This is a genomic window from Corynebacterium drakensteinense, assembly GCF_041224285.1.
Taxonomy (GTDB): Bacteria; Actinomycetota; Actinomycetes; order Mycobacteriales; family Mycobacteriaceae; genus Corynebacterium.
The window spans coordinates 1-57,671 of sequence record NZ_JAXOFP010000010.1; the positions used below are offsets into that span (position 1 = coordinate 1).

Consider the following 57,671-nt stretch of genomic DNA (forward strand, 5'->3'; position numbering starts at 1 on the left):
GATTAATTTAGCATTGACTAACGAACTGGTGAGGTGATACACAGCAAAATTTCGATGAGAGTGCGATCACTGCTATGCTCTACGCAACGCTTCCGCGAGAGTTTGTTCGGTGATGACGATTGCGTTGCTTAGCCTTGTGGCCCCTGCACCAATGACCGCCGCAGCGCGCACTCTCGTAGAGCTTTTGAATCCGTTAACCACAGGAGAACTTTATGAAGATGACGAAAGCCATCGGAGCCCTAGCAGCAGCTGGACTCTCGTTGACGTTGGTAGCCTGCAGCGATGATTCCGGAAGTTCCAGCGCTGGCGGCGGTGAAGGCAGCAACTACGTCCTCGCTAGTCATATCGAACCACAAAACCCGCTTATCCCAGGCAACACCAACGAAACCGGTGGCGGTACCGTCGTTCAGTTCCTGTACTCTGGTCTTACTTATTACGACGCCGAGGGCGAAAGCCACAATGACATGGCCGAAACCATCGACTTCGACGGCGATCGCACCTACAAGATCACCTTGCGCGACGCCAACTGGGCTGACGGCACCCCAGTGACTGCTAACGACTTCGTCGACGCCTGGAACTACACCGTCTCCGAATCGCTGCTGCAGGAATCTTTCTTCGCCCCAATCAAGGGCTATGAGCCAGGTGTGGAATCACTAGAAGGTCTGACTGTCGAAGACGACAAGACCTTCACGATCGAGCTGGCTGAGCCAACCGCAGACTTCGAGCAGCGCCTGGGATATGGACCGTTCATGCCGATGCACCCATCGGCTTTCGATGACATCGCTGCCTACGGCGAAAACCCAATCAGCAATGGTCCATACTCGCTGGAAGAATGGAACCACAACGAAAACCTGCTGTTGGTTCCTAACGAGGAATACGATGGTCCACGCAAAGCGCAAAACGACGGCGTTGACTTGCGCGTCTACACCCAGGAGGACGCTGCCTATGCGGACCTGCTGTCCGGCAACCTCGACGTCATTAACTCGGTTCCAGAATCCGCACTGACGCAGTACGAACAAGAACTTGGCGACGGTGCTATCACCCAACCATCTGCGGTTTTCCAGTCCTTCACCATTCCGACTGAGTTGGAACACTTCGAAGGTGAAGAAGGTGAGCTGCGCCGCCAAGCCATCTCGATGGCATTCGACCGCGAGGAAATCGCCGAGACCATCTTCCAAGGCACCGTCACCCCAGCCAAGGACTTCACTTCCCCAGTCATCCCAGGATATGAAGAAGACCTGGAAGGCAACGACGTCTTGGAGTTCAACCCAGAAAAAGCCAAGGAACTCTGGGAGCAAGCCAACGACATCAGCGAATTCACCGGCACCTTCGAAATCGCTTACAACGCCGATGCCAGCCACCAGGCTTGGGTTGATGCACTGACCAACCAGCTGTCGAACAACCTGGAAATCGACGCCATCGGCAACCCGTACCCAGATTTCAAGGGCCTGCGTGATGACATCACCAATCGCAACATCGATACTGCTTTCCGCTCCGGCTGGCAGGCAGACTACCCGTCACTGGGTAACTTCCTGGAGCCACTGTACGCTACCGGTGGCTCGTCCAACGATGGTGACTATTCTAACGACGAATTTGACGCCAAGCTGACAGAAGCACAGCAAGCAAGCAGCGTGGAGGAAGCGACCAAGCTGTTCTCCGAAGCCCAGAAGATCTTGCTGAAGGATCTGCCTGCTATCCCAATGTGGTACTCCAACGCAGCCGCAGGACACTCTGAGGCTGTCGACAACGTCGAATTCGCTTGGAACCGCGTTCCGCTCTTCTACGCGATCACGAAGTCTTAAGAACAACGAAGAAGTGTTGTCACGCACTTCTTTAAGTTAAACTAAGGCAACGTTAATCCGGCCCGCCCGATTTGCGGTTGGCCGGATTTCGCCCGTCATAAGTAAGGAATAACCTATGTTGCATTACATAGGGCGCCGAGTCTTGCAAATGGTTCCAGTGTTTTTCGGAGCCACCTTCTTGATTTTTGCCCTCGTGTTCTTGATGCCAGGTGATCCCGTCGAAGCACTCGGCGGTGACCGCGGCCTCAGTGATATTGCTCGCCAGCGGATCGAGGAAGAATACAACCTCGACAAGCCGTTTTTGGTGCAATACCTGCTCTATCTCAAGGGAATCTTCACCCTTGATTTCGGCATGACTTTCTCTGGTCAACCCGTCTCATCGGTTATGGCTAATGCCTTTCCGGTAACGATCAAACTGACCGTCATGGCAGTCATCTTCGAAACCGTCTTCGGTGTGCTGTTTGGATTCATCGCCGGTGTTCGTCGCGGCGGAATCTTTGACTCCACAGTGCTGGTGCTTTCACTTCTCGTGATCGCCATTCCTTCATTCGTTATCGGTTTCGTCATGCAATTCTTCATCGGTGTGAAATGGGGCCTGCTTCCGGTCACCGTTGGCCGTAATGAGACATTCGTCGAACTGCTCATGCCCGCTGTGGTTTTGGGTGCGGTGTCATTGGCTTATGTCATCCGTCTGACCCGCCAGTCGGTATCGGAAAACCTGCGCGCCGACTACGTGCGCACTGCCCGCGCGAAAGGCCTTTCCGGCGGATCGGTGATGACACGCCACGTGCTGCGTAACTCCATGATCCCGGTGGTCACTTTCATCGGCGCAGACCTCGGCATTCTGATGGGTGGCGCGATCATCACCGAGGGAATCTTCGGCATCAACGGTATTGGTGGCACCTTGTACCAAGCGATTATCCGCGGTGAACCCGCCACTGTCGTCTCCATCACCACCGTGCTTGTCATCGTCTACATCATTGCCAACCTGTTGGTTGATCTGATGTACGCCGTGCTCGATCCAAGGATTCGCTATGACAAATAAGAACTACTTCCAACGACCACGCCTGGAACGCTACGTCGCCGAAACCGACGAGCAAGGCCTCGGCGCAGTCGATGCGGTCAACGACGACCGTCCACCACGCTCCCAATGGGGCGAGGCCTGGGCTAGCTTGCGCAAACGCCCACTGTTTTGGGTCTCTGCACTGCTGATCTTGTTCACCATTGCATTGGCGCTCTTCCCGCAATTATTTACCTCGACAGACCCACGCTTTTGCCAGCTGTCGAACTCGCTTGGCGAACCTACTTCTGGCCACCCATTCGGTTTTGACCGCCAAGGCTGCGATATTTACGCCCGCACCGTTTACGGAGCTCGCGCTTCGGTAGCCGTCGGTGTGTTGGCAACCGCCATGGTCATGCTCATCGGCACCGCCATCGGTGCGACGGCAGGTTTCCTTGGCGGCTGGATCGATTCTGTGCTCTCCCGCTTCACCGACGTCTTCTTTGCCGTACCGTTGCTGCTGGCTGCCATCGTCGTCATGCAAATGTTCCGCGAATCGCGTTCGCTATGGTCTGTGGTTCTCGTGCTCTCGCTGTTCGGCTGGACGAATATCGCCCGTATTGCCCGCGGTAGCGTGATGAGCGTGAAAAATGAGGACTTCGTCACCGCTTCCCGCTCGCTGGGTGCTTCCCGGTGGACAATTCTGACCAAACACATCCTGCCGAATGCCGCGGCTCCAATCATCGTCTACGGCACCGTCGCACTTGGTGTGTTCATTGTTGCCGAAGCAACGCTGTCCTTCCTGGGTATCGGGTTGCCGCCAGAGGTCGTGAGCTGGGGTGGCGATATTTCTGCGGCACAAAGCTCGTTGCGTACCCGACCTGAAATTCTGTTCTACCCGGCTGGTGCACTGGTAATTACCGTGCTGAGCTTCATCCTCATGGGCGACGTCGTCCGCGACGCCCTAGACCCGAAAGCGAGGAAACGATGAGTTCTGCGAAGAAGAATTCCACAGAGCAAGCGGCCCAGCCGTTGCTGCGCATGGACGACGTGAAGATCTCTTTCCAGTCATCGACCGGTGTCGTCGAAGCAGTCCGCGGAGTCAGCTTCGATATTTATCCGGGTGAATCCGTCGCGATCGTCGGCGAGTCGGGATCAGGTAAATCCACCACCGCGATGTCGATTCTTGGTTTACTGCCCGAAAACGGTGCGGTCACCGGCGGATCGATTATCTTCGACGGCCAGACCATCAACGACATGAGCGAAAAGCAGATCCAGAAGCTGCGCGGCTCCGAAATTGGCTTGGTGCCGCAAGATCCCATGTCCAACCTGAACCCGGTATGGAAGATCGGGACGCAAGTCGCGGAATCTCTCAAGGCGAATAACGTCGTCGGCAAATCCGAGGTGAAAAAGCGCGTCAACGAGTTGTTGGCGGAAGCCGGTTTGCCTGATCCAGAATCGCGCGCGAACCAGTACCCTCACGAGTTTTCTGGTGGTATGCGTCAGCGGGCATTGATCGGTATCGGACTGGCAGCAAACCCACGTTTGCTCATTGCCGACGAGCCGACCTCCGCGTTAGACGTGACCGTGCAGAAGAAGATCCTGGATCACTTGAAAACGCTGACTGATCAGCACGGCACTGCCCTGCTATTTGTTACCCACGACCTGGGGTTGGCGGCAGAGCGCGCCGAACACCTGATCGTGATGCACCGCGGACGCATCGTCGAAGCGGGGCCATCGCGCGAGATCCTGGAAGATCCACACCACCCGTACACCCAGCGCCTGGTCAACGCTGCACCCTTGATGGCTTCGCAACGCACGCACACCACCGCGCAGGTAGACCCAGCGGCCTCGGCACCAGCAGAGACGAAGAGCAAGAACGCGGATTCAGAGATCATCCGCGTCGACGAGCTCACCAAGGAATTCCCGGTGCGTGGTAAGCGCGGCGAGATGTTCAAAGCCGTCGACAATGTCTCGTTCTCACTGCACAAGGGCGAAACTTTGGCAGTGGTCGGAGAATCCGGTTCTGGTAAATCCACCGTGGCAAATATGGTGCTGAACCTGCTGGAACCTACCTCGGGCACGATCTTGTATCAGGGTGAAAACGTGCAGAAGATGTCTGCCAAGGAGATCTTCCGCTTGCGCCGCAAGCTGCAGGTTGTGTTCCAAAACCCATATGGTTCGCTGGATCCGATGTATTCGGTGTACAAGTCCATCGAGGAACCGCTGGTGCTGCATAAGGTTGGCAACCGGAAGTCTCGCGAAAAGCGTGTAGCCGAGTTGCTGGATATGGTGGCCATGCCAGCCTCCGCTATGCGCCGCTACCCCAACGAGCTATCTGGTGGTCAGCGCCAGCGCATCGCGATTGCACGCACTCTGGCGCTGGAACCAGAAGTTATCGTGCTCGACGAAGCCGTGTCTGCTTTAGACGTCCTGGTGCAAAACCAGGTCATCGAGCTGCTCAATGAGCTACAGCAGAACCTGCAGTTGTCCTACCTGTTCATCACCCACGATCTCGCGGTGGTCCGCCAGACCGCCGATAACGTCGTGGTGATGAAAAGCGGGCAGATTGTGGAGCGCGGCCCAACAGAGCAGCTTTTCGACGATCCACAGCAGGATTACACCAAGGAGCTGATTAACTCGGTTCCAGGTTTGTCCATCAAGCTCGGCTCGGGCATGAAATAAGAGCTAGACTTGCGGTATGGCCCGTCACCGCAAGTCTTATTCGCTGAGCACCCGTTATCTGCAGGTACTGCGCGTCCAGGATGTCACCGACGGCATGCGCCGGGTGACCTTGGGCGGCGAGCAGCTCGCCGCACATACCGCAGATAACGGGTATCCCGTACCAGCGTTTCGTTCGGATAATTTCGACGATTCCATCAAATTAATTTTCTCCACCACCCCCGGCCGCACTCCGCAGGGCCCGGAGCAGCGCGACGGCAAGATCGCGTGGCCGTCGAAAAATTCCGGCAGCACGCGCCGCACCTATACCGTGCGCAACTACGATGCCTCCCGTGGCGAGCTCGACGTTGATTTCGTGCTACACGGTTCTGGTGTTGCCAGCGACTGGGCACGCCTGGCGCAGGTGGGCCAAACCTTGCAGATCGCAGGCCCGAAATCCACCGCTTCGCATCCGAGTGGTGCAGATTGGATTCTCGCCGCCGGTGATGCCACTGCCCTGCCTGCCATGAGCCGCTGGCTGGAGCAATGGCCGGCTGAGCAGCGCGGCAAATTTTTCATCGCCGTGGATGCGGATTCGCACCGGCAGGATTTAGTGCAGCCCGAAGGCGTAGAGATCACCTGGCTGGTGCGTGACAACCCGAATGTGCTTTACGACGCCATCACTAGCACCGATTGGTGGGATGGCGAACCATTCGCGTGGGTGGCGGGAGAATCCGCAAGCTTGAAGCCGATTCGCCGCTGGTTGCAGCATGAAAAAGGTCTGCGCAAAGACCAGATGCACCTGAGTGGCTATTGGAAGTCCGGTAAGCAGAAAGACCGCTACCGCGCTAACCGCACGCAGCCAACTGAGATCACGAGCGCCACAGAGCCAGCCGCCACGCCGACTCCCGCCGCAGTGCAGGCAGCTTCCACGCCTGCTGTGCAAGAACTCGATTTTGCAGCACTCGCGGATCTCGTCGCACCTTTCGCCATCCGTACGGCCGTGACCATCGGGCTGGGCACGGCACTAGCCACCGCACCGCGCGATACCGAAGAACTCGCCGTTGCCACGAACACCCAACCTTCTGGCCTGGCCACACTGCTGGCGTATTTGGAAACGCACAATCTGGTTGCCCGCAACAGCGCGCAGCAATGGCAGTTGAGCACTGCTGGCCGCGTGCTTGCCGACGCAAACACCATCGACCAGCTCAGCGCCGATCACCCGCGCACGAATGAGGTGGTCACTGGTCTGGCGCATCTGCACGAAGCACTTGTCGACGGCCACCACCCCGGCCTTGCGGCTAACACTGCAGCGGCTGCAGGCGCTGTACCGGCCCCGGCAAGCGAGCAGACACTCGCCATTACCGCGGCACTCGCCCAGCGTGATGATGCCGCAGCCATCGAATACCTGCGGCAATTGCACCGCGAACACCAGCAGAACACCCGCGATGCACAGCGCGCGCTGCGGCTTGCGTGCCAGTGCCGGCCAGCCGGCGACGCCGGTGCTGCGGGCAATGCAGAACAAGAACTGATCAACTTCGCGCTGTACGGCGACCACCTGCGTTCTGTCGAAGAGCTGTATTACCTCTTCGGTGCTGCGGGCTTGCCGGCACCGCGCGTCGACAAGCACGCCTCCGATCAGCTAGGCGCCAACGGGTACCGGGTCTTCGAGTTCGCTGGCTAAAACCAGCGAGCCTCCACCCACCTGGCTGCGCCGCCTAGTGCTCGGCGGCTTGCCAGTTGGTACCTGAACCGGTGGAAACTTCCAATGGCACGGTCAGCGTAATTGCCTGGTCCATCTCGCGTTCCACCAGCTCACGCACCTGTTCCAACTCGCCGTCGGCGATTTCCACGACCAGCTCGTCGTGCACCTGCAACAGCACCCGCGAGCGCAATTTGGCCTCACGCAGCGCGTCGTCGACGCGAATCATCGCCACCTTGATGATGTCCGCGGCGGTTCCCTGGATCGGCGCGTTCAGCGCGGCCCGTTCGGCGTTTTCGCGGGCGACCCGGTTATCCGAGTTCAGCTCCGGCAAATAACGCCGGCGCCCAAACACCGTGGAGGTAAAACCATCGTGGCGGGCCTTGTCGACGACCTCATCCAGGTACTGCTTCACCCCACCGAAGCGGGCGAAGTAGTTTTCCATGATCTTTTTCGCTTCACCCGGCGGGATATTCAGCTGCTGCGAAAGCCCGTAGGCGGACAGCCCGTAGACCAAGCCGTAGGACATCGCTTTGACTCGGCGGCGCAGCTCCGGGGTGACTTCTTCCACCGGCACGTCGAACACGCGCGAGCCGACGTAATTGTGCAGGTCTTCGCCTTCTTGGTAGGCCTGGATCAGCCCCGGATCGCCAGAAAGGTGTGCCATCACGCGCATTTCGATCTGCGAGTAGTCTGCGCTGAGCAGAGTTTCAAAACCTTCACTGACCTGGAAGGCCGAGCGGATCTTGCGTCCGGCCTCGGTGCGCACCGGGATGTTTTGCAGGTTCGGGTCTGACGAGCTCAACCGGCCGGTCGAGGCCACCGTTTGGTGGAAGCTGGTGTGGATGCGCCCGTCGCCTTGCACGGTTTTGGACAAGCCTTCCAGGGTGGTTTTCATCTTCTGGTATTCGCGGTGGGCCAGCAGCCGGTCCAAGAATGGGTGCGGGTGCTTCGCGGCCAAGGCTTCGATCTCACCGGCGGCGGTGGAATATCCGGTTTTGGTTTTCTTCGTCTTCGGCAGATCCAGCGTTTCGAACAAGACCTTCTGCAGCTGCTTCGGCGAATTCAGATTCAGCTCATCATCACCGGCCAGCTCGCGGGCGGCGTCTTGTTCTTCGCGCACCATCTCGGCGAAGGTCTCGGCTTGCTCATCCAACACGTCACGATCGACGGCAATGCCGGTGGCTTCCATAGTTCCGAGGATCTGCACTAGCGGCAGCTCCAGGTCACGGTAGAGCTCGAAGCTTTCGATTTTCAGCAGCTCGGCGGTGAGCAGCTCGGCCAGTTCCAGGATCGCGCCTGCTTTTTCTAACAGCTGCTGGGTCTCGCTCTCCCCGCTCGGCAGGGTTTTTTGCAGGTGACGCTGGTACACATCGGCCAGGTCATAGCCGCGCTGGCCCGGCCGCAGCAGGTAGGCGGCAATCGCAGTGTCGTGGCTGATGCCGCGCAGCTGGTAGCCACGGCCTGCCAGCATGTGGAAGGCCGCTTTGGCCTCGTGCAAATATTTGCTGGCGCCGTCGTCGGCAAGCCACTCTGCCAAGGCTTTGTCTTCGTCGGCGGAAAGATCTTCCAACACCACCGTGATGCCTTGCCGGTTCGTATCGACGAACGCGATCGCCGTGGCATCACCCTGGCCCGGCGCGCCGTTGCCGTCGACGAACATGGCGACGCCTTCGGTGTGCTCGGCGAGCCAGTCGGTGAGTCTGGCTTCGTCGTGTGTGATCGCGGGTAATTCGGGGGTGTCGTCTATCTCGGCTTCAGCGCCAAATACGCCGAGTACGCGGTCGCGCAGGTTGGGGCCAAATTCGAGGTCGTCGAAATGGGCGGCCACTTGGTTGGCGTCGACGTCGGCAAAAGAAAGATCATCCGGGCTGTGCGAAAGTTGCATATCGGTGATCATTTGCGTGAGTTCACGGTTGAGGCGCACTTGTTCGATGCGTTCGCAGAAGCTGTTGCCGGCTTTGCCTTTGATGTCGTCGGCGTGTGCGATCAGCTCGTCGAGGCTGCCGTATTGTTTGATCCATTTTTGTGCGGTTTTTTCGCCGACGCCGGGGATGTTGGGCAGGTTGTCGGATGGGTCGCCGCGTAGGGCTGCGAAGTCCGGGTATTGCTGCGGGCTTAAGCCGTATTTTTCTTCTACGGCATCCGGGGTGAAACGGTGCAGCTTGGATACCCCGCGCATGGGGTACAGCACGGTAGTGGTGTCGTTGACCAACTGGAGGTAGTCGCGGTCGCCGGTAACGATCAGGGTTTCGTATTCGCCGGACTGTGCCCCGGCCGCGGTGGCCAGGGTGGCGAGGATGTCGTCGGCCTCGTAGTTTTCGACTGAAAGCGTGGTGATGCCGAGTGCTTCGATGACTTCGCGGATGAGTTCGACTTGGCCCTTGAATTCTTCTGGCGTGGCCGCGCGCTGGGCTTTGTAATCCGGGAATTTTTCGGTGCGGAAGGTCTTGCGTCCGACGTCGAAGGCCACTGCGATGTGGTCGGGTTTTTCATCGCCGACGATGCCGGTGAGCATGGTGAGGAATCCGTAGACCGCGTTGGTGTGCTGGCCGCCGCCGGTGGAGAAATTTTCTGCCGGGAGTGCGTAAAAAGCACGGAAAGCCATGGAGTGTCCGTCGATGAGCAAGAGGCGTTTCATGCCCTACACTTTAGCCGCCTGTTACGCGTGCCGACGGTCACCCTCCTGCCATTCCACGCTCAGTTCAGGGTTCAGCGCAGCGCGTACCCGTTCGGCGAGGAAGCAGTACAGGTTATCGGTACCGTCTTCGATGCCGTCGGCAACGTCTTCTCCGGCGGAGGTGATCGCCAGGATGGCCCGGCGCGAGTTCTCGTCGACGTGTACTAGCTGTGCTCCCCAGCCGCCTTCGCCGCGGTTGCCGTCTTCGTCGGCTGAGAGGCTTTCCAGCCAGGCTTGGGCTAATACGCAGGCCTCTCCCCCGGTAACGACTGCGCGCACGGTAGCTGGGGTGCCGTCATTACCGGGTGGTATACCCCAGAGCCAGTCCAGGTTCACGCGGTAGGGATGAAGTCTGGGGCTTTGTGACATATGAGCAAGTCTAGAGCGCTGGTGCGCGTCGTTGTGGCATGTGGCGTTTCTTTAGCCCGTGGAGGCGAAGCGAAGTTGGTAAGGCATAATCGGTGCATGGCTACGTTTGAAGAAGTTCTGGACCAGCTACGTGCGAATCAACCGCAGGGCAAGTACGGTATTGCCTTCGAAAAACTCATGGTGAACTTCTTCCGCACCACACCATCGCTGGCCGAGCAGTTCGATGAGGTCTGCCGCTGGTCTGATTGGCGCTATAACGGTGGGCGCGTCGATACCGGCATTGATATGGTCGCCCACCGCGTAGCTGATGATAGTTGGGTGGCCATCCAGGCGAAGTTTTATAAGCCGACCACCAGCATTCAAAAAGGCCACATTGATTCCTTCTTTGAGGCTTCCGGTAAGTCTTTCGTGACGGAAAACGGCCGGGAACATTTCTCGCACCGCTATATCATCTCGACGACGGATAAGTGGTCGTCTAATGCCGAGGCCGCACTGGCGAACCAAATCATTGAAACCAGCCGTATTGGTATCGCAGATATTGCTTCTGCTCCGGTGAACTGGGATGTGGCATTCCCTGGCTCAGAAATCCAAGTGAAACTGGAGCGTAAGGAAGCTTTCCAGCCGCGTAAACACCAATCTGAGGCTATCGAAAAAGCCCTGGCTGGTTTTGCTACTCATGATCGCGGCAAGCTGATCATGGCCTGTGGTACGGGCAAGACGTTTACGTCGCTGCGCCTGGCTGAACAGTTCGCCCGCGAAAACGGGGGGGTAAAGCCCGGGTTTTATTCCTGGTTCCGTCTATCGCGCTACTCTCACAAACCCTGCGTGAGTGGACTGCGCAGGCCACGGTGGACATGCGCAGCTTCGCGGTGTGCTCGGATACCAAGGTGGGCAAAGGCGCCGAGGATATCGCGCCGTATGATCTAGAAGTTCCGGTATCTACAAATGGTAAGCGCCTAGCGGAAGTATTCAATACCGGCAAGCACTCTGCCGGCCTGCACGTGGTGTTTTCCACCTATCAGTCGCTACCCACCGTCCACGACGCGCAGCAGCACGGCCTCGATGATTTCGACCTGGCCATTTGCGACGAAGCCCACCGCACCACGGGTGTGACGCTGGCTGGCGAGGATGCCTCGAATTTCGTGCGCATCCACGACGCCGACTACCTCAGGGCCGACAAGCGCCTGTATATGACGGCAACCCCGAAGCTTTTCGACGACGACGTCAAAGACAAAGCCGCAGACCACTCGGCGGAGCTCGCCTCGATGGATGATGAAGGCACCTACGGCCCGGAATTCCACCGCCTGGGGTTCGGCGAGGCCGTCGAGCGCGGGTTGCTTACCGATTACAAGGTGTTGGTGATGACTGTCGACGAAGACGTCGCCGCAGAGGCACTTGCCAACAGCCCAGGGCAATTGGTGAACCTCACGACGGCTTCGGCGATCATCGGCGCGTGGAATGCGCTGGCGAAACGCTCCGGCAAGTTGCAGGGCACCAAGGACGGCTTCGAGGTTAATGCCAAGCCGATGCAGCGCACAGTGGCTTTCGCGAAAGACATCAAGCATTCCAAACAGATCGCAGATTCCTTCCCTGCCCTGGTGGCCGCACACCAGGAATCGCTGCACGAGCACGCCGCGTTGGAAGATATCAGCCTACACAACACGGATGTGGCTGTGGCCGCCCAGCATGTCGACGGCACCATGAATGCGATGCAGCGTTCTTCGCGGATCAACTGGCTGGAAGCGGATATTGCCCCAACGGAATCCCGGGTTTTGACCAACGCCCGTTGCCTGTCGGAAGGCGTGGATGTGCCGGGGTTGGATTCGGTGATCTTCTTCCAACCGCGTAACTCCATGGTGGATGTGGTGCAGTCTGTCGGCCGCGTGATGCGTAAAGCAGAGGGCAAAGACTACGGCTATATTATCTTGCCGGTCGCAGTGCCTCCTGGGGTGAGCCCGTCGCAGGCGCTCAACGATAACACGCGTTTCAAGGTGGTGTGGCAGATCCTAAACGCGCTGCGTGCCCACGATGATCGCTTCAATGCGAAGATCAACTCCATCGCGTTGAACGAAGGCAACCCAGACGAGCTGCCAGTTGTCGTGGACCCAGTTGTGAAACCTAAAAAGCCGATCGTCGATCCTGCTCCCTCCCCGACCGATAATCCCACTGACGAAGACACAGCGAAGCAGATCGCACTGTTTTCTTTGGAGCGGTGGCAGGAAGCCATCTACACCAAGTTGGTGGATAAGGTTGGTTCGCGCACGTATTGGGAAGACTGGGCCGATGACGTCGCCAAGATTGCCGAAAACCAGGTCACCCGCATTACTAAGCTTGTCGACGGCGCGGACAAGCACTTGCGCGCTGAATTCGATGACTTCGTCGATGGCCTGCGTAATAACTTGAACGACGGGATTGGTGAGGCCGACGCCATCTCTATGCTTTCGCAGCACTTGATCACTGCCCCGGTGTTCAACGCCTTGTTCGACAACCACGACTTCATTGAGAACAACCCGGTGGCCCAGGTAATGCAGCGTATGACGGATGCGCTGCAGGACGCACACCTGGACAGTGAAACGGAATCGCTGGAGAAATTCTACGAGTCCGTGCGTGTTCGTGCTTCTGAGGTGACCTCTGCTTCGGGTAAGCAGCAGGTGATCAAAGATCTTTACGAGCGCTTCTTCCGTAAGGCCTTCAAGAGACAAGCAGAAGCCCTGGGCATTGTCTACACCCCGGTGGAAATCGTGGACTTTATCCTGCGTGCTGCCGATGAGGTCTCCCAAAAACACTTTGGCAAGGGGCTCAGCGATGAGGGCGTGAGCATACTCGACCCCTTTGCTGGGACCTCGACGTTTATGGTGTGCTTGTTGCAGTCTGGGCTGATCAAACCAGAAGATATGGCACGCAAATATGCCAAAGAGCTGTTTGCCACCGAGATCATGCTGCTGGCGTACTACGTCTCCGCCGTCAATATCGAGACCACCTACAACGTCCTGCGTGAGGAAGCCGCGCAGCGCAACGGTGAACCAGCACCGGACTACGTGCCGTTTACGAATATCGCGCTTGCCGATACCTTCCAAATCCACGAAGACGGCGATATTCCAGATCTCAACATCTTCCGCGAAAACAACGCCACCATCGAGCGACAAAAGAATGCACCCATCAACGTGGTCATTGGTAACCCGCCGTACTCCGCGGGCCAAAAGTCCGCGAATGACCTCAACGCTAACCAGAAGTATCCCAGCCTGGATAAGCGAATCGCGGACACCTACGCGGCCAAGTCCACGGCCACCAATAAAAACTCGCTTTACGACTCCTACCTGCGCGCTTTCCGATGGGCTACCGACCGCATCGGCGACCAAGGCGTAGTTGCATTCGTCTCGAACGGCGGCTGGATCGACGGCAATACGGGTGACGGCGTGCGCTTGTCGATGGCTGAAGACTTCACAGATCTCTACGTTTTCAATCTTCGTGGAAATTCGCGTATGGCGGGGGAACACGCCAAACGTGAAGGCGGCAATGTCTTTGACATCCGGGTTGGGGTTTCCATTGCTATAGGAGTCAAGGATGAGTCGAAGCAATCCTTTGACTTGCACTATGCCGAATTACCAGACTATTCCTCTAAGGCGGACAAGATAAGCGCAATTACAAGCGCATCAATCGAAAACCTTATTTGGAAAACTATCGAGCCGAACAAAGAAGGCGATTGGCTAAACCAACGCTCTGAAGAATTCGAGACGTGGCCGGTTATTGGTGAAAAGAAGGGGAACTCGACAAAGTTTTTCACAACATTTTCTGCTGGATTAAAAACCGGGCGTGATTCCTGGGCATATGCGCAGACTGAAAAGCAATTGACTGAACAACTAGGTCGACTGACGGAAACGTATGCAGAGGCCGTTGCAGAGTTACAGAAGTGGTTCTCCCATGAAAATATAAGTAATCCACATCCATCAGACGTCACGGGATTCTTAAAAGGCTATTCACGGTTTGCGGATGCAAGACGAATATCATGGACAGAGATTCTCAAACGACTCGCATCCAAAAATAGTCCTGTCAAGGTCAAAAAATCTCGGATTTATAAGTCTTGTTATCGGCCATTTAGCCCTATGCGCGGATATATGGAGCCGTCACTCAATGATAGGCAGTACCAATTACCCTCAATGTTCCCGACCCCAGAGCACTCCAATATCGGTTTTGTCGTAACTGGCTCATCGTCTCATTATGATTTCAGTTTATTTGCATCGGATTTATTACCTAATTTGCATACCTTGGATACAGGTCAATTCTTCTCCCGTTTCACCTGGTCTCCAGTCGATGCTGAGGACGGTGGCCTGTTTGGTGAGGGGAACGTCGTCAAGCAGGGCGAAGCCAGTGTCTATGGTCAGGTCGGTGAGGTTGTTGACGGGTATGTACGCGTAGACAACATCACGGATGAGATTAAGCAGATTTATCGGGATGCGTTGGGCGGTGATGTCTCGGGTGATGACATCTTCCACTTTGTGTATGGAAAGTTGCATGATCCGGGTTATCGCACGCAGTATGCGGCAGATTTGAAGAAGATGCTGCCGCATATTGAAACACCAAGTTCGCGTGCGGAGTTCGATAAGTTTGCTGCCGCTGGCAAAGAACTTGTGGCGTTGCACGTGGATTATGAGTCCGTGGAACCCTGGCCGTTAGATATTCAGGTCAAGGGTGATGAGTCCAACCGCGAGACGTGGCGCGTGCAGAAGATGAAGTGGGCCAAACGCAAGGACCCGGAAACGGGCAAGAACGTCAACGATGTGACGAAGTTGATATACAACAAGCAGGTGACCATCTCCGGTATTCCGGCCGAGGCGGATCAGTACATGTTGGGTTCGCGCTCGGCAGTGGCGTGGTTGATTGACCGGTACCAGGTGAAGAAGGACAAGGCTTCAGGGATTGTAAATGACCCGAATGATTGGGCCGATGAAGTTGGCAATCCGCGCTGCATCGTGGACCTGATTGGCAAGGTCACTCGCGTGGCAATGGAAACCGTGCGGATTGTTGATGGGTTGGAAAACTAGTATCCACGGAGTCCTCTCCACCACCAATCACCAACTGCTGCCCTAAACACTTAGTCCAACAAGGAATCGAAAAAAGAATCAGGTGAACATGTTGAGTGAACAAGTTCCTGCTACGCATACTGAGTTGTGCCGCTGGTCTGATTGGCGCTATAACAACGGCCAGACTGACACGGGGCATTGATATAATTGCCCACCGCGTGGCGGATGGGCCTGCAGTACTATTCCGAATAGTTTTATGGGAGTGTTAGCAATTCCCCCAGAGTAAATACGTTTCAATGACATTATTCTCTAGTATTCGACGCGCCTGATCGCGGTTGTTTAAGGTAACAATGACCCGCGAGTTGCAAGTATTTAAAAACATAAGCCACAAATCTGAATGCCATGCTGCGGTAGCCATAACGACACCTTCAGCATCATTGTGCGTCTCCTCGATTAGTGAGCCAGCAACGTAATGCCATCCGTTTAATTCTCGTTCTTCGCAGTCGCCTATCTCATAGCCTTCCGGGAGGTACCAGCAATATTCAGGCCTTCCAAGTTCGGCGCGAAGCGGATACCATAAGAGGCTTAGGTTCGTATCGAAGGGCCATGACACCTTGTTTGCTATCTCAGACTTGAATTGAGTTTCGCTCATTTTTCCGAAAGCATTTCGGAAAGAGCGAGCAGGGAGAACTGGTCGCTTAAGTGCCATTCCCACTTCCCGCCATGTACAGGCTCTATTATCACCCAACGGTGGAAAAATGGAGGACTCCATCCGCACTTCTACTGCATACGAGTAGTTCCGACTAAGCGTAGCGAGGCAACCACCGTCATTAATATCGTAAGGGAATATATCTGGGAATGGGACCTCTACAGAGCTTTGAAAATCCCATTTTGGTTCCCCAAATGAATCGTATCTATTGTATGTCTGCATCTAACTAGTATCGTTCTGTAGTTGGCCACTTATAGAAGCCACGTCGACTTATATAAACCGAAGTTTTCTTTACTGCTGGAACCTTCAGAAAACTGTACTGTAACTAGACTTGGCTCGTCTCCCCTATAGGTCAGCAAATATCTTCCGCCACCGTCGTCTTCGAAGGAACATTTTTGACGGTTACCGCTACCGCTCTTGACGCAGTTTATCGCATGCTGCTCGATGGGCTGAAAGTTGCGGTCTAATTGAAAAGTAGAAACCTCTCTCCTCGCCCGTACCCGTGTTCACTTCAACGGTCTGCTGTACCGCAGGATGGATGACTGAAGGGGGCACTTCCCCGTAACTCGGACCACTGGGACTGGAGATTCGGCATGTTTCGACGTCTCAACTCGACGGAGCCCCGCGAAAGGGCATTCGGACGAAATCTTGGAGAGATTTTCCGCATGACCTGTCGTCGAATTTAAGAGCTTTCAACGAGAGCAAAACTGCCCCGGCACTTTCACGCGGGGCGGCTCAGAAGTTGATTCAGACTACTTCGTGGCGTCTGCCAACGGCTGCTCGATCTTGTCCAGCAAATAGTTCAGGCTCAGCACGGTCTGCCACCCGAAGGCCTTTTCCAAGTCGCCCTCCAGATAAACACTGCGTCCGTCCTTCACCGCAGGCAGCTCGCCCACGATCGGATCCTCGATCACAGAAGCCTTGCTCTGCGTCGGAGAGTAAGACAGCTGATCCCACACCAATACGTCGGAATTGATCTTGGCTGCGTTTTCCTTGGAGACCTCGCCGTAGAACTTGTCCTTGGTGATGCCCGCGTAGGCCGGGTTGATCTTGAATCCCAGCTCGGTGAAGAAGCGGCTGCGCGGATCACCCTCGGCAAAGACCGCCAAACTACCGTCAGAGATAGTGGCTACACCAAGTTCCTTCTCTGCCCACTCTGGGTGGCGGGCCTTGAGCTCTGCGAACTTCTCCTTAACCTGCTCCACCTGGCGCTTCGCCTCTTCAGGCTTGCCCACGGCCTGCCCGATCTCTTCCGTGGTCACGTCCCATGGTTGCTGTAGTTCTTCGTATTCGCCCTTTTGTACGACGACAGGGGCGATCTCAGACAGCTTCTTGTACGTGTCTTCATCGATATCCGAGTAAACGGCCACGATGAGGTCTGGCTTGTCCTTAGCGATAGCTTCCGCATTAACCTCTGCGTGTTTGTCGATCCGAGGAGTCTCGCCCTCGATCTTGTCATTGGACCAATTGCCCGCAGCCTGACCATCCGGGGTCATTCCGTCCCAGTAGTTCACGGAGACAGGAGTAACTCCCAGTGCCAGCAGTGCGTCCTGATCCGTGTAGCCCAAGGAGACCACACGCTGTGGGGCATCCTTGATTTCGGTCGAGCCGTAGCGGTGCTCGATGGTGGTGGGGAATGCGCCCTGCTCGGCATTAACTGCCTGGGAATCCCCGGAGTTTCCGGACTGGTCATCAGTCGAGCACGCGGTCAGTGCTACGCCCAAGGTCAGCACAGCAGCGGTGCTAACGAGAATCTTCTTAAGTGTCATTTTTCTCCGTTGTTATTGGTTTCGGTCTCGGGCAGTTTCGAGTTGTCGTCGAGACGCACACGTGCCAGAACAATCGCCGGCGCCGGCACGTTGGCACGGGGCGACCCACAGACCACCGCAATTCCTCCCTCGTAAGGGATGCTGACTCGGCCGGGGTTCCGCCGAAGCGGCCTTGCGAGACATGCGCGGAAAGCACGCGGACGCGCTGACCTCGGAATTCGAAGTAATTCTGGTCCAGCATCGCGCAACCCGTCAATGACGTCTTGCCCCACGCGCTCAGTGCCGCACGCCTGGAGCACATGTTCGCTGGCTAGCTCCTCAACGGAGTCTGCCCACATTTGCTCATAAAAGTGATCGCTGGCGGGGTGCGCGACTACCAAAACTGCTTGATGAACAGTACTGATGACCGCGGACAACGTCCGGTGCCCCCACGACTGATAGCCGAAAACAGCAACCCGCATGCAGCGAATGTTAGCTTATGTTTACCTATATAGTCAATGGTGAGAGTGGCGCACTTTCATGCCAGGCTCCCCGGACGTAACCACCTTTCACCGAATCTCGGTGCGCACGGACGCGGCTGCCCTCGTCTTCACGGACCCCTACCGTTCGGACGTCGAGCTCACCGCATCGATACCCACCATCGATGTTCGCATCCTGGGGCATGCCTATCCATCGACCGGAATATATTCGACAGACGCTGCACCGCACGCCACAGTGACCGCAGCGAGGAGTGCGCCTCTCAAGCATTCGCCAGCACACTGGCCACCGAGATTACGGCGATCATCAACAGCAGCCAGATAGTCCTGGTTCGACTCGTTCGAACGCCACGGGGGTACGACCCTACAGAATTGGCCGTCGATAAGAATGAAGTATCTAACCTAGTAAATTACATACTCGCCCGAAAACCTTTTACACTGTCAAGACTAGAGTGATACCGCAATACCCAATGGGAGGAAGTGACAATGCAATTCAGATATTGGACTGTCCGCATAGTCCCCTCACCATTAGCGATTACGTCCCTCGGATATGGGGTGATCGTCCAATGCGTATCCACTGGCGAATCAGAATGGCAATTTCTCGATGACCACAGCGGAATGGGAGCAGTACAAGGTGCCGTCAAAACCGCACGGAAAAACCTGGAAACACAGCTCAAACAACTACAAGATGCAAACCACGCGTTAGACATCGAGGGCACCGAGACGCTTAACGATTACCTTGGTTGGTGTGTCGATCACTGGAACAATCTATTGCGCGTTGATGCTGCGAAGTTCATGCACGCGGCCTCCCTGGCAGAGGCGTGCGCTCTCTTGTTCAGCCAGCTAATAGAACCCCCTGCAAGGAACCAACCAGCAAATGATGTGCGCAATCTGCGGGTTAAAATCAAAAAGGCTTATCAAAATCAGCCACTTGTTCGCACTGCAATAAAAACTGACTCGACTCTTATCATTGCGAAATATCAATTGGACCCAAACTGTGCAGTCGTGAAAGAAGACACAGTGCTTGAACTCAACGAAGCATTCAACTTCGCGACTGCGAATCCGAATGCTGGTTTCGCAAATGTGGAAGCCTGGTCACTAAAAATCGAAAAAATGCAAAACACGAGTTCACAGCTAGAATTTGCAAATTCCCGAGTCGAAATCGGCAAGGATACAGACATCGTAGCCTTCTACTACGAACCTCAGACTAACGGGCAATTTGATACCTTTAAGCGCGCGCGAGAAATTTGGGATGCTTCGCGAGTGCAATATCTGCCGATTGACGCTGTGGAATCGCGCGCAACCGAGTTAAGCAAACGGCTAGCCGCATGACATTTCAGAATTCGATGCACCGTTCTTCAGGTGCACCGTTATTTTTTTTGGCTAGGCGTGGCCGCTCCCACACGTCGGGCGACGTTCGACCAGATAGCACAAACCACCCCATAACAACGGGGCGGCCAAAGATTCGAGCATCTAAACAGGCTTATGTACCTAAAACGGCTCGAAGTTCTGGACTCGCATCATTGACATCAGCAACGGGAATTTCAATATCAGGTTGGCCCCATTTTTCACGGATGACAGCCAATGCTTCAGGCACCGTAAGATCATTATCCGCACAATCATTAATTAAATCCTGAAGAACGCCGCCAAGCTCCCAATCAAAATCAGAAGCATCGACGTCTCCATCAGCACAAAGAAGTATCTTTTCTTGGTCACTGAGGACAGGAATCACCTTACCTGAGGTACGGTAAACCCATACGATTCCGGCACGCGGCTCATGCGACCATGCTGCGTAATGCTTATTCGGCAGCATTTCCAAGCCCATTTCCTTATACCGGTCAGTCATCTCGACCGATCACCTCCGCATATACGTCGTAGCCAAAATATCACTCATTCACCCACTACTTCCTTACCAATTTACTTGCTAGAAAGTAGCTCCGCACTGCGAAAACCAGATAGAACAAACTCGTTCTGGGCTGGCCTCCAGTCCCGGAAACTCCACAAGCTATCTCCGACAGCTAGACCTGCTAACGCCATTTCCATGCGTTCCCAAAACGTCGCCGTGAGATCACCTGCATCGCCGGAAAGCCTCAGACCCACTAAAGTGGAATAAGTAAACAGCCAGTGGGATTAGAAAGCATCCGCACAATACAGAAGGAAATCAAGAGATGACAATCATCACCGCGCTTATTAGTGCATCATTCATTATCACTAAAGCGCCAGCATGGGCTACTGCCACAGCACTTGCAGCCACGACCGTGTGCTTAGCCCTGGACACCCGCGAGCAATGGCTAGAAAGGAAAAACCGTGCAGCCTAAGATCATTGACGCGGACACAGGGAAAGAACTTTGGCGCGCCGTAGAGTGCGCCAAACACTGCGACATCACAACACGCACATGGGCGAATTACTACGCAAATGGTCGGACGCCCGACCCTGTGGCCATGCTCGATGGCCGTAGCGCATTGTGGTTTGCCGAGGATATTAAGCACTGGCACGCAAACCGGCCCGGCTCCCCGGCCCAGCTACGCCGGTAGCGTTATCCTCCAACCGTTTTCCAGTTGTCAGCGATGCTTGGTTCGGAGCGCCCCCTTGGCGACTATCGATAGAGGCAGCAAAAGTAATCTCAAATCATAGGATTGAGATGAAAAAGCTGGAGCTAGATAGCTAAGCACCTCGGGAGCTGAATATCAGAACTACTCAGCTCCCGGGGTGCGCCCCCTCAAAATACCACGACACAGAAAGGAACACCATGGACATCATGTCTACAATTTCCAGCGCACTAATCGTGCTCGCGATACTTATCGCAGTTACCCTAGGGAACACCCCACTATTCTGGATAGTCATGGCCGCCGTTGCGGTTATGCTCACAATTGAGATTGTCCAGCTTGTCCAGAAATGGCGGGAACATGCAGCCTAAGATCATTGACGCGGACACTGGCCAAGAACTGTGGACCGGCGCGGATTGCGCCGACCACATTGGAGTGAGCTACGCAGCGTGGCGAAACTACTCAGCCAACCACCGCACCCCAGAGCACGTCGCCATGATTTTAGGCCGCACGCGGCTATGGCTCGCGGACGAGGTGCGCCAATGGCACGCGAACAGGCCCGGGTCTCCCCATCAACTACGCAAATAGTGCTAGTCCGTAATTTCGCTAGATCTCGCACGGGATCCTCATTAAGCAGTCCCCATCCCTAACGCTGCACGAATCGCAGGGCCAACGGTATTGACATCATCGACCCTAAGCTCAATATCGGGTTGGCCCCATTCTTCGCGGACAACAGCCAGCGCTTGGGCAACCGTAAGATCATTATCCGCACAATCTATGATCAGCCCTTGTAATTTATTCCCAGCATCCCAATCATAATAAGAGGCATCGACGGGCGAATCATCACAGGTGAAAATCCGCTTTTCATCGCAAATAACCGGGATAACCTTATCCCGAGTGCGATACACCATAGCAAGACCAGGCCGAGGCTCATGCGACCATGCTGCGTAATGCTTATTCGGCAGCATCTCTAAGCCCATTTCCTTATACCGATCAGACATCTTAGCCGTACCCCTCCACATGTAGAACCCTAGTGCCGGATTCATCACTTACACAGTTGTTTTTCATTCAGTTTACCTACTAAGCAGAGTCGGCTCTTCTCGCAGAAAAGCAAAAATTTCAATAGTTCCACGACCGGCATAATTGGGGACGCTCCCAATGAAAAGCACAGCCGGTGCTAAACTGCCTCCCATGTTACACAAATCACTATTAGCGCTGGTTGTGCCAGCTAGCCTGGTGTTAGCCTCGTGCACCACTACTGACGAAAAAGAAACGCACGAAAGCGCCCCTGCTCAAACAGCTGATGACTGCGCTGTTACTGATCACGACCTAGAACAATCAGGAGCATCGGGCGACAGCGTCGACGATATCGGCCAGTCCCCAGAGATAGGCACCGGATACAGGGAAGGTTTACGGGCCGTCGAATCTACAGATTATGCCGTAGCGACTGCTAATCCACTTGCATCCCAACTAGCATGTGAAATCTTAGCCCAAGGCGGTAATGCCGCCGATGCTGTTGTCACAGCGCAACTGGTACTTGGATTAACCGAACCACAATCATCCGGTATTGGCGGTGGCGGCTACTTTATCTACTACGATGCCGAAACCGCTAAAGTCACCACAATCGACGGCAGGGAGACCGCACCACATGCTGCCGATGAAAACTACCTACGCTATATCGACGAAATAGAGCAGTCAGAGCCGCTACCTGATGCTCGAAGTTCCGGACGCTCAATTGGGGTTCCCGGAACAATCGCAGCTCTGGAACAGCTGCACGAGCAGTTCGGTAAGAATGAGTGGGCAACCAATTTCGATCCCGCGATTGAGCTTGCAGAAAACGGTTTTGAGATTAGCCCGCGCATGCACCAATCCGTTGCCGATGCTGCAGAAAACTTGGCAAATGACCCCGCTGCCCGCGAGTACTTTTTGACTCGCGAAAATCAAGCCAAGCCCGTCGGCGAGTTACTTAAAAATTCCGAATATGCCCATACTCTAGCCCGAATTGCTAAAGAGGGATCGTCAGCCTTTTACGAAGGCGAAATCGCCCAAGCGATCGTCGATACAGTCAACCGAGAAAATGAGCAGCTGACCTCTGGAAAAATGAGCATGGAGGATTTGGCTTCATACGCCCCCGAAGAGCGCGAACCACTGTGTGCACCATACCGCGAGAAAACCATCTGCGGCATGCCTCCATCATCATCAGGTGGCACCGCTGTTGTATCTGCCATGGGAATACTCGACCATTTCGAACTGCCTACCGATGGTGAACTCAATGCAGAGATCATCCATCTAGTATCCGAGGCAGAACGCCTGGCTTATGCTGACCGAGACGCCTATGTCGCTGACCCTGCCTTTGTTCCCCAGCCACAAGACATCGTCGATCCTGATTATTTGGCATCTCGGGCAGAACTGATTGATGCTAAGCACAGCATGGGAACCGCCCAGGCTGGTGAGCTCTCAGTACCAGCCTCTCCTGGTGCAGAGGTCAATGAGCACGGAACCACCCATATCAGCGTTATTGACAAAGAAGGAAACGCTGCAAGCGCGACTACCAGCATTGAAGCAGCCTTCGGCTCTTTTCACATGACCAACGGATTTTTACTAAACAACCAGTTAACCGATTTCTCAGCGGATCCAACCGCAGACGATGGTACGCCCGCTGCCAACCGAGTCGAAGGTAGAAAACGCCCGCGTTCTTCCATGTCTCCTACACTCGTCCTCGACGCAGATAAGAACGTAGAAATAGCTCTCGGCTCCCCTGGCGGATCATTGATCATCCAATACTTAATCGCTGCACTTGTACGAATGATTGATGCGGGCATGGACCCACAAGAAGCAGCTAATGCTGTCAACTACGGGGCGATGAATAAAGACGAAACCCAAATTGGTTCTGAGCACCCATCCGTGAATGAAGATTTAGAGGTGATTTCTCAGCTAGAAGAAATGGGTCACACCGTAGAACTCACAGAACGCACCAGCGGACTGTCCATCTTGCAAAAGACTGACCAGGGGATCATCGGAGGTGTCGACCCTCGCCGTGAGGGGGTCGTGTTAGGTAAATAAGAGGACTGTCGGGGCATCTAATATGTCTAGATTCACCGACAGCACATGCTCAATTCGCGAATTTATTATGGCGCCGTCGACACCTCGACCAGGCTTGATCAACCCCGAAGATGAACTGTTTGTAATCGTGGCAGAGTTCGGCACAAAACGGGTAAGGAAAATAGCCTACGAAGCCGTCAGATAGGTATGCCAGCAAATAGACCGAAACATCACGCTCTGCGTGTGGACTGCTCCATCGTCCTGGGGTCTACAAGTCGCCGATTATGGTCTCTGGGCCGTGCAAAGGCATTTGGAGGGAAAGAAATGTACTTGGTTTGCCCCCTGCATTGAACCTAACTTGGCTAGCCTATTCACCCCTTGGGGCCAGCCATATATACACTGAAACCGGCTATCTCACCTATCGGGGTGAGAAGTCCACCCCCTGGGGGACTTATCGCCGGTTTCGTGTTTATCATAACCTAAAAGTTGATTTTAACAACGTATGGACGCTAATGACTAAAACTCTTATTCAGGCCGCGGAGGCCCGCGGATACCGAATCCGCTGGCACCGTAACGGGCCAAAAGCAGCATGGATACCCACCATTCTCATGGCATTTCCTTTAGCTCTTACCGCCTGTGCGACGGCGCCATCATCAAGCCCTGTTTCTTCGACCCCGGCTTCCTCAACGATGCAGTCTTCAACGTCAGTAACCTCCACATCTAATAGTCCCACTGCCCCGGCGCCTGAAGGCGAAACTTCGGTACAAGGCCCAGGGGCACAAGATGCAGCTTGGGGACAAGAAACGGCACCAAAACAAAAGAACAATTCAAGCTCCACACAGCCTACCTTTGTGTCTTGTTGGGAAAACGGCTACGCGCAACTTTCTGATATGAGCGTTGTCGAATGGCCAGACTGCGCCTTACCAGAAGACCAAGCGTCCAAACTAGGTCCCGGACCAAATCCCGCCACAATCCCCTACGCCGAAGGCGGAACCTGCCCCGCGTACCTATGCGGGTACGGACACGACGAAAACGGAAACCCGAGACCGAGCAACACCGAAATTCAAGGATGGTGGGGCGAATGCATCGCGGAAAACGCCGCAGAATACTGCCGCGCGAACGATCCATATCAATAAACCATGAAACCGCCTGGGCGTTCTCCACCGCAAAATCTTGAGCACTAAATCAGCAGCGCAAGCTTGGGCGGATAAAAACGCCATCTTGATGCACGAGGGACTATGGATTAACCCGCGGAGGGGAAAAGACGATCGCGGATTATCATGACGCGTTTTTCGCGAAAAAGCCCACCTGTCCAACTCGTCGATGCGTGTAGTGCGCATGTCGTGGGCTATTGTTTCTTAACCTAGTTTTTGTCCTGTTTTCCCTGGTTATTTAGTTTTTGATGTGGTGCCCCAGGTGAGACTCGAACTCACACTGGACGGGTTTTGAATCCGTTGCCTCTGCCAATTGGGCTACTGGGGCGTGCGCTAAATAGCCTATAACACCATTACCGTAATTAACTAATCAGCTGCTCATAAGCCATTTTTGCGACCTTGAGCGAATGGCAGCAGCAACCAATTACCGACACTTCCCAGGTAAACCAACGCAAGACACCGTGTGGGCAGCACGCGATGCATATAATAGCCCGCATGGTTACACATCTCCTCAACATTCTGCGCGGTGCGCTGATCGGTTCCGCGGAACTGGTTCCCGGCGTCTCCGGCGGAACCGTCGCGTTGATCGTGGGCATTTACGAACGCGCCCTGCACAACGCCAACCTGCTGCTCAAACTGCGCTTCCGCGAAGTCGAATGGGTCTTTTTGCTCACCATCGCCGTCGGTATGTTCGCCGCCGTCTTCGGTCTGTCCGGCATCCTGAGTTCCTTCGTGGAAGGCACCCCGGATGTCGCCCGCGCGTTGTTCTTCGGCATGGTCGCAGTCTCCATCATCGTGCCGCTGATGATGATTGATGAAGACTTAAGCAAGAAAAAAGGCTCGGCGATCATCACGTTTATCATCGCCGCGGTACTGGTCGCTATCGTCACCAGCTTCACCTCAGAGCCAGCCCGTGACCCATCACTGATCGCAGTCTTCTTCGCCGCAGCCGTCGCAGTCTGCGCACTGGTGTTGCCGGGTGTGTCCGGCTCACTGATCTTGCTGACCCTGGGCCTGTACAACTTCGTCATCGGCTCTGTCTCGGACCGGGACCTTACCGTGCTGGCCGTCTTCGCCGCCGGTGCACTGACCGGCCTGGTGGCCTTCGTGAAGGTCATCAACTACTTGCTGGATAACCACCGCACCTTGACGCTGGTGGCCATGGCCGGTTTGATGCTGGGCTCGCTACGCGCCATCTGGCCGTGGCAAGGCGATGGCGATGCCAACTTCTTCACCCTTATTCTGATGATTCTGCTGGGCGCAGCCATCGTCGCCGCGTTCATCGTTGCCGATCGCGCACAAGCACGGAAAAAGAAAAAGGCCACCGCTTAAGCCATTGCAGCTGCGGTAGCCGTTCGGGGGAATTGAACGTGGTGGCTTCGGCGAAGCGCGCTTTAGTTGAACTTCTGCGCAATCGCCTTGGCTACCGGCTCAGGCAGCAAATCAGAAACATCGCCGCCATAGCGGACCACCTCTTTGACCAACGAGGAAGAGGTGTAGCCGTATTTTTCATCGGTCAGCAAGAAATAGGTATCGATGCCAGATAGACGCTTATTCATCTGCGCCATCGGCAGCTCGTATTCATAATCCAACGAGCTGCGCAGGCCTTTAACCAGGCAATCAATGTTGTGCTCATCGGTGTATTTCACCAGCAGATCGCTCCACGCATCCACGCTGACGTTCTCGCAATCCACCGAGCGCCGAATCAGCTCCATGCGCTCTTCGACACTAAACAAACCATTCTTATTCGGGTTGGCTGTTACCAGAACGGTCACGTGGTCGAAAGACTGTGCCGCGCGGGTGATGATGTCCACGTGGCCCATCGTCACCGGGTCAAACGATCCAGGGCACACGGCGGTGGTCTTTTTCGCAGTGGCCTTTGTTGCTTGGGTGTTTGTTGCTTGGGTCTTTGCTGCTTGCTCGTTGTTTTCAGTCATGCTTTTCTCCTTGACTATTCAGGACGATAATTCGCCATATCCATCCGTGCTTTACCGTAGGTGCGGCGTTTCAGCTTCTGCGTAGTCGGTGCGAACTCGTCCGGCCACGCGGTTTCCGGCGAGCGCACTTCCCGTTCGATCACTACCATCGCCTCGTCGTGCAGAATCCGCGGTAGCTGGTCGAGGATCTCCGCAATATCCGCATCGCCCACAGCATAAGGTGGGTCTGCCAGCACCAGGTCAAATTTTTCCCCGGTGCGGCTCACGAAATCGAGTGCGGGTGAACCAACCACATCAATCTGGGCGCCGCAATCAGCCAGCACGGCCGCGTTAGCGCGAATGATCTCGCAGGCCTGCGGGCTATCGTCGACAAGCACTACCCTGCTCGCACCTCGGCTGGCGGCCTCAAGGCCCAGTGCACCAGAACCGGCAAACAGATCCAGCACACGCGCACCTGGAAAATCCAGGCGCGCGTTCAACGCGGAAAACAGCCCCTCCCGGGCGCGGTCGCTGGTCGGGCGGGTTCCTTCTGCTGGCACCGCGATCTTTCTGCCACGAGCACTACCTGCAATGATCCGATTCATGCCCACTAGTCTAACCGGGTGGATACAGTACCGGCCGGGCGGCTAGTTCTTGGTCACCGCCTGATAGTCGTAATCATCATCGATGCCAGCGACCATCGCACGCGCGATCGCCAAATCAGCCTTCACAATGTTCTGGGCCTGCGACTGCGCCATCTCGATGATCCCGACATCGTTGTTAACATCAAGCAATTCCAGCTGCCGCTGCACGCCTGCCTGCAGCGTGCCGAACATATTGCCTTCTTTGCGGTGATCCAAATCCACCCGGGCGACTTCAAAGCCGTTATTCGTCTTCGCGATTTCCTGCAGCCGCTGACTCGCGGGATGGCCCTCCGGTGCCAGCGTGTGGAACAAGCACACCGACTTTTCCGTGCCACGGCCCACCCGGCCGCGCAGCTGGTGCAGCTGGGATAAGCCGAAGCGTTCAGATTCGCGCACGATCATCATCGTCGCATTCGGCACGTCCACACCGACCTCAATGACGGTGGTAGAGATCAACACGTTGATCTCCCCAGCGGCGAATTGCTGCATCACCTGCTCTTTATCCGGGCCACTCATGCGCCCGAAAAGCACCCCGATGCGCGCGCCCGTGATCTCGGTGGGGACGTCGTCAAGCACTTCACGCTCCGGCGGGGCAAACAAATCCGGCATGCCCTTGGGCAGCGGGCGCTCGTCATCGCCGTAGCGCGCAAACGGATCGACCTCGTGCAGATCCTCCGGGGCGGTACGCGGCACCGCAACCGGCGGGACCTCCGCGCCGAGCTTCAGCGCGATTTCAATGGCCCCACCCTTGCCGTCAATGCGCGGGGTCACCACATAGGCCTGCCGACCGGCGGCGAGTTCTTCTTCCAACCGCTGCCACATCCGCTGGGTCCACCGGTGATTAACGTGAGGCACCACCGCCGAATTAATCGGCTGGCGTCCACGCGGCAATTGCTTGATGACGGATTCTGCGAGATCACCGAAGGCCGTCATCGCGATGGTGCGCGGGATCGGGGTTGCTGTCATCACCAACAAATGCGCAACCGGGTAGGTCTTCGCGCGCAGCTTATCGCGCTGTTCCACGCCGAAACGGTGCTGCTCATCGACGATGACAAAGCTGAGATCGCAAAACTCTACCGAATCTTCCAGCAGCGCATGCGTGCCGACGACGATATCTGCCTGGCCAGAAACAATCTGCAGCAGCGCCTCGCGTTTGGCTTTCACCGGCAACGAGCCCGTCAGCAGCACGACGTTGGCCTTCACCCCGGCAGCATCCAAGGTGGCGGCCAGGCTGTTGGCGTGCTGGGTGGCCAACACTTCTGTGGGGGCAAGCAAGGCGGCTTGCTTGTCGTTATCAACCGCCTGCAGCATCGCCGCGAGTGCCACCACGGTTTTGCCGGAGCCGACCTCTCCCTGCAGCAGGCGCGACATTGGATAATTCTGCTGTAGGTCATCGCTGATCTCTGCAAAAGCCGTCTGCTGGTCTGCGGTGAGCTGATACGGCAAGCCCGCAAACAGCTGGCGTTGTTTTTCTCCCGGCGGCAGCGGGGTTGCCACCGATTTTTGTGCGTCCAGCCGGCGCAACGCCATCACCAGCGAGAGCGTAAGCGCCTCGTGGGATTTCAAGCGCTCAACGGCGGTGTCGTTGCCCTCCTGCGGCGGAAAATGCATCTGCCCCAGCGCCGCATTAAGCGACATGCCACCATTGGTGGGATCCGGCAACTCGGGCAGCGTGCGCAAAATTTCGTACACCGCACCCACAATGCGCCACGTCGCCAAGCCTTTGGTCTGGCGATAGATGGGGATAAACGGCCGGGATTCAATAAACTCCGACAAGCCCGGGTAGCGCTCCAACTGTTTCATGCCGCCACTGTGAAAACGCGATTTCCGTTTCCCGCCGTGGGGATCATTCGGATTCTGCAGCACCAGGCACTGCGGGTGGCTAAAGGTAGGATGATCGCGGTACCAGTGCGGTTTGCCCGTCACCAGCATGCGGTCGCCTGCCCACACGCCAAAAACCTTGGTGTGAAAAAAGACCAGTTCTGCGCTGTTGCTGAGATGAATGACGGTGCGCTCTTTGCCGGTTTTAACTTGCTCGATTTTCACGACATCGGCATAAAACGTCAGTGGTTCTTCGGCCGAAATATCATCTCTGGTGAGCTTAAAATTCAGGCGGGCAAACGTGCGGGGCCATTGCGTGAGCAGCTCGCCGCAAGTATCGAATTCAAAGGCCTTCTCAATCGCGCGGCCTTCTTTCTCGCCGACGACATCGACCAGCTTGCGATCATCACGCCACCCCAACACGTCATTCCACCCCTAGCTCGATCGGTCCCGTCTCGGTGGCGAAAACGATCACATCCACGCCGAGAGCCGCCAGTGCTGCTTCGTCGATCGCGTCTACGAGCGGGCTCAGCACCGTGATCTGTTCATCGCCGTCGCGGACCAGGTTAGCTGCGACCCGCAACACCTCGTCGGCAAGGCCTTCGCCGAATCGTGCGGGTTCGGCGATCACCGCCGTGCGCATGGCGTTGGCGGCTTCACACATGGTTTCAGTTGCCTCGGCTGGCGGCAGGGTTTTGTCATAGACCGAGATCGCGGCAATGCCGGCGCAGACCGAGTCCGTCGCGATCACTTCTGCACCCTGTACGCGCAGCTGCTCGTGCTGTGCGGCGGTGAGATAGCCGTTGGACAACACGCTCAGGTGCGCCAATGCTGCAGGCTCGTCTGCGGCTGTGGCTGTAGCTGCCGCGGCGCCAAGATGGTCGCGGCGGAATTCCTCCGGCTGAACCACCTGCGCCCCGGCCTGGGTAAACAACTCAGCGAGTTTGGCATCGGCTACCACGGCAAGCAGCTCCCGGTGCCGCGGGCGCGTAGCAGCTGCGGTGTTGGCGTCGGCACCTGCTCCAACGGCAGCATTCGCACCTGCTGCATCCGAGTCATACGCGCTAGTATCCGGCAGCACCTCTAGACGGATATCACTGGGCCGGCCAAACTCCAAGCTGGTTTCCAGCACCGCCCCGGCGCGCTCGCTGTGGATGTGGACGGTGGCTTCGTGGTCATTGACGCGGGCGATGATCAGGCTATCGCCAAGTGGGCTGATTCCGGCTTCGAGCTTGTCGACGTCGCCGGTAAAAAAGAACATCACTTCCAGGTTGTGGCTGCGTGGGGTGTCTGCGTGGGAGGCGAAGGTATCGGTGGCAAGTGCGCTGGCCTGGGACTGGTTGCGGCCTTCGAGTTCGTCGACCAGCGACTGCAGGAGCACCAGTAGGCCTACTCCCCCGGCGTCGACGACGCCTGCCTCGCGTAGTTCGGGAAGCTGTGATGGGGTCGCGGCCAGTGCTTGTTCGCCGGCGTGCAGGGCTTGGCGGGTGGCGGCGAGCAGGTCGGTGGAATCCGTTTCGGCGGCCTGCGCACACGCCCGCAACACGCTGATGATGGTGCCTTCTACGGGGGCGGCGATGGCTTTTTCGGAGAGCTCGACGGCACTGTGTAGTGCTGCGCGTAGTTGTGCGGCTTCCAGGCGGCTTTCTGGGCAGGAATCGGCAATGCCGCGCAGTACCTGCGACAGGATCACCCCAGAATTACCGCGTGCCCCACGCGCAGCACCCATGGCGAGTGCTGGTGCGACCTGCTCGTCGGGATAGTCTTGGGCCTGGGCGACGGCGGCGTCCATGGTAAACGACATATTGGAGCCGGTATCGGAATCCGGCACCGGGTAGACGTTGAGCTCGTTGATTTCGCTGCGGCGGCGTTGCAATTCGGCTGCGGCGCGCTGGGCCCAACGACGCAGACCTGCCCCGTCGAGGCGGGTGGCAGGTCCGGTGGTCTCATCGGGAGTATTTGCGCGCACAGACATGATGCTCTAGCTTACAATTTCCACTCAATTGGCTGACAACCCTGGTCTGCAAGGTACTGATTCGCACGGCTGAACGGCCGGGAGCCGAAAAATCCGCGGCGCGCCGACAGCGGTGAGGGGTGTGGGCTGGTGATTGTTGGGCAGTCGAGGAATTTCTCGCATTCTTGGGCTTGTTTGCCCCACAAAATGGCCACTAGGTTCTCGGCAGGCAATGCGCGCAAGATGGCTTCGGTGACTGCCTCCCAACCTTGTTTACGGTGCGAGCCTGCTTGGCCCGGCGCGACGGTGAGCACCCGGTTGAGCAGCAACACGCCTTGCTCGTGCCAGGGGCGCAGATCACCGTCGGCGGTGACGGCATGGCCGGTATCGGCGGCGAGTTCTTGGTAGATATTCGCGAGTGATCGCGGCGGTGCCCCGGTCGCTGCCGGATGGGTGGAAAAGGACAAGCCCATGGCATGCCCCGGCGTGGGGTATGGGTCTTGGCCGACGATGAGCACGCGGACCTTATCCAGCGGCAGGGACAATGCGCGGAAGACGTCGTCTTCTGCTGGCAGGTAGTCTGCTTGGCTCGCATGGTTCATCGCGGCGACGATGTCATCGGCAACAGTGGCTAGCACCGGGAACCAGGAGGCATCGACGCGATTGAGCAGGTCCGGCCAGGCGGCGAGTTTTTCACGCAGCTGCGCGCCGGGCTCGGTAGTGTGCGGTGTACTCATTGGAAACTCTCCCATCCGTTGATCGCCGCGCTGTGCTGTATAGGGGCGCCATCCATGCACAACGTGGTAGTCGCGGCCTTGGTCTGATTGGTGATCTCACCGATACGGCGAAAGCCCGACGGCGCTGACTTCGACGTCGTCGCCAGCAAGGTGTGGTCTTCTCCCCCGCCAAAGATCCACTGCCAGGGATCAACGCCGAGAAGCTCCCCGGCCTGCACCAGCAATTCGTCGGGTTGCAGCGCAGCCGAGTCTAAATCGACCCCAACCCCGGATCGCTGCGAAAGCAGAGTCAGCTCACGCAACAGGCCATCGGAATTATCCGTCATAGCACTCGCCCCGGCAGCACGCGCGATCATGCCCCGGTTGGGGCTGAGCCACGGCGCGCAGTGGGCGTCGACAAGCGAGGTCAGCTCCCGGGGAATATCATCCCGGCCAAACCGCTCGAGCAACGCCAGCCCGGCTGCGGACCAGCCCAGACGCCCATGAGCAACCAAGATCTGCCCGGCGCGCGCCCGGTCCAGCGTCAATGGCCCACGCGAACCACCCAGCGAACCAATGGCGGTGACCGAAACGATCAACTGCTGCGCCTGGGTGAGGTCACCGCCGACGAGTTCTGCGGTATAGCGCCGCGCACGCGTACCGATGCCTTCGGCGATCCCGCGCACCACCTCCAGCGGGGTATCGGATGGCGCGCACAGCGAGAGCAGCGCGGCAGTCGGGCGCGCCCCCATGGCCTCGATATCAGCGAAGTTTTGCAGGATAGCTTTTTGGCCGACCTCTTCCGGACTCGACCAATCCAAGCGGAAATGCCGGCCTTCGACCATGGTGTCCGTGGCAACCACGGTGCGGGAATTGGGCTGCGAGGGAAACAGCACCGCGGCATCGTCGCCATTGATTACCGACGGGGCAACCTCGGTGATGGCGTTGATGACCTCGCGTTCGCTGAGATCTCCGAGGGTTGGCTTATCGCTCACAAATAGCCTTTCGTTAGACTTTCGACTATGACCGCAGATCCCACACGCAGTGCCGATCACACAAACGCTACAGATCCCACACACAATACCGGCCAAACAGCCAATACAGACCACGCTGACGACGCCACCTCCACGCAGCGCATAGAGGACGGCACAGCCGAAGAAAGCATCGGTAAAGCCCCGATCTACGTATCGTTGGGGCTCTCGCTCAGCCTGGTCGCGGTCGTGCTGGTTGGTGCGCGCATCATCGGTGGCGGCGCACCAACGGTCACGTTGTCGGATCTGCCCGCCGAGCATGCTGATTCTGCCGAATGTCAACAGCTTATCGCCTCGCTTCCCGACGATGTCGCTGGCCTCCCACGCGCAGAGATCGCCGAGCCGGCCCCAGCTGGTGTTGCCGCGTGGTCTTCCGGCAGCTCTGGGGCGAGCGACAACTACCGCGACCAGGTCAGTTTGCGTTGCGGTGTGGATATGCCGTTCCAATACAGCGAGTATTCCGCACCGCAGGCTATTGGTGATGGCGGCGCCAGTGACAGCGGCACGGATGCTGCCACCGAGTGGATCGAAGTACGCGATCAAACCCCGGGATCGTCGTTAAGCACCTGGTATTCCACCAACCGCTTCCCGACGGTAGCGGTGACCGTGGACCGCCCCGAGGAAACCGACGGTGCCGCCCCCGAGCACGCCCGACAAGCCATCGAAGAACTCACCGGTGCCACTGAAGCACTCGCCCTCCACGAACACACCCCGCACCCGGCACCGTTGTCGGAGTTAGCCACGGCAGGCCCAGAGGCCGTAGAGATGTGCCGGAAATTGGTCGATGCCGCCCGCGATGGTTTCACCCCCGCCGACGGCTACGAGCTATACGCCGCTGCTCGCGGCAACGCTGACGACAACACCGGGCGCGCTACTGAGCCGGACACCGTCGCGTGGACACACCCGGGATACGAGCCGATCGTGCTGCGTTGCGGCATCGCAGACCCAGAGGTTCCCCGTGGTGAGCGTTTGCAGCAAATCAACGAAGTGCCGTGGTTTGAAGACACCGTGCTTGCCGACGGAACCACTGCCTCCACGTGGTACCCGTTAGGCCGCGAGGTTGCGGTGGCAGTGTCGACCCCGCAGGCGTCTGCGCAAGAAGCGTTGTCGCGGATCACCGAGTTGGTGAAACAGCACACCCCGGCGACGCCAGAGGCGGGTTAAGCTGCGCGCCGGGCTCGCCGAACACTGTGTTTAGTCAGCCAGCGCGGTCTGGATCATCGTGTCCAACAACTCCGCGTAGGCAACCCCGCTGGCCTGGAAAACCTGCGGATACATCGAAATCGGGGTAAAGCCCGGCATCGTGTTGATCTCGTTAATCACCGGCCCAGACTCGGTGACGAAAAAGTCCACACGAGCCAGCCCTACGCAGTCCAGCGCACGGAAAGCAGCCTGTGCCATGTCCTGCAGCTGGGCGGTCAGTTCTTCGTCGTAAGGCGCTGGAATGGTTGGGGTGACAACGTCGGCAAGATATTTTGTCTCGAAGCCGTAGAAGCCTTCTTGCGAATCCTGGGTGTTGTTCAGCTTCGCCGGCACCGAAGCAACCACGCTTCCATCGGGGTATTGCAGCACGCCGATCTCGACCTCATCACCGACGATTTCGGTTTCGATAATCGCTTTACCAGCAACATCAGCCTCGCGCGCGGCATCGAGAGCTGCGGGAAATTGTTCCCACGCAGTGACCTTAGAAACGCCGATCGAGGAACCACCACGGGCCGGTTTGACGAAGACGGGCAGGCCAAGGCGCTGCTTGTCACCGTCGGAAAGCACCTCGCCTGCACCCAACACGGCTTCCGGAGTCACCGGCAGGTGCTCAGCGGCCAAGAGCTTTTTGGTGTATTCCTTATCCATGCTCGCTGCCGACGACAACACGCCGGTACCTACATAGGGAATATCGGCTAGCTCGAGCATGCCCTGAATGGTGCCGTCTTCACCGAATGGGCCGTGCAGCACGGGAAAGACCACATCGAATTCGGCGTGAACTTCCCCCGTGTTCAAGTTATGCAACACCCGGCGCTGCGGGTTCAGTGACAGCGCCAACTCATCGCGCAAGGTGACCTCTGGCAAGGTGCCGTCGACGATTGCAAGGCCCTGCTCGCCGATGGTGAAAACACCCTCGCGGGTAATGCCGACCGGGATGACCTCGTAGCGGTCCGTGTCCAAGTGCGCCATGATTGCCGAGGCAGAGACGCAAGATACCGAGTGCTCAGTGCTCCGGCCGCCATAGAAAACGGCCACGCGGGTCTTAGATGTCATGCGCGTCATGCTACCACCGCAGCTGCAGCGAGATTCACGACTGCTTATGGTTGTGTTCGCCAGCCGCGTGATGGTTGCTCGGCGCGCTGGCTACTGGGCGCAACGCCTACTCGGCGCGCTGGCTACTCGGATTTCTTCGATCGGCCCATCAACGCGACCATCATGTCGGAAACCGCCAAATCACGGTGGCAAACGGAATACACCGCTTGGGTCAGCGGCATATCCACGTCATGATCTTGCGCAAGCTGGAAAATGGAATTCGACGAGATCACGCCTTCGGCAACCTGGCCCTTCGTCGCTGCCTTGGCATCGGCGAGGGAATCTCCCAACCCCAAGCGCTTGCCGAAGGTGCGGTTGCGTGACAACTCCGAGTTGCAGGTGGCCACCAGATCTCCCAAACCTGCCAGCCCGGCAAAGGTGCGTTGATCGGCGCCCAGCGCGTCGCCCAGGCGGGTAATTTCTGCCAGCCCGCGCGTGATCAGGGTGGCCTGGGTGTTTTCGCCCAGGCTCAGGCCCGTGGCCATGCCGCAGGCCAGCGCGATGACGTTTTTACACGCCCCGCCCAGCTCACAGCCAATAACATCGGTGTTGGTGTACGGGCGGATATAGTGATTGGCCACCGCAGCTTGCACCAGCTTGGCGCGGTTTTCATCAACGCAGGCAATCACGGTGGCTGCTGGTTGTTCCAGGGCGACCTCACGCGCCAAGTTTGGGCCCGACAGCACGGCGACGCGCTCTTCTTCGATGCCGGCTTCGACGATGACCTCCGTCATGCGCTTGAGGGTGCCGCGCTCGATTCCCTTCGAAATCGACAGCACCGTGGCATCGCCGGGAATGTGCGGCGCCCAGGCGGTGATGTTCTCGCGCAAAGTCTGCGACGGCACACCACACACCACGATGTCTGCGCCGTCGAGGGCAGTGGTGATATCCGTGGTGACCTCAAGGGCGTCGGGAAGAACAATATCCGGCAGATAATCCGGATTAATGCGCGTGCTGGCGATGGTCTCTGCCAACTCGCGCCTTCTAGCCCACAGGCAGACGTTATTTCCGGCATCAGCAAAAACTTTTGCCAGGGTGGTTCCCCACGACCCGGCTCCCATAACTGCTACCCGCATTGCGCCTCCTTGAAATACATCCCCACTAGCCTACCGTCTTAGCTACAGGCCGTCCCACCACTGACAATTATCTGGAAGGTTATGCATTTCGGTGTGGTTTTCGGGAAAATAGGCACCATGGCGAAAAAATCCCAGACAAGCGAAGCCGACAAAGACAACCAAAGTGGTTTCCAGCTTTCCGCGCGCTACCACCACGTAGCCAAAGACCCCGGTGCTGATTACCCCAAACCAACCCTGGCTGCCGGCGCGGTGCTATGGCGCACCGACGACAACGGCAATGCGCAGGTGGCGGTGATTCATCGGCCGCGTTACGACGACTGGTCGCTGGCGAAAGGCAAAGTCGATCCGGATGAATCGCTCACCGCCTGCTGCGTGCGCGAGATCGCCGAAGAAACCGGCTACCAGGTTCGGCTCGGTGCTCTACTGGGTTCTGTCAACTATCCGGTGCAAAACCGCACGAAGGTGGTGTTTTACTGGAACGCCGAGGTCACCGGCGGAAAGTTTCAGAAAAACGACGAAGTCAACAAACTGCGCTGGCTCAGCGTCGACGACGCCCACGACAAGCTCACCTATGACACCGACCGCAGGGTGCTGGAACAAGCCGCGCAGCGCCACGACGACGGCGTGGATACCCGGGTGCTGTATGTGCGCCACGCCAAAGCGCATGACCGCAAGACCTGGAGCGGTGACGATAACCTGCGCCCGCTGCACAGAAAAGGTCGCCGCCAAGCGGAATATTTGGTCCCGCTGCTTGCGGCCTATCAGCCGAGCGCATTGTATTCGGCAGACCCAGTACGCTGCCAGAACACCATTGCCCCGTTGTCTGATGCACTGAGCCTACCCGTGGCCACCGAGACCTTATTGGGTGATGCTGGGCTGGATTCGCTTGCCGACGCCCAAGCGCGGTTCGCCGAGATCGCGACCGGCGGCGGGGTTCCGGTGGTCGTTTCCCAGGGCGGAATAATGCCGCAGGTGATCGAGTCGCTGGCCAGCGACTGCGATTTCGCGATCCAGCCCCGGGAATTTAAAAAAGGCGGCGTGTGGGTGCTCTCCCTGCGCAAAGGCAAGCTGGTTGGTGCCGACTACTGGGAATCGGCACTGCCAGTGCGCTAGAACTTAGCGCACTGGGTTTAAACTTAGCGCACCTGGGGTTTGAAACTTGGGCGCTGGGACTCGAATTCGCTGATGGCGTCGTCGTTCTGCAGCGTCAGGCCAATATCGTCCAGGCCTTCGCGCAGGCGCCAGGCGGTGTAATCGTCGATCTCGAAGGGATAGACGTGGCCGCCGACATCAACCGAGCGTGATTCCAGATCCACCGTGGCTTGGGTGCCCGGTTCTGCTTCCAGCTGCTTCCAGATCAACTCGATATCGGATTGTTCCATGATGCCCGCGAGCAGACCGGCTTTTCCGGCGTTACCGCGGAAGATATCGGCAAATCGCGGCGAGAAGACCGCGCGGAAACCATAATCGCCCAGGGCCCACACCGCATGCTCGCGGGAGGAGCCGGTGCCGAAATCCGGGCCAACGAACAGCACGGAACCGTCGCGGAATTCCTCGCGGTTGAGCACGAAATCGTCATTTTGGCGCCAGTTGGCAAACAGGCCGTCTTCGAATCCGGTGCGCGAGACGCGCTTGAGGTAGACCGCCGGGATGATCTGGTCTGTATCAACGTTGGAGTATTGCAGTGGCACGCCGGTGCCGGTGTGCGTGGTGAATTTTTCCATGGGATGCTCCTTTTAATTCCTGCTCTGCAGTGAGGTCTAATCCGCTTGTCAGCCGACTCAATCTTGAGGGCTAAGCCGTTTTGAGCAACTGTCAGCCGTTACAGATCCGCAGGGCTTGCGAGGGTGCCTTTAATCGCGGTAGCAGCGGCAACAGCTGGTGATACCAGGTGTGTGCGACCACCCGGGCCTTGGCGGCCTTCGAAATTGCGGTTCGACGTCGAGGCAGAGCGCTCGCCCGGACGCAGCTGGTCAGGGTTCATGCCCAAGCACATCGAACAACCTGCGGTGCGCCATTCTGCACCGAAGTCGATGAAAATCTTGTCCAAGCCTTCTTCTTCGGCCTGTTGTTTCACCCACGCCGAGGACGGTACCACCATCATGCGGGTATCGGCAGCGAGCTTGTGCCCACGAACCACCTCGGCAGCCGCGCGCAGATCTTCGATGCGCGCATTGGTGCACGAGCCTAAGAACACGGTATCGATCTTGATATCGCGCAACGGGGTGCCCGGTTGCAGATCCATGTAGGCCAGGGCCTTTTCCGTGGCGGCTTTATCACCGTCGTCGGTGCAGTCTTCCGGATCCGGCACCGTGGAATCCAGCGGCAGGCCTTGACCAGGGTTGGTGCCCCAGGTAACGAACGGGCGCAGTGCGGAACCGTCAATCTCGACAACGGTATCGAATTCTGCACCTTCGTCCGTCGGCAAGGTCTTCCAGTATTCAACAGCTTCGTCGAAGTTTTCCGGGGCGAATTCGCGACCGCGCACATAATCAAAGGTTTTTTGATCGGGTGCAACCATGCCTGCACGAGCGCCTGCTTCAATGGACATGTTGCAGATGGTCATGCGGGCTTCCATCGACAGCTTTTCAATGGCCTCGCCGCGGTATTCAATGATGTGGCCTTGTCCACCACCGGTGCCGATTTTCGCGATGATCGCCAAAATCAGGTCTTTCGCGGTCACACCCGGCTGCAGTTCGCCACTGACCTCAATGGCCATGGTTTTGAATGGCTTTAACGACAGTGTTTGCGTCGCCATCACGTGTTCTACCTCAGAGGTACCAATGCCCATCGCGATCGAACCAAAGGCACCGTGGGTGGAGGTATGCGAGTCACCGCATACGATAGTCATGCCTGGTTGGGTAATACCCAGCTGCGGGCCGACGGTGTGGACGATCCCCTGCTGCTTATCACCCATAGAGTGCAGGCGAATACCGAATTCTTCGCAGTTTTTACGCAAGGTACCGACCTGCGTGCGCGAGGTCAGTTCTTTGATTTCCAGCAGGTTGCCCCGCGTAATGCCCTCGGTCGGCACGTTGTGGTCTTCGGTGGCAAGGTGCAGCTCCGGGTGCCGCATGCTGCGACCGTGCATGCGCAGTCCGTCGAAAGCCTGCGGGCTGGTGACTTCGTGCAAGAGCTGAAAGTCAATGTAGATCAGGTCTGGCTTGCCGTCTTCTCCCTTGACGACGACGTGATCGCGCCATACTTTTTCGGCGAGAGTGAGTTTTTCTGTCATGGTTTCCACCTCACTTGTTATCCCACATGTTAGGAAGATAGTATCATGGTATGGGACGGTATAGCGAAATCTCGGGAATTAAGGTGCTAGATCGCGCAGTTGCGATCATGAAAGCCACCGCGAGCACCCCAATGAACCTCTCCGAGCTGTGCGATACCACCGGCATACCACGCGCCACCGCGCACCGTATCGCCAGCGCACTGGAGATGCATCAGATCCTCGCACGCCGCGTCGACGGCCGCTGGGGCGCAGGACCGGAACTTCCCGGCTCGCAAGACAAACTCGTGCGCACCGCGACTCCATATATGGAATCACTAATGGACGCTACTGGCGAATCAGTGCAACTTTATCAACGCCGTGGCGACGTGCGCGTGTGTATCGCCGCCTGCGAGCCGCCGTCTGGCCTGCACAATGTGGTGCCGGTGGGTTCGCGTCTGACGTTAAGCTCTGGCTCTGCTGCCCGGGTGTTGCTTGCCGACGCCGCCACGAGCGAACGCGATCGCATTCTGGAAACTGCCTCTTTTACGCTTTCCGACGTCACCACCGCAACCACTCGTGGTTGGTCGGATTCCATCGGCGAGCGTGAACCAGGGCTGGCAAGCATTTCTGCCCCAGTGTTCGATGCGAGCAACTCGGTAGTCGCTGCCTTGTCTATCTCAGGTCCGATTGAGCGCATGCAACCTAGCCCGAGCGAATGTTATGCAGACGTCATTCAAAAAACCGCGCAAGAATTGAGTGCGCAGCTCTAATCTCAGAAAACCTCCGTGCGCATGGTTTAAAATCCTTTTATGAGTTCTGCGCCTGTATCCCGCCCACGTCTTCTTACTAGTGCGGCAGCTGTGCTCGCCAGCGGTGTGCTCCTGGCTGGATGTTCGCCTGCCTCGACGATTTCGGAAAACCTGGTTGGCGCCGACTCCACGACAACGCGAACTTCCACCGTCGCCGAAACCGCAGGCCCAGGCGCGGATGCGGGCGAGGATTCTACTGGCACTGGTTCTGCAGACGCAGACTCCACCAGCACAAACGGCTCGAGCTCGTCGACAAGCTCGTCGAATAACCGTGCAGCAGAACCAACGCGTTCTCCCGGCAGCGACTCGGACAGCCGAGCGTCGACAAGCGATAACGCCGCGGAAGAACGCGTGTGGAATGAGCTCAAGAGCTATTTTTCTAGGCTGAAAGTCGGTGACCAGATCCGCCTGGACGGCATAAACCTGGAGATTTGCACCTACGGAAACGGTCCCGGAATGACTATTTCCGGAATTGATGTAGACAAAGGCACAACCTCGTGCGAATTTGCGACGGTCGTTGCGCAGACACTGGCAGCCGGCGCAAGCCCCGATCTGCCGGTGCATGACACGTTGCCGCGCACCGTCAGCGCCACCTCACCTGTCACCGGCGACAGCTATGACATGCGGTGCACGACCGACGAAACCAAAATCATTCGCTGCACCGGTGGCAACAACGCAGAAGTCATCATCCGTTAGCGTGGCTTAATCGTGGTCGCATCCGGTAATGCATCATGCAGCTGGAAGTTGTCTCGCGCAGCTGGAATCCAAGGCTGTCATTGACATGCGAAACCCCCGTAGCCTTGCTCGCTACGGGGGGGGGTGAAATGCTGCAGTACAGCGACCTAGAAATTAGTCGTTGACGTAGAAGGACTGCTTGTTCACGAACTCATCAAGCGCCAGCACGGAAAGCTCACGACCGAAGCCGGAGTTCTTCACGCCACCGAATGGCAGCACTGGCGTCATGGCCTGTGGCAGGTTGACGTGGATCATGCCGGACTCGATCTTGTCGGCAACCTTCTTGGCACGTTCTTTGTCTTCCGAGAAGACTGCGCCGCCCAAGCCGTAGTTCGAGTTGTTAGCCAGCTCGATGGCTTCTTCTTCCGAGTTCACGGAGTAGATCTCAGCAACTGGGCCGAAGAATTCGTCGTAGTAGGAATCGGAACCAACCGGTACATCCGTCAGCACAGCTGGGCTGTAGTACGCAGCGGACTCGTGCAGTTCGCCGCCGGTGTGCAGCTTGGCACCTTCTTGCACCGCACGCTGTACCTGGTCGTTAAGCTTCTCCGCAGCATCGCGGGAAGACAGTGGGTAGAACTCGCCCTCGTTCGGGTTGAGTGGGTCACCAGGCTTGTAGGATTCTGCGATACGCACCATCTCGTCAACGAACTCGTCGTAAATATCGTCCATGACGATGATGCGCTTGTTCGAGGTGCACGCCTGACCAGTGTTGTCGATGCGCTTTTCCCAAGCGACCTTTGCTGCGTCCTTGACATCGTTCGTATCCAGCACGATGTATGGGTCAGTACCACCCAGCTCAAGCACGCACTTCTTCAGTGCTTTACCTGCCTGCGCAGCGACTGCAGCACCTGCGCGCTCGGAACCAGTTAGGGAAACGCCCTGAATGCGCTTATCAGCGATGATCGTGGAGATCTGGTCGTGATTAGCATAAACGTTGTTGAAAACGCCTTCTGGTAGACCAGCCTCGAGGAAGATCTCCTCGAAAACTGCCGACGACTTCGGGCAGATCTCGGCGTGCTTCAAAATAATGCCGTTGCCGTTCATCAAGTTCGGGCCAGCGAAGCGGGCAACCTGGTAGTAAGGGTAGTTCCACGGCATGATGCCCAGCAGAACACCGAGTGGCAAACGACGCATCACTGCCTTACCGCCAGGAACCTCGATGGGCATATCAGCGGAGTACTCTTCTGCACGATCCGCGTAAAACGCCAGAATATTGGCGGAGAATTCAATCTCGCCTTCCAGCTCTGGGATCTGCTTACCCATTTCTTCTGCAGCGATCTTTGCTAGCTCGGTTTTACGCTCACGCAGCAAATCCGCAGCCTTGTTAACAATCTTGGCGCGCTCTGCGAAAGTGCTGTTGCGCCAAGTCTGGAATGCCTCATGAGCCTTGCTCAAAACATCCTGGATTTCCTGGTCTGTCGCCGTATCAAATGATTCGACGACCTCGTTCGTGGCCGGGTTTTGTACGCGATATGGAATGGACATGATAAAAAAACTTCCTTTGGAAAATCGGAGAGTTGTTTGCAGTTAATGTTCAGTTTGGTCCGAGGCTACCGAACACCATGTGATTTTCACACCATGCGAAATATTCAGGGCATAACACGCAGATTTTGGCGTTCGTAGCTGCTACCATTATGCAGCTTCTTTGACGACGACGCCGTCGTCCTGTTTCAGATACGCTGCTTCCGGATCGAGAATATCCTTGATCACCTGCTCGTTTCTTGCAATTTCCTCCTCCAAAGCTTCCGGATTCTTACGCAACAGATCGAATCTTTCGGCCACAGTTGGTGTCGAAAACTCGAGAATCTGTTGCATTGGTTGGCGCGCAATTCCGTACTGCTCCGCGACCTCATCACCGTGAATTATGTTCACGTGCGCGCGAGTCCATTGCGCGAGAGAGTCCGTCGGCAAGCCAGTGATTTGCTCAGCATTGACGACGAAACCGTCCAGCAAGGCGTCGACAAGCGCCTGCGAGTGCTCATTGGGTTCGCCGTCGACGAAGTGCACCGCGTCCAGCAAATGTTGCGAGGATGCGATATCGTCTTGGCCTTCCAGCAAAGCCTCTGGAACGCCCACCATGCGGCCGGCGACCTTCCACAGGTAGTAGATGTCTTGCTGTTCTTGCTGCGTCAACGTGTAGCCCATGTTTTGCAGGCCACGGTACGGGATGGTGGTGAAATCGAACCAGGTGCGCAGCATGTCGAATTCGTTGATGGGCGCTCCCCAATCGCTGTAATCGAATCCGCGAGAGGTGTGCACCCGACGCACGTGAGCGTGCATCGCGCGGACCATACCGGTGTGGAAGAAGCCTTCCCCGCCCGGCTGCAATCCGCCCGGCAGATAGAGCGAATACGTCCAGTTCGTGGTGTAAGCCAAGCGCTTGACGGCACCATCGGTGAGCTCACCAGAATTAACCAATAAATTCGCGATCGCGGGCGTCGAGTAGGTGTGCACCAATGAGCCAGGACCAAGGGCCAAACCATGCGAAAGCACAGGGATGGAGAGATAGACGCGCCGTCCACGTTCCAGGCGCTCGGCATCCAAGCCTTCGAGGGCGAGTTTCATGTCGTCGACAAGCGCGGCGACTTCTGGGAACGTGTTTTCCGTGGCATTACCTGCTTGCAGTGCTTCGCGCAGGTTCGGCATGATCTCGCGCACCGAGTGCCCGCTGGTAAACAGCGCGTCGGCAATCGGGTCGGCATTCCAGAAAGCTTCTTGGAATTGCTTGGCGAGTTTCGCGCCGAACTTGTCGACGAAGGCCTGGCGATCGTTGCGCATCACCGGCCAGCGGTCACGGTTGTTGTATGGCTCAGTCATGAGAAGGGCTCCTTAGAAAGGCTGAAGGGCTAGCGTTGCGCTTCGGCGGATGTATCGTGCAGGGAATAATCGGCCTTGATGTCCAGGTTGTTTTTCTCGAGGTGTTTTTGCACCAGCTCGAAGTTGTCCCACCACGGTGGCCGCCCGTCCTGGGCACGCTTCTGTTTTCGCTTCGCAGCGCCCGGAAGCGCATCTTTCGCACGGTAGACGGCCGCCTCAGCACGTGCCTTGGCGGCATAGGCCGCGGCAATGGGTTTCAGTGTGGCGTTTTCCCACTTGGTGTCTTTGACCATGAAGCGCACGTCGTCTTCGCCAATAATGAGCGTGAGCGCGCCAAGCACGATATACGGAATCTTTTTATCGATTTCTTCCAAAACGTTCATCAACGCGGTGGCGATCTGCACGCGATAATCACTCGACATACCGCCGTTGGCGTAAATGTAATCGGTCATCTTACGCATTTCATCGCCGGTTTTCGGGATGATGCGATCTTCGGCTCCCATGACGTAGAGGACATAGGCCCAATACATCGCGACGTCATCCCATTCTTGCCCGGAGTGTGGACGACCGAAGAACTCATCAATAGCCAACGGCATCAGCGCGAACCAGCCTTCGCCGGAGACCAAAAAGCTCGACCCGATCGGCCGACCAAAGGTGTTGTAGTGGTCCTTGCCCCACAAGCGTTCCAGACCACGGTTAGCTTGCGCATGGGCAACGCGCACGCGCACGGCTGCTTTGAAGCCGTCGCTATACCGGTCGAAGACCCCGTTGCGGCCCAAGTCGACGAAGAATTGCACGGTTTCTTTAACCCGCTGCATTGCTTTGTTTTCGAACATGCCGGTTTGCCCAGTTGCCGCCGACGTGCGATCTTCCATTGCCGTGGCCCAATACGCGAAAGCGATGGACAAAAGCTCTGCTGAGGGAGTCACGTTGTAGTAGGCGACGCGACCGCGCTCGGCTGCCTCGAGGTCCAACCAGTCCGGCAAATGATCGACGTGGTTGAAGAATTCAACCAACTCTGGTTCCGGATCATTCAGGGTTTCAATTCCCTGGTTTAACGCCGTTTCGAAATCAGCGCGTCCCTTTTTCGCGCCCACTCGTTTGAACATTTCCGCGAGTGCATTACCTTGCTCGTCGGTTTGCCACATGTGATCATCCAGCAACCTCGTCTGTAGCGAGTCGTAGGTCCACTCGTCGCGGACGTAGTGCCACTTGTCGAAGATGTTGTGGCGCAGCGTCGACCAGGACGGTTTCGGGGTCCGGCGTTCTGGTGCCGGACGCAGTGGCATACCGTCGCGATAGAAATACCGGTAGTCTTCGTACGGATTTTCCGACCGTGTCAGGATTTCCAGTCCCCCAACTGTCTGCACAGCTTGGGTAGTGTTCTGGCCATCGTTTTGTTTAATGGTTGGGCTGGACATTGTGATCTCCTCTCAGAAATTTATGTCCTTAGTTACATTGAGATCAGTATATAACTTGAATCACACAAAACTATATTGATTTGAAGTGAAAAACTTGTTATTTGGCTGGGTTGAACAGTTGCACTGACGTACTTGTGCAACTGCTACAGAAGCGTGTGGAAAACAGTTGTGTGAAGCTCGCAGCCGCCGACGGCTGAGCCCTGGCTTGGGCTGCTGTCGTTTCTTATCGCGGCGGCCCCTCCGCGCTAATCGTCGGATTTACAGCGACGCAAGACGAGCTTATCGCCATTCGCCCGCGACACACAGGTGGCAATGCGTCCGGCTTGATGTTGCTCTGCGCTAAAAACTGAATCGCGATGGTCGGGCTCGCCTTCGACCACCATCATCTGGCAGGTACCACAGGTTCCTTCTTCGCACGAGGTATACACCGGTACGTCATGATCATCCAAGACTTCGGCAATGGTTTCGCGAGCACCAATGGTGAACTGCTGGCCTTCGATTTCTACGTCGAAGGGTTCGTCACCTTCCTGGTGGGCAGATGTCCGCGGATGGAAGTTTTCGTTATGAATCCGGGTATCCGGCACAAATTCCCGCGCAACGGCACGAGCAGAATCCATAAAACCTACCGGCCCACACATGTAGACGTGCACACCGTGGAATCGAGCAGGATCTTGCTTGCCCAGCACTTTGCGCGCCGTTCGCTTAAGTAGGCCTCCGCTGCGTTGTTCTGGTTCCGGACCAGCAATAACTTCGCGAATCATCGCTGTGTGGTCCGCTCTTCGGTTTTCACCGAAGACGAATTCCACGTTGTCCGGGCACATCTGTTTGAGCTCGTCTGCCAGCGCAGCTTCTTCTGCCGACTTCGCAACATACAGCACCTGAAAGTCCGCACCTTTGTCGTGGAGTCGACGCGCATGCTCGAAAATCGGAGTGATACCGACCCCAGCCGCCAGCAGTACATGGCGCTGCGCTCCCCTAATCACTGGGAAATTATTGCGAGGCTCAGAAATCTCGAGACTTGCGCCTACTTCCAGTTCATGAGCGGCAATGGATCCACCACGTGAGTCGGGCTCACGTTTCACCGCTATGCGGTAGCGATCGTGGTCCACATCAGAGGGCAGCCGGTACAGAGAGAATTGCCGCATATAGCCACCGGGTAAGTGCACATCGATGTGCGCACCCGAGCTGAAATCCGGCAACGTTGTCTCGCGTTCCGGCTCCAAGGTGAATGCTTTGATCGTCGAGGTACACTGCGTGATCTCGGATACACGAACATTCATGGTTTCCACCCTCTCACAACACCGATTAACCTTCGAGGAGCTTTGCGACGTAGCCGGTGTTGAAATCTCCCGAACGGAATTTATCGCTATCCAACAGCATCGCCTGGAATGGCGCGGTGGTCACCACACCTTCTGTAACGAGCTCGTCGATAGATCGCAGCATCCGCGCGATCGCTTCATCCCGGTCTTCTGCCCAGACGATCAACTTACCCACCATCGAGTCATAGAACGGCGGAATCGTGTATCCGCTTTCAATGTGAGTATCCATGCGAACACCGAATCCACCCGGAGTGCGGAACTGCGTGATCTTCCCGGGACGTGGCGCAAAGTTCTCGTTCGGATCTTCGGCGTTAATACGGCACTCGATCGAATGGCCTTTGATCTGCACATCTTCCTGGGTAATGCTCAGAGGCAGGCCAGAAGCAATGCGCAACTGTTCTTTGATCAAGTCGACTCCGGTGACCATCTCGGTCACTGGGTGTTCGACCTGAATACGGGTATTCATCTCGATGAAGTAGTACTTGTCTTCGGTGTTATCAAAAACAAATTCCACAGTACCGGCGTTTTTGTAACCGACTTCTTTACACAGATTGATCGCTGCCTGTTCTAGGCCGGCACGCAATTCTGCATCGATTGCAGGTGATGGGGCTTCTTCGATCAGCTTTTGATTACGGCGCTGCGAGGTACAGTCTCGCTCACCCAGTGCGACGGCATTTTCACCGTCGGCAAGCACCTGGATCTCGATGTGGCGAATATCTGTCAGATAACGTTCGATATACACCGACGGGTCGTTGAACGCCGTTTCTGCCTCGGACATGATTTCATCCAAGTCTTTCGCGAGCGTTTCTTCCGATTCCACCACGCGCATACCACGGCCGCCACCACCGGCGGCGGCTTTGATCAACAGTGGAAATCCGGCCTCTTTAGCAATTTTGAATGCTTCATCTGCATCACTAACCAGACCGTCAGAACCAGGCACCGTAGGTACGCCGGCTTTGCGCGCAACCTTTTTCGCCGCAATCTTGTCACCCATCAAGCGGATGTGGTCGGCCTTCGGCCCGACAAAACCAATTTCTTCTTCCTCGACCATGTCGACGAAATCAGCCTTTTCAGACAAGAAGCCATATCCCGGGTGAATCGCGTCTGCACCGAAAGCCATTGCCGCTGACATGATCAGTTCAGGGTTGTTGTAGCTTTTCGCCGCGTTCGCTGGCCCAATGCAGACTGCTTGATCTGCGAGTTTGACCGGCAAAGAATCTTTGTCGCCTTCGGAATATGCCAGGATCGATTTGATTCCGAGCTCCCGGCAAGCGCGAATAATCCGCAGTGCGATCTCGCCGCGGTTAGCGATTAACACGCTGTTTAGTAATTTGCTCATTAGGAACAGACCTCGCAGGTTACTTCGGTTCGATGACCATCAATGGCTGGCCGTGCTCGACAGCGTCTTCATTGCTGACAAGGATTTCTTTCACGGTTCCCGCAACCTTGGATTCGATGTTGTTCATCAGCTTCATCACTTCGACGATGCACAGTACTTGGCCTTCTTCCACCTCGTCGCCGACTTCGACGAATGCTGGCGCACCTGGTTTTGGCGCTGCATAGAAGGTTCCCACCATCGGAGATTTCACGGTTTCTCCGCTACTTTGTCCGGCATCGCCGGCAGAAGCCTGTGGAGCAGGCTCTTCCGCTGGTTTCTGCTCGGCAGCCTCGGCAGGGGCAGCAGGCTTTTCGGCTGACGCTTCTGCCGATGGTGCTGGCTGGGATGGAGCTTGTGCCGGTGCCGCCGGGGCTTGGGCCGCAGGAGCGGTGTTGAGTCCACCCGGGGTGCGTGACATGGCGATCTGAATATCGCCGTAACTTACGGAGAGTTCTTCGATGTCCTCGTTGAGGTTGACCCACTTCAGCAGGGACTTAAGTTCGTTGAGGCTGGTGTTGTCAGTCATGGCGTGAATTACTTCGCTTTCTTTGTCAGGTTGATGTCGAGTTCTGGCGCAGAAATGTGGAATTGTCCAGAATCTGCGGAATCATAGATGGCCTTGATCAAAGCGGTCAGTGCTCCGGCTGCTTCTACATCGCCACCCGTGCCTTCGGCTACGGCTTTCTTCATCGCATCGACTTGGCCGCCGGCAAACATCGCTCGCAGCAAGATCGTGTCGAGGTCTTCATCTGGGTGACGCTCTTTCAGCCCAGGAAGCATTGGTTCCAGTTCTGGGCGCTGTTCAGAAATCTCCGAAGAACCGTTGGCCAGAATCTTTTCTCGCGCACTTGGTTCGATCGGCGCGAGTAGCTCGCCGTAGTATTCCAAGGCGTATTTCTTGACCTCATTTGGGACAACGCTATAACGCTCTCCCGACATAACATTCATCACGGCCTGCGTGCCGACAAACTGTGCAAATGGCGTGATCATAATCGGGTATGCGAGCTCTTCGCGCACCCGAGCGGTCTCGTAGAGCAGTTCTTCGAAACGGTCACCCAATCCGGCGGTCTCCAACTGCGACTGGAAGTTCGTGAGCATGCCGCCGGGCAGCTGGTGCATATAGTGCAACCCGCCGTAGGCGCGTGGCTCACCCAATGGCTTGTCTTCGTTCTCTGCAATTTCTTGCAGACGATTGCTCACACGCTCAAGGCGCTCGTCATCGATGTTGACCGTATAGCCCAGAGCACGCAAGTCACGAACCAGGCGCTGCGTTGATGGCTGGCCTGGACCATCCGACAACGGTTCCGTCGAGGTGTGGATCGCGTCGACACCAAGCTCGGCAGCGAAAAGATAAACCAGCGGCGACAATCCGGTGAGACTGTGAGTGTGAACTTCGAGAATGCGATCGCCGATGGCCTCACGAATCGCAGGAATAATGGTTTTGATACGATCTGGGGTCAACAACCCGCCGGCGTCTTTCAGCATGATGCGGTCGACATCGGCACGCTCGACGAGTTCTTTGGCCTTTTCGACGTAGAGCTCATCGGTGTGCACTGGCGAAAGACAGTACGACAAGCAACCGAAAGTCTCGGCGCCGAGTTCTTTGGCCAGCACCAAGCCGTCAACGATGTTGTCGATATCGTTCAGGCCATCGAAAGCACCGATAACCCGGAAGCCGTTGGCATACAGGCGTTCTACCCAGCCGCGGATGACGTCGTCAGGCAGAAAGTCAAACGAAGCTAGGTTCTTAGAACGGATCAGCGCACGGAACTTAGAGTTTGGTGCGGCCTCGTGAACTTTGCGTACGCGTTCCCACGGGTCTTGCTGCAAATAGCGAACCGAAACGTCGAATTGAATTGGAGCGACCAAATCGATGTGCTCAAAACCGGTTTGGTCAAGATCTTCGATCATCGACATGATGTGCTCGGTGGTCATGCGGGTTGCCCAGATGGACTGGTGAGCATCGCGCAGCGTGGTATCAACGATTTTGATTTCGCCACGGCACCCCTCTTCACGCCCACCGGCAGCCAGGATTTCTGCAATGGTCTCTGTGCTGAGTTCTTCGGGACTCAAACCATTCATATGTCCTCCTACGGAATATTTCTCTACTCGTGAATCACGCGAGTGAGAGGCCAACTACAAAACTCAATTTAGTGACGGGGTTCACTTATTTGATGTCTTCATGCTACCCAGCCCAGCGAAAAAACACCGCGCCAAAGAGCAGTAAAAAGCCAGCAAACTTTTTGTGCATACAAAACAAACACGCCTGTCATCGGCTAGTTTTAAATCGAAAAATCACCCCACGACAACCACCAGAACACAGACTCCACCCCACCCCTCCACCCCCATTTGGGGCGCCTAGTGAACGATCGTTCAATAAGCGAACACACGCAAGATTTTCATCCCACGAGAGAAAGAACACCGACGAAGGAAGTTAAACCTGCAGCTCAAAAGGATTTTTATGGCCCCGCAACCATGAACTGTGAACCGAAAAGCCCGAAAAACGGCAATTTTCGACGAATTTTCAAAGACGAACAGCGTGTTAGCTTTATAGGCGATTTAGATCACAATTCACCGTGACTATCACCATCGACACCGCCACAGTAGGAGGGGTAATGACGACAAAAGTTGCCAAAAATGACGGTGCCAGTAATGGCAGCGAGGAGCAGCACAAACCCGCAGATAGAAAGTCACTCGCTGCCAGCGTCGTGGGTCAGCTACTCGAATGGTTCGAGTGGAGCTCCTACGCCGTGTTCGCCCCCTTCATTGCCGCGGCGATGTTCGACCAAACAGACCCAGCCTCTGCCCTGCTCGCTACATTCGGCGTATTCGCGATTGGCTTTCTGGCACGCCCACTCGGCGGCATCGTATTCGGCATCATCGCCGATAAAAAAGGTCGCAAAAATGTCTTGATGACGACGATCATAATGATGGCAACGGCTTCCGTCGTCATCGGTATCATGCCGACCTATGAATCCATCGGTGTCTGGGCATCGCTGGGGCTGCTGTTCATCCGCGTGATCCAGGGCTTCGCCCATGGTGGAGAGTCCGCCACCGCAAACTCGTATATTCCCGAAATCGCACCGCCACACAAACGCGGTATGTGGGGCTCATTGGTCTACGCCGCGATTTTCGGTGGCTCGGTCATCGCTTACACGATCGGTGGCGTCATCACGACCGTCTTAACCGACGAACAAGTCGGCAGTTGGGGATGGCGCATTCCATTCTTGCTCGGTGCCGTTGCCGCTCTCATCGCCATGATTATGCGTCGCAGCATGCAAGAATCGGAGGCTTTCCAGGCGGTAGAAGAACCCACCGCCAAGCTGCCTTCTGCCGACGAAACCGCGAATAGCACGACCCGAATTGTCCATGACTCGGAAGGTGAGATCATCACGAAAGATCGCACCAAGCGTCCAGTATGGGTCTCGATTCTGCTGATCATCGGAATGGTCTCCGGCGTGACCGCATCGCACTACACGTGGTCGTCCTACATCTCGACGTATGCCATTTCGCAACAAGGAATGGCACCACAAGGTGCATACTGGGTCACCGTGGTCGCACAATCTCTCGCACTAATCGCCCTGCCGCTGTGGGGTAAATTGTCCGACAAGATTGGCCGCAAACCAGTCATCTATATCTTCGCTGTTGCTCTGGCCGCCACCCAGTTACCGATGATGAACATCATCAACGACCAGCCTGTGTCATTGCTGATTGCATCCGGTGTCTCGCTGATCGTAGTCGCCGCAGGTGGCGCCTTGCTGGCCCCAATCATGGCTGAGGTCTTCCCTACCGAACACCGCACCAAGGGCATCGGCTTAGCGTACTCGCTGTCGGTCGCCGTATTCGGTGGCAGTGCTCCATATGTTTTCCAATTGTTCGTTGCACACGATATGGCGTGGGCGTCCAGCCTCTACGTCATCGCAATGGCACTGCTGACGCTGATTAGCATGAAGCTGTTGCCAGAAACCAAGGGTGTAAACCTGCACCAGGTCTAAACCTCGGTCTAAACCTCCCTGGCTAGCCGGCCACAGCGAAGACCCGCGACCTGGTGGTCGCGGGTCTTCGCTCGAGCTATCGCTCGGCGGCGTATTGCTAGCCTGCCAAGATTGTTAGCCTGCCAAGCTAGTCAAGCCCGTGGTAGCTTAATGTGCCAATTCATCGGCGATGCCGAATGGAGCCTCAGTCGCCGCACGGACGGTCTCCAGGGTTTCCCCGTCTGCGATTTCCACCAACGTCAATCCCTCCTCGGCATGAACGCGGAAAACTGCTAGATCAGTGACAATAAGGTCGACACACTTGGCGCCGGTAAGCGGCAGACTGCACTCTGAGCGAATCTTCGAATTGCCTTCTTTGGTCTGATGGCTAGTCATCACGATGATCTCTTTGGCGCCATGCACCAGATCCATCGCACCGCCCATCCCTTTGACCATTTTGCCCGGGATCATCCAGTTGGCCAGATCGCCGTACTGGGAAATCTCCATTGCGCCGAGAACGGCCACATCGACCGAACGTGAACGGATCATGCCAAACGATTGTGATGACGAAAAAAACGAACCGCCTTCGGCTACTGTGATCGTCTCTTTGCCTGCGTTAATCATTTCCGGGTCAACGTTGTTTTCCGTCGGGTACGGCCCGACGCCCAGGATGCCATTTTCCGAGTGCAACACGACCTGGCGACCCTGTGGTAGATAGCCCGGAATCAACGTCGGCATGCCAATACCGAGATTGACATAGTCTCCATCACGGAGTTCTTGCGCCGCGCGTGCTGCCATTTCATGTTTCGTCCACGCCATTATTCACTCACCGTCCTAAATTCAATGCCGGTTTCTTGCGGTCCGACTTCCACCACCCGGTCCACGTAGATCCCCGGCAAAGTGACATCTGCCGGTTCAATAGCGTCGACAAGTTTTTCGGCTTGCACGATCGTGATTTTGCCCGACATCGCAGCATCCGGGTTGAAGTTTTGTGCGGTCTTACGGAACACAACGTTGCCGTAGCGGTCTGCTACTGCCGCGTGCACGAGAGCGTAGTCCGCGCGAATCCCCTCTTCGAGTACGTAATCCTCGCCGTTAAACTCACGCACCTCTTTTTCTGGTGAATATTCTGCCACGGTGCCGTCCGGGTTATAGCGCGCCGGAATGCCGCCGCTGGCGAGTTGGGTGCCGACCCCAGCCTTGGTATAAAACGCTGGAATCCCCGCACCCCCGGCGCGCAGGCGCTCTGCCAAGGTTCCCTGCGGGGTGAATTCGACGGCTAACTCGCCGGCGAGGTATTGCCGCGCATATTCCTTATTGGTTCCTAGATAGGAGCCGATGGAACGGGAGATGCGCCGATCGGCAAGCAGGAGTCCCAGCCCGAAGCCGTCGGTGCCGAGGTTGTTGGAAATGATGGTCAGGTCTGTAGCGCCTTGTTCCCGCAGTGATTCGATCAGGACGGCGGGAATGCCCACCAAACCGAAGCCCCCGACGGCGATTGATGCGCCATCGGGGATATCGGCCACTGCGTCAGCGGCTGAATTATATGACTTATCTAACATACTTCGATAGTCTAACTACAGTTCACTGTGTGCACAAGTGTTCACATGGTGAACGGACGTGTCTGTGCGTTAAAATCTCGAGCAGACGCACCTTGCCCGATCAGAGTGCACAGATGGAAAGGACACCGCGATGCCAGAATCGCAAACCGTGCAATCGCTTACTCGAGGGCTCGCAGTCATTCGATCCTTCAGTGCCGAGTGCCCGAGGCAAACGTTGTCGCAGGTCGCAGCGCACACCGAACTCGCACGCGCTACCGTACGGCGTTCGCTACACACGCTGATCGCCTGCGGCTACGCCGACACCGACGGAACAGAATTCTGGCTGAGCCCAAAAATTCTGGAGCTGGGCTACGCCTACCTTTCCAGCCAGGGGCTTCCCGCACTCGCCCAGCCCCATCTGGAGGCACTATCGCGAACCATCGACGAATCCTGCTCGCTCAGCGTCCTGGAAGGCTCCGATATTGTCTACGTCGCCCGCGCCTCGGTGCGACGCATCATGAGTGCAAACATCACCATCGGCACCCGGTTCCCGGCCTATGCCACCTCGATGGGCCGCGTGCTGCTTGCACACCTGCCACGCCCCCAGCTCGATCGCTATTTCCGCGAAACGACGTTGACACCGCTGACCGAGCACACCATCACCGATGTGGCACAGCTGCGCGCAGAGTTAACAACCGTGCGCAACGAAGGCTGGTGCATTGTCGACCAAGAGCTCGATATCGGATTGCGCTCACTCGCAGCACCGATCCATGACGCGCACGGCACCGTGATCGGCGCCGTCAACGTCTCCACCCAGATTGCCAATCACGACGAGCGCTCGTTGCACGAAACACTGTTACCTGCTCTGTTGGACAGTTGCGAAGAGATCTCCGCGGACGTGCAGGCCTCGCAACGCTTTTAACGCCCCACAGCTACCAGCCACCTACTATTTCCCCACCAGCTACTTCCCCACCAGCCAGAAAGGAACTGCTCATGAGCACCCAGCAGGAATCCCAGAACACCACCCCAACCATCGTGATCTGTCACCCGAAACGCACCCCGGTGGGCCGTTATGGCGGCGCACTGAAATCGGTGCCGGTGCAAGACCTCGCCACCACGGCGGTAAAAGCCGTGATGGAAGACTCCGGACTCGACCCGGCCAATATCGACGACCTCATTCTTGGACAGGCCTCGCCCAGCAGCGCAGCACCGGCACTCGGGCGCATCGTCGCACTCGATGCCGGTTTAGGCGAGCACGTTCCCGGCATGCAATTAGACCGCCGCTGTGGATCCGGCCTGCAGGCCATCACCACCGCCGCTGCACACATTATCGCCGGAGCCGCTGACCTGATCATCGCTGGCGGTGCCGAATCCATGTCGCAGACCGAATATGCCGTCGATGGCTCCATCCGCTGGGGAGTCAAAGGTGGATCGATGGAACTGCACGACAGGTTGGCACAAGGGCGCGAAAAAGCCGGTGGAAAAAACCACCCCATCCCCGGCGGAATGATCGAAACTGCGGAAAATTTGCGACGCGATTATTCCATCCCGCGCACGCCACAAGACGAATTCGCCGTCAGCTCACACCAGCGTGCCGCACGTGCCCAGCAAGAAGGATTTTTTGACGCCGAGATCGTCCCCGTGCGCATCCCGCAGCGCAAAGGCGAGGACATCATCGTCGACAAGGATGAACACATCCGCCCGGAAACCAGCGTCGAATCTTTGCAGAAACTGCGCGCTGTGCGCAGCAAGCTTGACGACGAAGCCACCGTGACCGCGGGCAATGCCTCCGGCCAAAACGACGGCGCTGCGGCGGTCATCGTAACCACAGAAGAAAACGCGAAAAAGCTCGGTCTTACCCCCGCCGTCAAGCTCGTTGGCTGGGCGGTCGCTGGTGTGGCCCCGGAAACGATGGGAATCGGACCGGTTGCAGCCGTCGACAAGCTGTTTTCCCGCCTGCAACTCGATTTCACCGATATCGACCTGATCGAGCTGAACGAGGCATTCGCGGCCCAGGCTTTGGCATGTTTGCAGGAATGGGGCATTGCCGCCGACGATCCACGCCTGAACCCATCCGGTTCCGGAATCTCGCTCGGCCACCCCGTTGGGGCCACCGGAGCGCGCATGATGGTGACCGCAGCGCATTCGATGCAGCGCACGGGCGCGCATCGTGGATTGGTCACGATGTGCATTGGCGGTGGACAAGGGCTGGCCGCGGTAATCGAGAAAGCCTAACCGCGGCACGGTTGACGGCGCGAGCCTAAACCAAGCGCACCAAAGCCACCCCAAGAAAAATTCCTAGTAGCCCACTGACCCGCCGAATGGTCAGTGGGCGTTTTGTCGCGCCAATCCAACCACGCGATTCCAGCAGCTGGCCGGCCGTAATGGTGCCCGACAGTGCAGCGATCACCATCAGCCCGGTGCCCAATATTGGCGCAAACAAAGCCCCACCGACGACGAAGAAGGCACCAAGCACACCACCGAGCCATTTCCACCACGGCCCAAGCGGAATCGGACGGAACACGCGGGCGCGCCCCGGCAATACCAGGCTGAGCACGAAAAGCACCGCGACGCCGATCGCCAGGGAAATCAAGCCAGCATGGACCGGCGATTCAATCACAGCACCCAGCCTGCCGTTGACTGCAGTTTGGGTTGCTGAGCCCATGCCGATAGCAACACCAAATCCGCGCCACGCGATCGCGGATACGCCTTGCGCGTTTCCTTCCCACAAACGCCCCCGCCCGATATCGAGCACAATGGCAGTCGAGACGAATACGATCACTGCGCCCAACAAGCGCAACGGCGAAATCGGCAAGACGTCGTAGCCAAACAGGCCGAAGTGGTCGACGAGCAGGCCCATCAACATTTGCCCGACAATCGGCATGATAACGGTGTGCACGCTACCAATCTGCGGAAACAGCAAGATATTGCCCACGATGAACAGCACCCCGAGCGGTCCGCCAATAAAAGCCCACGCTGGGGCGTCGGCAAGCAAAGAAAAATCCGGAAGTGGTTGGCCCGTCAGCAGCCACGCGATAGGCAACAACACTCCGGTGCCGATTAAAAAGGAATACAACGCCGTGACGACGGGATCGCGGACGTCGGTGCGCAGTCGAGTATTAATCGCTGTTTGCACAGGCACGATCGCGCCGACACCAATGGCTCCGGGAAGTGACAGCATCGTGTTAAATCTCTCTCGTTGTGACCTTGAATAGTGTGGGTGAGCATTCACTGCATTTCTAGCCCAGCTCTAGCCCAGCTGCTCACCGCTGCTTGCTCGCCTACTGCACAGACGCCTTTGGGCGTCAGACAACTCGGCTGACACAGGCAAATAAGCGTTCTGTAATTCTGCCTGCAAATGACCATATTTTGTCACTTGTTGCCTGGGATGGGCAGCAGTTTTGTCAACGCTGCACAACCAAGTGCGAATTGCGTCGCAATAAATTGTACACAGTAATCTGCATCACTAGCATGCACCTTTAACGACAGAAAGGAAAACCCCATGACTTCTTCTCCAGTTGATCACAAGGCCGCAACGGAAGAGCAATTTCCACCAGACTCGAACGAAGAGCGCGAAGTAGGATCCCACGGTGAGCCACGCCCAGAGCAGGACCGTGAACTCAAGCGCGCACCGCTGGATGAAGATTCCTTGCTGTGGCGCTACGGTGCCGACAGCCGCCTGCAGTTGATGCGCGGCTACACCGGCATTCTGCAGAATATGCACCCGTCGATTGGCCAGGCACTGCTGGACCACTCGAAGTTCTTCGAAGAGCCTTTCGCTCGCCTGGAACGTTCGACTCCACAGATCATCGAGTCGATGTACACCCCTTCCGACGAGCTGTCGAAGAAGATCCGCGACTACCACGTCAACATTCGCGGCAAGTTGCGCGACGGCCAGCGTTACCACTCGTTGAACCCAGATACCTACTGGTGGGCGCACGCAACCTTCGTGTACCGCGTGATTCGTACCCAGGACCTGTTCGGCGAACCATTCACGCCAGAAGAGCGCGAGCAAATCGTCCAAGAAGGCGTAACCTGGTGGGAAAAGTACGGCGTGTCCAACCGTCCAGTATTC

44 protein-coding genes, 1 tRNA gene and 1 pseudogene (1 of these 46 running past the window's edge) are annotated in these 57,671 nt (G+C 56.8%); 19 read left to right on the plus strand and 27 right to left on the minus strand.

Annotated features, from left to right (window positions below; all coding sequences use genetic code 11):
• Positions 1-212 precede the first annotated feature (212 nt).
• The 5 genes from U1140_RS06925 (at position 213) to U1140_RS06945 (ending at position 7,147) form a co-directional block, all read left to right on the plus strand.
• Positions 213-1,802, plus strand: coding sequence for a peptide ABC transporter substrate-binding protein (locus tag U1140_RS06925; protein ID WP_369846804.1), 1,590 nt, complete (start codon positions 213-215; stop codon positions 1,800-1,802).
• Between the two features lie 115 nt (positions 1,803-1,917).
• Positions 1,918-2,847, plus strand: coding sequence for an ABC transporter permease (locus U1140_RS06930; protein WP_369846805.1), 930 nt, complete (start codon positions 1,918-1,920; stop codon positions 2,845-2,847).
• On the plus strand, positions 2,837-3,793 hold the full coding sequence (locus U1140_RS06935; RefSeq protein ID WP_369846806.1) for an ABC transporter permease: 957 nt from the start codon (positions 2,837-2,839) through the stop codon (positions 3,791-3,793). Before U1140_RS06930 ends, U1140_RS06935 begins: the two co-directional genes overlap by 11 nt.
• Positions 3,790-5,487, plus strand: coding sequence for an ABC transporter ATP-binding protein (locus tag U1140_RS06940; RefSeq protein ID WP_369846807.1), 1,698 nt, complete (start codon positions 3,790-3,792; stop codon positions 5,485-5,487). Before U1140_RS06935 ends, U1140_RS06940 begins: the two co-directional genes overlap by 4 nt.
• Positions 5,488-5,503: 16 nt before the next feature.
• Positions 5,504-7,147, plus strand: a complete 1,644-nt coding sequence (locus tag U1140_RS06945) for an SIP domain-containing protein (RefSeq protein ID WP_369846808.1) — start codon at positions 5,504-5,506, stop codon at positions 7,145-7,147.
• A gap of 34 nt (positions 7,148-7,181) precedes the next feature.
• Here the strand turns inward: U1140_RS06945 and polA are convergent, their stop codons facing one another.
• Entirely contained in the window at positions 7,182-9,806 is a 2,625-nt protein-coding gene (gene polA, locus U1140_RS06950; protein ID WP_369846809.1) for a DNA polymerase I, read from the minus strand.
• A gap of 21 nt (positions 9,807-9,827) precedes the next feature.
• Positions 9,828-10,214 (minus strand): hypothetical protein, encoded by a 387-nt coding sequence (locus tag U1140_RS06955; protein WP_369846810.1) that lies wholly within the window; start codon positions 10,212-10,214, stop codon positions 9,828-9,830.
• A gap of 177 nt (positions 10,215-10,391) precedes the next feature.
• On the opposite strand from U1140_RS06955, the pseudogene U1140_RS06960 reads away from it, so the two are divergent.
• Positions 10,392-10,907 (plus strand): annotated as a pseudogene (locus tag U1140_RS06960) (restriction endonuclease); the annotation flags it as partial.
• A gap of 107 nt (positions 10,908-11,014) precedes the next feature.
• The gene (locus U1140_RS06965) at positions 11,015-15,256 is read left to right on the plus strand and encodes a type ISP restriction/modification enzyme (protein WP_369846894.1); all 4,242 of its coding nucleotides are present in this window, start codon (positions 11,015-11,017) and stop codon (positions 15,254-15,256) included.
• Positions 15,257-16,696: 1,440 nt separating this feature from the next.
• Here the strand turns inward: U1140_RS06965 and U1140_RS06970 are convergent.
• Positions 16,697-17,713: an iron-siderophore ABC transporter substrate-binding protein gene (locus U1140_RS06970; protein WP_369846811.1), complete on the minus strand. Its 1,017-nt coding sequence runs from the start codon at positions 17,711-17,713 to the stop codon at positions 16,697-16,699.
• Positions 17,710-18,174, minus strand: a complete 465-nt coding sequence (locus U1140_RS06975) for a hypothetical protein (protein ID WP_369846812.1) — start codon at positions 18,172-18,174, stop codon at positions 17,710-17,712. The genes U1140_RS06970 and U1140_RS06975 overlap by 4 nt, the downstream gene beginning before the upstream one ends.
• A 633-nt stretch (positions 18,175-18,807) precedes the next feature.
• Between U1140_RS06975 and U1140_RS06980 the strand changes: the two genes are divergently transcribed.
• Positions 18,808-19,521, plus strand: coding sequence for a hypothetical protein (locus U1140_RS06980; protein ID WP_369846813.1), 714 nt, complete (start codon positions 18,808-18,810; stop codon positions 19,519-19,521).
• Positions 19,522-19,672: 151 nt separating this feature from the next.
• Here U1140_RS06980 and U1140_RS06985 read toward each other — a convergent pair whose 3' ends face one another.
• The gene (locus U1140_RS06985; RefSeq protein WP_249606471.1) at positions 19,673-20,035 is read right to left on the minus strand and encodes a hypothetical protein; all 363 of its coding nucleotides are present in this window, start codon (positions 20,033-20,035) and stop codon (positions 19,673-19,675) included.
• Positions 20,036-20,357: 322 nt separating this feature from the next.
• Here U1140_RS06985 and U1140_RS06990 point away from each other — a divergent pair, with 322 nt between their 5' ends.
• Positions 20,358-20,507 carry a hypothetical protein gene (locus tag U1140_RS06990; protein WP_239211660.1) on the plus strand — a complete coding sequence of 50 codons (150 nt, stop codon included), beginning with the start codon at positions 20,358-20,360 and terminating at the stop codon, positions 20,505-20,507.
• 858 nt (positions 20,508-21,365) lie between these two features.
• Here U1140_RS06990 and U1140_RS06995 read toward each other — a convergent pair.
• The gene (locus U1140_RS06995; RefSeq protein WP_369846814.1) at positions 21,366-21,737 is read right to left on the minus strand and encodes a hypothetical protein; all 372 of its coding nucleotides are present in this window, start codon (positions 21,735-21,737) and stop codon (positions 21,366-21,368) included.
• A gap of 190 nt (positions 21,738-21,927) precedes the next feature.
• Here U1140_RS06995 and ggt point away from each other — a divergent pair, with 190 nt between their 5' ends.
• On the plus strand, positions 21,928-23,799 hold the full coding sequence (gene ggt, locus U1140_RS07000; protein ID WP_369846815.1) for a gamma-glutamyltransferase: 1,872 nt from the start codon (positions 21,928-21,930) through the stop codon (positions 23,797-23,799).
• 1,384 nt (positions 23,800-25,183) lie between these two features.
• On the opposite strand, the gene U1140_RS07005 is transcribed toward ggt, so the two are convergent.
• A tRNA-Leu gene (locus U1140_RS07005) sits at positions 25,184-25,260 on the minus strand.
• 167 nt (positions 25,261-25,427) lie between these two features.
• Here U1140_RS07005 and U1140_RS07010 point away from each other — a divergent pair.
• Entirely contained in the window at positions 25,428-26,264 is an 837-nt protein-coding gene (locus U1140_RS07010; protein WP_369846816.1) for a DUF368 domain-containing protein, read from the plus strand.
• A gap of 62 nt (positions 26,265-26,326) precedes the next feature.
• On the opposite strand, the gene coaD is transcribed toward U1140_RS07010, so the two are convergent.
• Genes coaD through U1140_RS07040 form a run of 6 tightly spaced genes read right to left on the minus strand, consistent with a single transcriptional unit; the run spans position 26,327 to position 32,978 of the window.
• Positions 26,327-26,869: a pantetheine-phosphate adenylyltransferase gene (coaD, locus tag U1140_RS07015; protein ID WP_369846817.1), complete on the minus strand. Its 543-nt coding sequence runs from the start codon at positions 26,867-26,869 to the stop codon at positions 26,327-26,329.
• Positions 26,870-26,883: 14 nt separating this feature from the next.
• Complete coding sequence (gene rsmD, locus U1140_RS07020; RefSeq protein WP_369846818.1) at positions 26,884-27,453, minus strand: 16S rRNA (guanine(966)-N(2))-methyltransferase RsmD; 570 nt, start codon at positions 27,451-27,453, stop codon at positions 26,884-26,886.
• A gap of 42 nt (positions 27,454-27,495) precedes the next feature.
• Entirely contained in the window at positions 27,496-29,736 is a 2,241-nt protein-coding gene (locus U1140_RS07025; protein ID WP_369846819.1) for an ATP-dependent DNA helicase RecG, read from the minus strand.
• A gap of 1 nt (position 29,737) precedes the next feature.
• Positions 29,738-31,288 (minus strand): DAK2 domain-containing protein, encoded by a 1,551-nt coding sequence (locus U1140_RS07030; protein ID WP_369846820.1) that lies wholly within the window; start codon positions 31,286-31,288, stop codon positions 29,738-29,740.
• Positions 31,289-31,299: 11 nt separating this feature from the next.
• On the minus strand, positions 31,300-32,004 hold the full coding sequence (locus U1140_RS07035) for a uracil-DNA glycosylase (RefSeq protein ID WP_369846822.1): 705 nt from the start codon (positions 32,002-32,004) through the stop codon (positions 31,300-31,302).
• Positions 32,001-32,978, minus strand: coding sequence for a thiamine-phosphate kinase (locus U1140_RS07040; protein ID WP_369846823.1), 978 nt, complete (start codon positions 32,976-32,978; stop codon positions 32,001-32,003). Before U1140_RS07040 ends, U1140_RS07035 begins: the two co-directional genes overlap by 4 nt.
• Before the next feature lie 27 nt (positions 32,979-33,005).
• On the opposite strand from U1140_RS07040, the gene U1140_RS07045 reads away from it, so the two are divergent.
• Complete coding sequence (locus U1140_RS07045) at positions 33,006-34,178, plus strand: DUF3515 domain-containing protein (RefSeq protein ID WP_369846824.1); 1,173 nt, start codon at positions 33,006-33,008, stop codon at positions 34,176-34,178.
• Between the two features lie 30 nt (positions 34,179-34,208).
• Here the strand turns inward: U1140_RS07045 and U1140_RS07050 are convergent, their stop codons facing one another.
• Both U1140_RS07050 and U1140_RS07055 read right to left on the minus strand, forming a co-directional pair.
• Complete coding sequence (locus U1140_RS07050) at positions 34,209-35,270, minus strand: D-alanine--D-alanine ligase family protein (protein ID WP_369846825.1); 1,062 nt, start codon at positions 35,268-35,270, stop codon at positions 34,209-34,211.
• A gap of 122 nt (positions 35,271-35,392) precedes the next feature.
• Positions 35,393-36,385: an NAD(P)H-dependent glycerol-3-phosphate dehydrogenase gene (locus U1140_RS07055; RefSeq protein ID WP_302501914.1), complete on the minus strand. Its 993-nt coding sequence runs from the start codon at positions 36,383-36,385 to the stop codon at positions 35,393-35,395.
• Positions 36,386-36,502: 117 nt separating this feature from the next.
• Between U1140_RS07055 and U1140_RS07060 the strand changes: the two genes are divergently transcribed.
• Entirely contained in the window at positions 36,503-37,498 is a 996-nt protein-coding gene (locus U1140_RS07060) for an NUDIX hydrolase (protein WP_369846826.1), read from the plus strand.
• Positions 37,499-37,521: 23 nt separating this feature from the next.
• On the opposite strand, the gene leuD is transcribed toward U1140_RS07060, so the two are convergent.
• The gene (leuD, locus tag U1140_RS07065; protein ID WP_369846827.1) at positions 37,522-38,109 is read right to left on the minus strand and encodes a 3-isopropylmalate dehydratase small subunit; all 588 of its coding nucleotides are present in this window, start codon (positions 38,107-38,109) and stop codon (positions 37,522-37,524) included.
• 98 nt (positions 38,110-38,207) lie between these two features.
• On the minus strand, positions 38,208-39,641 hold the full coding sequence (gene leuC / locus U1140_RS07070) for a 3-isopropylmalate dehydratase large subunit (protein WP_369846895.1): 1,434 nt from the start codon (positions 39,639-39,641) through the stop codon (positions 38,208-38,210).
• 29 nt (positions 39,642-39,670) lie between these two features.
• On the opposite strand from leuC, the gene U1140_RS07075 reads away from it, so the two are divergent.
• Together U1140_RS07075 and U1140_RS07080 are read left to right on the plus strand one after the other, a co-directional pair.
• Positions 39,671-40,369: an IclR family transcriptional regulator gene (locus U1140_RS07075; RefSeq protein ID WP_369846828.1), complete on the plus strand. Its 699-nt coding sequence runs from the start codon at positions 39,671-39,673 to the stop codon at positions 40,367-40,369.
• Positions 40,370-40,408: 39 nt separating this feature from the next.
• Positions 40,409-41,104: a hypothetical protein gene (locus U1140_RS07080; RefSeq protein WP_369846829.1), complete on the plus strand. Its 696-nt coding sequence runs from the start codon at positions 40,409-40,411 to the stop codon at positions 41,102-41,104.
• Positions 41,105-41,257: 153 nt separating this feature from the next.
• Here U1140_RS07080 and U1140_RS07085 read toward each other — a convergent pair whose 3' ends face one another.
• The 7 genes from U1140_RS07085 to U1140_RS07115 all read right to left on the minus strand — a co-directional run bounded on the left by U1140_RS07085 (position 41,258) and on the right by U1140_RS07115 (position 50,163).
• Positions 41,258-42,631 carry an NAD-dependent succinate-semialdehyde dehydrogenase gene (locus U1140_RS07085; RefSeq protein WP_369846830.1) on the minus strand — a complete coding sequence of 458 codons (1,374 nt, stop codon included), beginning with the start codon at positions 42,629-42,631 and terminating at the stop codon, positions 41,258-41,260.
• 147 nt (positions 42,632-42,778) lie between these two features.
• Positions 42,779-43,963 carry an oxygenase MpaB family protein gene (locus U1140_RS07090; protein WP_369846832.1) on the minus strand — a complete coding sequence of 395 codons (1,185 nt, stop codon included), beginning with the start codon at positions 43,961-43,963 and terminating at the stop codon, positions 42,779-42,781.
• Positions 43,964-43,992: 29 nt separating this feature from the next.
• Positions 43,993-45,384 carry an oxygenase MpaB family protein gene (locus tag U1140_RS07095; RefSeq protein ID WP_369846833.1) on the minus strand — a complete coding sequence of 464 codons (1,392 nt, stop codon included), beginning with the start codon at positions 45,382-45,384 and terminating at the stop codon, positions 43,993-43,995.
• Between the two features lie 245 nt (positions 45,385-45,629).
• Positions 45,630-46,664 (minus strand): PDR/VanB family oxidoreductase, encoded by a 1,035-nt coding sequence (locus tag U1140_RS07100; protein WP_369846834.1) that lies wholly within the window; start codon positions 46,662-46,664, stop codon positions 45,630-45,632.
• 25 nt (positions 46,665-46,689) lie between these two features.
• A complete protein-coding gene (gene accC / locus U1140_RS07105) occupies positions 46,690-48,042 on the minus strand; it encodes an acetyl-CoA carboxylase biotin carboxylase subunit (RefSeq protein WP_369846835.1) in 1,353 nt (450 codons plus the stop codon).
• Positions 48,043-48,061: 19 nt separating this feature from the next.
• Entirely contained in the window at positions 48,062-48,607 is a 546-nt protein-coding gene (accB, locus tag U1140_RS07110; RefSeq protein ID WP_369846836.1) for an acetyl-CoA carboxylase biotin carboxyl carrier protein, read from the minus strand.
• An 8-nt stretch (positions 48,608-48,615) separates the two neighbouring features.
• Positions 48,616-50,163: a pyruvate carboxylase gene (locus tag U1140_RS07115; protein WP_369846837.1), complete on the minus strand. Its 1,548-nt coding sequence runs from the start codon at positions 50,161-50,163 to the stop codon at positions 48,616-48,618.
• Positions 50,164-50,696: 533 nt separating this feature from the next.
• On the opposite strand from U1140_RS07115, the gene U1140_RS07120 reads away from it, so the two are divergent.
• Entirely contained in the window at positions 50,697-52,076 is a 1,380-nt protein-coding gene (locus U1140_RS07120; protein WP_369846838.1) for an MFS transporter, read from the plus strand.
• A 147-nt stretch (positions 52,077-52,223) separates the two neighbouring features.
• Here the strand turns inward: U1140_RS07120 and U1140_RS07125 are convergent, their stop codons facing one another.
• Both U1140_RS07125 and U1140_RS07130 read right to left on the minus strand, forming a co-directional pair.
• The gene (locus tag U1140_RS07125) at positions 52,224-52,874 is read right to left on the minus strand and encodes a 3-oxoacid CoA-transferase subunit B (protein WP_369846839.1); all 651 of its coding nucleotides are present in this window, start codon (positions 52,872-52,874) and stop codon (positions 52,224-52,226) included.
• A complete protein-coding gene (locus U1140_RS07130) occupies positions 52,874-53,617 on the minus strand; it encodes a CoA transferase subunit A (protein WP_369846840.1) in 744 nt (247 codons plus the stop codon). The genes U1140_RS07125 and U1140_RS07130 overlap by 1 nt, the downstream gene beginning before the upstream one ends.
• Positions 53,618-53,747: 130 nt before the next feature.
• On the opposite strand from U1140_RS07130, the gene U1140_RS07135 reads away from it, so the two are divergent.
• Both U1140_RS07135 and U1140_RS07140 read left to right on the plus strand, forming a co-directional pair.
• Complete coding sequence (locus tag U1140_RS07135) at positions 53,748-54,518, plus strand: IclR family transcriptional regulator domain-containing protein (protein ID WP_369846841.1); 771 nt, start codon at positions 53,748-53,750, stop codon at positions 54,516-54,518.
• Between the two features lie 71 nt (positions 54,519-54,589).
• The gene (locus U1140_RS07140) at positions 54,590-55,831 is read left to right on the plus strand and encodes an acetyl-CoA C-acetyltransferase (RefSeq protein WP_369846842.1); all 1,242 of its coding nucleotides are present in this window, start codon (positions 54,590-54,592) and stop codon (positions 55,829-55,831) included.
• 25 nt (positions 55,832-55,856) lie between these two features.
• On the opposite strand, the gene U1140_RS07145 is transcribed toward U1140_RS07140, so the two are convergent.
• On the minus strand, positions 55,857-56,777 hold the full coding sequence (locus U1140_RS07145; RefSeq protein WP_369846843.1) for a DMT family transporter: 921 nt from the start codon (positions 56,775-56,777) through the stop codon (positions 55,857-55,859).
• A gap of 321 nt (positions 56,778-57,098) precedes the next feature.
• On the opposite strand from U1140_RS07145, the gene U1140_RS07150 reads away from it, so the two are divergent.
• A protein-coding gene (locus U1140_RS07150) for an oxygenase MpaB family protein (protein WP_369846844.1) crosses the window boundary here: on the plus strand, positions 57,099-57,671 show its 5' portion. It continues 402 nt past the right edge of the window; the window shows 573 of its 975 coding nt (coding positions 1-573); its start codon is at positions 57,099-57,101; the stop codon falls past the right edge of the window.

Coding starts and splice junctions, on each gene's coding strand:
- U1140_RS06925 (WP_369846804.1), top strand. CDS start 213: ATGAAGATGACGAAAGCCATCGGAGCCCTAGCAGCAGCTGGACTCTCG.
- U1140_RS06930 (WP_369846805.1), top strand. CDS start 1,918: ATGTTGCATTACATAGGGCGCCGAGTCTTGCAAATGGTTCCAGTGTTT.
- U1140_RS06935 (WP_369846806.1), top strand. CDS start 2,837: ATGACAAATAAGAACTACTTCCAACGACCACGCCTGGAACGCTACGTC.
- U1140_RS06940 (WP_369846807.1), top strand. CDS start 3,790: ATGAGTTCTGCGAAGAAGAATTCCACAGAGCAAGCGGCCCAGCCGTTG.
- U1140_RS06945 (WP_369846808.1), top strand. CDS start 5,504: ATGGCCCGTCACCGCAAGTCTTATTCGCTGAGCACCCGTTATCTGCAG.
- polA (WP_369846809.1), bottom strand. CDS start 9,806: ATGAAACGCCTCTTGCTCATCGACGGACACTCCATGGCTTTCCGTGCT.
- U1140_RS06955 (WP_369846810.1), bottom strand. CDS start 10,214: ATGTCACAAAGCCCCAGACTTCATCCCTACCGCGTGAACCTGGACTGG.
- U1140_RS06970 (WP_369846811.1), bottom strand. CDS start 17,713: ATGACACTTAAGAAGATTCTCGTTAGCACCGCTGCTGTGCTGACCTTG.
- U1140_RS06975 (WP_369846812.1), bottom strand. CDS start 18,174: ATGCGGGTTGCTGTTTTCGGCTATCAGTCGTGGGGGCACCGGACGTTG.
- U1140_RS06980 (WP_369846813.1), top strand. CDS start 18,808: ATGGGAGCAGTACAAGGTGCCGTCAAAACCGCACGGAAAAACCTGGAA.
- U1140_RS06985 (WP_249606471.1), bottom strand. CDS start 20,035: ATGACTGACCGGTATAAGGAAATGGGCTTGGAAATGCTGCCGAATAAG.
- U1140_RS06990 (WP_239211660.1), top strand. CDS start 20,358: ATGACAATCATCACCGCGCTTATTAGTGCATCATTCATTATCACTAAA.
- U1140_RS06995 (WP_369846814.1), bottom strand. CDS start 21,737: ATGTCTGATCGGTATAAGGAAATGGGCTTAGAGATGCTGCCGAATAAG.
- ggt (WP_369846815.1), top strand. CDS start 21,928: ATGTTACACAAATCACTATTAGCGCTGGTTGTGCCAGCTAGCCTGGTG.
- U1140_RS07010 (WP_369846816.1), top strand. CDS start 25,428: ATGGTTACACATCTCCTCAACATTCTGCGCGGTGCGCTGATCGGTTCC.
- coaD (WP_369846817.1), bottom strand. CDS start 26,869: ATGACTGAAAACAACGAGCAAGCAGCAAAGACCCAAGCAACAAACACC.
- rsmD (WP_369846818.1), bottom strand. CDS start 27,453: ATGAATCGGATCATTGCAGGTAGTGCTCGTGGCAGAAAGATCGCGGTG.
- U1140_RS07030 (WP_369846820.1), bottom strand. CDS start 31,288: ATGTCTGTGCGCGCAAATACTCCCGATGAGACCACCGGACCTGCCACC.
- U1140_RS07035 (WP_369846822.1), bottom strand. CDS start 32,004: ATGAGTACACCGCACACTACCGAGCCCGGCGCGCAGCTGCGTGAAAAA.
- U1140_RS07045 (WP_369846824.1), top strand. CDS start 33,006: ATGACCGCAGATCCCACACGCAGTGCCGATCACACAAACGCTACAGAT.
- U1140_RS07050 (WP_369846825.1), bottom strand. CDS start 35,270: ATGACATCTAAGACCCGCGTGGCCGTTTTCTATGGCGGCCGGAGCACT.
- U1140_RS07055 (WP_302501914.1), bottom strand. CDS start 36,385: ATGCGGGTAGCAGTTATGGGAGCCGGGTCGTGGGGAACCACCCTGGCA.
- U1140_RS07060 (WP_369846826.1), top strand. CDS start 36,503: ATGGCGAAAAAATCCCAGACAAGCGAAGCCGACAAAGACAACCAAAGT.
- leuD (WP_369846827.1), bottom strand. CDS start 38,109: ATGGAAAAATTCACCACGCACACCGGCACCGGCGTGCCACTGCAATAC.
- U1140_RS07075 (WP_369846828.1), top strand. CDS start 39,671: ATGGGACGGTATAGCGAAATCTCGGGAATTAAGGTGCTAGATCGCGCA.
- U1140_RS07080 (WP_369846829.1), top strand. CDS start 40,409: ATGAGTTCTGCGCCTGTATCCCGCCCACGTCTTCTTACTAGTGCGGCA.
- U1140_RS07085 (WP_369846830.1), bottom strand. CDS start 42,631: ATGTCCATTCCATATCGCGTACAAAACCCGGCCACGAACGAGGTCGTC.
- U1140_RS07090 (WP_369846832.1), bottom strand. CDS start 43,963: ATGACTGAGCCATACAACAACCGTGACCGCTGGCCGGTGATGCGCAAC.
- U1140_RS07095 (WP_369846833.1), bottom strand. CDS start 45,384: ATGTCCAGCCCAACCATTAAACAAAACGATGGCCAGAACACTACCCAA.
- U1140_RS07100 (WP_369846834.1), bottom strand. CDS start 46,664: ATGAATGTTCGTGTATCCGAGATCACGCAGTGTACCTCGACGATCAAA.
- accC (WP_369846835.1), bottom strand. CDS start 48,042: ATGAGCAAATTACTAAACAGCGTGTTAATCGCTAACCGCGGCGAGATC.
- accB (WP_369846836.1), bottom strand. CDS start 48,607: ATGACTGACAACACCAGCCTCAACGAACTTAAGTCCCTGCTGAAGTGG.
- U1140_RS07115 (WP_369846837.1), bottom strand. CDS start 50,163: ATGAATGGTTTGAGTCCCGAAGAACTCAGCACAGAGACCATTGCAGAA.
- U1140_RS07120 (WP_369846838.1), top strand. CDS start 50,697: ATGACGACAAAAGTTGCCAAAAATGACGGTGCCAGTAATGGCAGCGAG.
- U1140_RS07125 (WP_369846839.1), bottom strand. CDS start 52,874: ATGGCGTGGACGAAACATGAAATGGCAGCACGCGCGGCGCAAGAACTC.
- U1140_RS07130 (WP_369846840.1), bottom strand. CDS start 53,617: ATGTTAGATAAGTCATATAATTCAGCCGCTGACGCAGTGGCCGATATC.
- U1140_RS07135 (WP_369846841.1), top strand. CDS start 53,748: ATGCCAGAATCGCAAACCGTGCAATCGCTTACTCGAGGGCTCGCAGTC.
- U1140_RS07140 (WP_369846842.1), top strand. CDS start 54,590: ATGAGCACCCAGCAGGAATCCCAGAACACCACCCCAACCATCGTGATC.
- U1140_RS07145 (WP_369846843.1), bottom strand. CDS start 56,777: ATGCTGTCACTTCCCGGAGCCATTGGTGTCGGCGCGATCGTGCCTGTG.